The sequence below is a fragment of the Chryseobacterium candidae genome, from assembly GCF_004916905.1.
Classification (GTDB): domain Bacteria; phylum Bacteroidota; class Bacteroidia; order Flavobacteriales; family Weeksellaceae; genus Chryseobacterium; species Chryseobacterium candidae.
In genome coordinates, this window is sequence record NZ_SDLV01000040.1 from 57,672 (window position 1) to 115,342 (window position 57,671).

Genomic DNA, 57,671 nt, shown 5'->3' on the forward strand with positions numbered 1-57,671 from the left:
TGCAGAATGACACACTCTTTAGAAATCTTCTTACTATTGATTCGTATTACCAAGCATCGGAACAAATTTATACGCTCCAAATTCTTCTTTTTCAAATTCTGTAGGGCCTACTTTGGTAAATCTGTATAAAACCTGCTCATCCGTTGGTCCTAATGGAATCACCATTATTCCCCCTATATTCAGCTGTTTTAAAAGTTCTGTAGGCAGTGTGGAAGCACCACAGGTTACGATGATTTTATCGAAAGGAGCAAAAGTGGGAAGTCCCGCAAAACCATCTCCAAAACTCTGAAATTTTGGAAACAGATGAAGTTCTCTGAGTTTCTTTTTGGAAAAATCAAACAGATCTTTCTGCCTTTCTACAGTATATACATGAGCTTTCATCGCCATTAAAACGGCAGTCTGGTATCCGCATCCTGTTCCGATTTCCAATACTTTTTCACCTGGTTTTACCTTCAGCAGTTCAGACTGTTCCGCTACCGTGGAAGGATGGGAAATAGTCTGGTGTGCCAGAATGGGAAATGCTCTGTCTTCATAGGCAAAATCTTCAAAAATACTTTCGATAAAAAGGTGTCTCGGAACTTCACTCATTGCCGAAAGTACATTTTCGTCTGAAATTCCAATCCTGTTTCGAAGATACTCAACTAAAATCTTTCTTTTTCCTTTATGTACAAACGAATCCTGCATTTGACAAAAGTAAGAAATTAGAAATTAGATTTCAGAAATTGCAGCAAAGAATTATCCACAAAAAATAAGCAATCAAAAAATGGCAGCTTTATACTTGTTACTTAATTCCATTTTATAGGATAAGGTCCGTAAAACGTGCTAAAGGTATTATCAGCACATCTTTTTCTGACAAAAAAGTTGTAGGTCTGGGTTTTACTTAATCCCGTGTAGACGGCTTTTTGGCCTGTCATTGCTAATTGTCCACTCGCAGGTGGCGCAGAACTTATCGTCAAAACAGTTTCATACGCAGAAACGCCATCGTTATCCCAGGATACCGCAGCATCAAAAGTAGAAGAAAGCGCGGAGGAAGTTGTTTTGGTATAAGTTGCATACGCTGGCTGTACACAAGTTGTCGTATTACCCGCCAAAACAGTAATAGGTCCCGCCCAGTTACTTCGTCCATTGTCTATTCCACAATTTTTCCTCACATAAAGATCATATTTATTATTCTGATAGAGCGGGAGGCTATAGGAATTTTTGTAGGTAACCACTGTAGTTCCCTTTCCCAAAGTGAAACCTTGCTCTCCATACTGCACTTCATAATACCCTTCGCCCATGGTGTTCATATTCCAGGAAAGGGTGTTGCTTACTTTTTCAAATGTCAAATTTGTGGGTGTTCCACATTGAGCCTGCGGGTCATACGGACTATCTCCTATACATGCTGCAGTAGATAATCCAGCCATAAGTACAATCGAAATTATTCTTTTCATCGTTATTTTTCAGACCGTTAATTTACTGTAATTTCTTTAATGAATGGATGCCTTTAATCTAGTGCATTTCCAAGTAAAAAGTCATGTATTTTATAAATGTACATTCACTATATTTACAAAAATTTAATACAGCTATGTTAAAAGCAGGTTTGGTAGGTGCCGGACACTTGGGAAAAATACATTTAAAACTTCTTAATCAGTCAGATAGATATGAATTTGTAGGTTTTCATGATAAAGATGTTGAAAACGGAAAGAAATTAGAAGCCGAATTCGGATATCAATATTTTGAAAATTTTGATGAATTGCTTGAGCAGATTGACATGCTTGATATTGTCACTCCAACTGTTTATCATTATGACTATGCTTTAAAAGCCATTGATAAAGGCCTTCATTTCTTTATTGAAAAACCGGTAACCCAGACTCTTGAACAGGCAGAAGAAATTCTTCGTTTGTGCCAGGAAAAAGGAATCAAAGCACAGGTAGGACACGTTGAAAGATACAATCCGGCTTTTATTGCTACCAAGGAATATATCAGCAATCCGATGTTTATTGAAATCCACAGACTGGCAGAATTTAATCCACGTGGTACGGATGTTTCCGTAGTATTGGATCTTATGATTCACGATCTTGATATTTTATTAAGTATTGCTAAATCTAAAGTGAAAAATATTCACGCAAGCGGCGTTTGCGTAGTAAGCAAAACTCCGGATATTGCCAATGCGAGAATAGAGTTTGAAAACGGATGCGTTGCCAATCTTACGACTTCCAGAATTTCTATGAAGGCGATGAGAAAAAGCAGATTCTTTCAGAAAGATGCTTATATTTCCGTTGATTTCCTTGAGAAAAAGGCTGAAGTAATCAGGATGAAGGATGCTCCTGAAAGCCCTACTCCATTTGATATGATTATTGAAAATGCAGAGGGAGAAAAGAACCAGATTCTGTTTGAATATCCGAATATACAGCCTAACAATGCTATTCTGGACGAATTAAATTCTTTCGCTGATGCGATTACTGGCGACAAAAATGTAGAAGTTTCTCTTGAAGACGGAACTGAAGCGTTGAAGGTGGCTTTAGAGATTATGAAACTGATCAGTTAACATGAAAATAAAGTCTGCACTATTTTTGGCAGCAATCACAATGCTATCTTGTAATCAAAAAAAAATGGTTATAAGATAGATTGTGATGATCAAAAAAAGCAGGCACAAAATGATTTCAATTATAAAAAGTATACCTGGACCAATTTTTCAGGCTTAGGCTATGATTATCTGGGTGAAAAGGAATTTATAGAGCTTCTGAACAAGAATCATATAAAAACGCAGCAAATTCCCATATCTTGCGTAAGATTTCCGAATGATCAGTATGAAAACTGCCGGGAAATCGAGATGAACAGACTTATTTTAGAAAGATTTGGAAAGAAATTTATAGACTCATTGCGTTTTACGGCGAAACAATTATTTATAAAAAATAATCCCGATGAAATATTTTCATATGAACAATGCGATAATATTTCGCGCTATCCTAACTCTACCGTAGACAATCAGTTTGAAAAACTACAAACTGATTATCTAAAAAAATTTCCTACTCCCCAAGGATATAAATCAAAAAAGGAAAAGTTTTATTCCTACACTTCAGCTTCTTTTATTATTACTAAAAACGGAAAAATTAAGGATTTATCAGTAAAAAGTGAATTTCAAAACAAAAAAAACAATATATTTGAAAAACAATTCAATAAACAATTGAAAGATTTTGTTTTACACACGCAATGGATTCCTGGCAGAATAAATGGTCTGAATGTAGATTCTTACTATGATGCCAACATTCAGTATGACTAATTTCTAAAAAATTCCTATTATTTTAAATCATCGAAATTACTATGAAAAGAGCCGTTCTATTATCCGCATTTTTATTGTCTCAATTTGGGACATCACAATTACTGAAGACTTCGGGACAGAAAATCGTTAATGATAAAGGTGAAGATATTCAGTTGAAAGGCCTTGGGCTGGGTGGCTGGATGCTTCAGGAAGGATATATGCTGAAAACTGCTGATTTTGCTGGTCCTCAGTATAAGATTAAGGAAAAGATTGCCGAATTAATTGGTGAAGACGGAATGAATGAGTTCTACAAAGCTTATCTGAAAAACGGAATCACAAAGCAGGATATCGACTTTCTGGCCAAAGCAGGATTCAATTCTATAAGATTGCCGATGCATTACAATCTTTATACCCTTCCTATTGAAAAAGAGCCTGTAAAAGGAAAAGATACGTGGCTGGAGGAAGGTTTTAAAATGACAGATGATCTTCTTCAATGGTGCACCGATAACAAAATATATTTGATTCTGGATCTTCATGCCGCTCCCGGAGGTCAGGGAAATGACGCTAACATTTCTGATAATGATAAATCCAAGCCTTCACTTTGGGCCAATGAAGAGAATCAGAGAAAAACTGTAGCGCTGTGGAAAAAACTGGCGGAAAGGTATAAAGACAATCCATGGATTGGAGGGTATGATCTTATTAATGAACCTAATATTAATTTCACAGGAAAGAACCCCAATGGTACGGATGAAATGTCCAATGCTCCGCTCTGGAAGCTTCAGAAAGATATTACAGCAGCCATCAGAGAGGTTGATAAAAAGCATATTATTTTCATTGAAGGAAACGGCTGGGGAAACAATTATAACGGACTTCCGGCTATCTGGGATAACAACATGGCTTTCAGCTTTCATAAATACTGGAATTACAATGATGATCAAACCCTTCAATTTGCCCTTGATCTCAGAGAGAAGCACAATATGCCGATCTGGCTTGGGGAAACCGGCGAGAATTCCAATGTATGGTTCACTGAGCTTATTCAGCTTTTGGACAAACACAATATAGGGTATGCCTTCTGGCCGATGAAAAAGATTGATAATATTGCAGGAGTTACCAATGTAAAAATCACGCCTGAATATGGAAAATTATTGGATTACTGGAAAAACGGAGGTGAAAAGCCTTCTAAAGGGTATGCTAAAAAAGCTTTACTACAGATTGCAGACAACTATAAACTAAACAACACTGAGATTAAAAGAGATGTGATTGATGCCATGTTCAGGCAGATTACAGATGCTACTACAAAACCGTTCAGAAACCATCAGGCACCGGGAAGAATATACGCTTCGGAATATGATCTGGGAAGAATGGGCTCTGCCTATCTTGATAAGGATTTCATCAATCTTTGGGTAAGTGATCCGGCCAAAAGATCGGAATGGAACTCCGGACAGCAGATGAGAAATGATGGGGTGGATATTTATAAATGTAATGATAAAGTTACCAATCAGTATTATGTAGGAAAAACAGAAACCGGAGAATGGCTTCAGTACACGGTTCAGTCCAAAGGAGACAGAAATTATGCAGCAGACATCAGATATTCGGCGGCTAATCCTTCTAAAATAAGAATTGAAACAGCTTCCGGAAAAGTTTTAGCGACGGTTTCACTTGCATCAACAGGAGGAAATGAAAACTGGAAAACGGTTTCAGCCCAAAATATCACCTTACAGAAAGGAGAAAACAAAATCAGAATTGTCTTCGAAAATGATGGGGCGAACCTTAATTATTTTGAGTTGAAATAACAGGAATTTATCTTAAATTGCAAATCCCTTTTAGGCTTCTAAAAGGGATTTATTTTAACTGCATTTCTATGAAAAAAATAACCTTCGTTCTTCTTTTGGTTTCGGCATTTGCTTCTGCTCAGAAATCAGCTCTGGATCAAAAAATAAATTCAATAATAAAGGATAAAAAAGCTACCGTAGGAGTATCTGTTCTGAGTTTTGAAAGTAATTTTAAATACAGCAAAAACGGTGATAAAAAACTCCCTTTGCTGAGTGTATTCAAATTCCACCTGGCCAGTACTGTGCTGGATATGGCAGACAAAGGCAAATTTTCAACAGATCAGAAATTTTTAATAAAAAAATCCGACTTACTTGAAAATACGTGGTCTCCTTTACGCGAAAAATATCCGGAAGGGAATATTGAGCTTTCTTTAGGAGAAATTATTAAGTATACAGTAGCTCAGAGTGATAATAACACTTGTGATTTTCTTTTAAGACTTATAGGAGGCCCCAAGGTTGTTCAGCAATTTATGGATTCTAAAGGGGTGAAAGACCTTCAAATTAAGTATACTGAGGATGATATGCATAAAGACTGGAAAAATCAATATGGAAATGAAAGCAGCACCAACTCCACTGTAGTACTTTTAAAAAAATTCTATGACGGAAAATTACTTTCCAAGAAATCCACAGATTTCTTAATGCAAATTATGCTCGCTACCACAACAGGAACTAATAAAATTGTGGAACAGCTGCCCAAAAGAACACCTGTTGCCCATAAAACAGGCTCTTCCGGAAAGCCCGATAACATTCTTACAGTAGCAGAAAACGATATGGGAATCATTACTCTACCCAACGGAAAACATTACGCAATTGCCATATTTGTAAGCAATTCCACAGAAACAGAAAGGGTAAATACGAGAATGGTTTCCGATATTTCGAAGATCGTTTGGGATAATTTTAATAAATAAAATATTAAGCTTATTTTTAAAGCGATTTAACATGAAAAAAATAATAATAACAACGGCTCTATTCGCTTTCACATTCTTTTACGCTCAGAAGAATCAGAATTATTTAGAGATCAGCTACGGAAGCGTATGCTGTGGCCCTGCATCTGATAAACCTGTGATGAGCTTTCTGAAAGAATTTAAGAATAAAAGCCAGATAAAAAGCATGGAAGTCCTGATCCAAAAAGGCATGGGAAGAGAAGGCGAATTTACGTTATACGTTGGCACAGACTTCCTCACAAAAAATCAGAAAAAACGATTGATAAGAGGATTAACGGCTACTGTTTCCAACCAGAACAACAGTAAAAAAAGTCAGAGTATAGGAAATGTTACTTTTGATTCAACAGCTGTTGTCACACAATCTGACCTTACGGAGGTAAAAAATTTAACTATCTATAAAAAATAAAGGAAAAATGATCAAAAACATTGTAGTTATCGGAGCGGGAACCATGGGGAATGGTATTGCACATACTTTCGCACAGAGCGGTTTTAAAGTAAATCTTGTAGATGTATCCCAGGAAGCTTTGGACAGAGGTTTAAAAACCATTACTACCAATCTTGACAGAATCATTGCAAAAGGAAATCTTACAGAGGAGCAAAAAGCTGAAACTTTAGGCAACATCACTACTTTCACAGCATTGAACGATGCTGCGGGATCTGCTGATCTTATTGTAGAAGCTGCTACAGAAAACCTTGATCTTAAACTGAAGATCTTCGGTCAGATGGATGAGCTGGCTCCTGCCAACTGTATCCTTGCAACCAATACTTCTTCTATTTCTATCACAAAAATTGCTGCAGCTACTAAAAGAGCTGATAAAGTAATCGGTATGCACTTCATGAACCCGGTTCCTATTATGAAACTGGTAGAAATCATCAAAGGATATTCTACGTCTAAAGAGACTTTTGATGCCATTTATGAAATGAGTAAAACCTTGGGTAAAGTTCCTGTAGAGGTGAATGACTATCCTGGTTTTGTGGCGAACAGAATTTTAATGCCAATGATTAACGAATCTATCGAGACACTTTACAACGGAGTGGCTGGTGTAGAAGAAATTGATACGGTAATGAAACTGGGGATGGCTCACCCGATGGGTCCGCTTCAGCTGGCAGACTTTATTGGTCTTGATGTATGTCTTGCTATTCTGAACGTTATGTATGACGGTTTCAAAAATCCTAAGTACGCTCCGAACCCATTGCTTGTCAATATGGTGACAGCCGGAAAACTGGGTGTAAAATCAGGAGAAGGGTTCTATGATTATTCTGAAAGCAAAAAAGCTGAAAAAGTTTCAAAAATGTTTTTGAAGTCATCTTAAATCAATAATTTTAATTATCTTTGAGAAAGTTAAAACATTAAAAAAATGAAATTACCAAAGTTTTTATTAGCAGATAATTCGGAATTTCCAGAGGATCTATTCGTGGTTCATACAGAATATCCAAGATTTATCTTAAACGTTGAGGAAGAAGAAGTTGAGTGGTTAGATGATCTTGAAGGTGATGATGAAGAAACGATGGCAGACGAGGCTACTAAAGTAGTAGAAGCAGCATTCAAATGGTGCGATGAAGAGTTGGCTAAGTACGATGAAGAAGAGGAAGATTAATAACACTCTAAACATAAAAAAGGAACTCTATTGAGTTCCTTTTGTTTTTTATTCTGATTTAGTGAATTTCAATAGTAAAAGATTGTCTTTGTACAATTCTAAAGTATTTCCGGAAACCACATATTTATTAGCTTTTCCCATCATATCCATAAAATTCTGCTCTACTCCGATGTTGCTGCACATCATTTTTGTGGATCCCATTTGTCCGGCTGTAAAACTTCCTGTAGAAGGATCAATTGTAGCCGTTCCGAAATAGTTATTACATCCTGCATTTCCAGTGATCTTTTCTCCTTCAATATTCAATGTTGGAACTTTACCTTTTACCGTTTCAGCCAATGTCCATTTTGTGCTGGCAAGAGCAGGCTGAGCTTTTCCCACTTTAGATGCAGACGGGCTTGTCATAGATCCACATGAAGCCAAAACTGCAGCTGTACATATACTTAAAAAAAGATTTTTCATTTTTTTCTTTTTGAATTAACCCAAATTTACGGAAATTATATTATTTAAACGGGTTGCAATGAATTTTATTATTCTTTAACAGTTGATATTTTGAATAATTTTCAGAGTTATTTTTACACTGTTGATAATCAAAAAAAGGCTTGAAAGCGTTAAGACATAAGAGCTTTATCTGTCCTAAAGTTGTAGCGTTGCCTTTGTCATTCCGAAGGAATCTATACTATAACTGGTTTATAAAATATATTGAGGCATCTACGGAGTGACAAAGACTGTGGATAGATTGTTTTTATACAAAATTTCCATTTTAACACGAATAACACTAATATTTTCACTAATATCACTAATGCGATTCAATATGAACGGGCTTCAGCCCGTTTGTTTAAAACACAAACAGACCAATGGCTTTAGCCCAAGCCTGACAACAACTCAATAAAACAAAAAAACGGACTTAAAAAAAGTCCGTTTCTATTATTAATAAAATGTATTTTCAAATATTAAGATCTCAACTCTGCGTTGAATTCCTTCTGGAAAGCTTTGATCAGAGAATCCATTACTTCAGTAATCTCTTTTTCTTCAAGAGTTTTCTCTTCATTTAACAGCTCAAAACTCATCGCATAAGACTTCTTACCTTCAGGAAGATTTTTACCTTCATATACATCGAACAGGTTAATATTCTTAATGAATGGAGATTTGTTCTTCTTAGCCGTCTGATATAAATCCTGATAGTTTACCGTTTTATCAATCAGTAAAGCCAGATCTCTTCTGATTTTGTTGAATTTCGGAATGTCTTTGAATTTCAATTCATTTTTAGAACGAAGTTCCTGAGCATATTCCAGTTCAATCTCTGCATAGAAACATTCCTGATCAATATCAAAGTCTTTTAATAAGGCCGGAGATACTTTTCCAATTCTCACCAATGCTTTACCGTCAACTTCATATGCCAGTGCATCAGAGAATCTTTCATCAGACAAAGCAACTTCTTTATAATCGACAGCAAGTCTTTCTAATAAAACTTTTACATAGGCTTTAAGATTATAGAAGCTTACCGCAGATTTTGGCTGAAGCCAGTTTTCGGCAACATCTCTTCCTGAAACCAATAAAGCTAATTGTTTTCTTTCTTCGTATTTCTCTTTTTTGTGATAAATTTTTCCTGATTCGAAGAACTTGATATCCTGATTCTTTCTGTTGATATTGTATACTGTATTCTGAAGAAGTCCTTCTAATAAAGACTTTCTCATGAATGCCAGATCACCGCTTAAAGGATTCAATAGCTTTACAGCATCTGTTTCATCTTTTACAGAAGTTAATGAGTTGTTCATCACTTCATTGAAACCAAGCCCCTGTAAAGTTCTTGCCCAGCTGTTTTCCAGCTCATCCTGATCGTTAGTACTCAGTTTAACCGGCGTAAATGAAAACTTCTGTGGAGCATCAATTTTATTGTATCCGTAGATTCTTAAGATCTCTTCAATCACATCAATTTCTCTTGTTACATCTGCTCTGTAAGCAGGAACAGAGATTTCAAAACCGTTTGGAATTTCATTTAAAACCTGAATTTCCAATGCTTTTAAGATTTCTTTTACTTTCTCTCTGTGAATTTTTGTTCCTAAAATCTGCTCAATTTTAGAGAATCTGATAATCACATAGTTATCTTCTATTTTCTTAGGATATTCCTCCAGTAACTCTCCTACTAATTTTCCTTCAGCAATTTCCTGAATCATTTTAATAGCGTGAGTGATGGCTGTTCTTGTAAGATTCGGGTCTACTCCTCTTTCAAATCTGAAAGAAGCATCTGTATTCAGGCTGTGCGCTTTAGCTCCTTTTCTTACAGCAACCGGGTTAAAGTAAGCACTTTCAAGGAATATTGTTGTCGTTGTTTCTGATACTCCTGAGTTCTCACCTCCGAATACTCCGGCAATACACATTGGTTTATCTTTACCGTCTTTGATCATGATTTCAGAACCATTCAATGTTCTTTCAACACCATCTAAAGTCGTAAATTTCGTTCCGGGTTTTACTACACCTACTTTCACTTTCTTATCTGCAATTTTATCTGCATCAAATGCGTGAAGCGGCTGTCCGTACCCGTGAAGAATATAGTTGGTAATATCTACAACGTTATTGATCGGGCTTAATCCGATCGCTTTCAATCTGTCTTTTAACCACGATGGTGATTCTGCAACTTTTACATCTTCAATCACAGCTCCGATATATCTTGGACACAATTCTGCATCTTCAATTTCCAGTTTAAAATCATGAGTTCCCTCGTTATTCAAAGCTTCAGAAGCTACTTTATTAAATTGCGACTTCAATTGGTTTGTAGAAAGGTAGGCATGTAAATCTCTGGCAACGCCATAGTGAGACATAGCATCTGTTCTGTTCGGCGTTAACCCGATTTCAAAAACCTCATCATTGGTAAGTTCAAAATAGTCAGCAAAGTTTTTCCCTACTTCATATTGGGTTTCATCCAGTACCATGATACCTCCATGATCATCACTAAGACCAAGTTCATCTTCTGCACAGATCATTCCCTGGGAAACCTCTCCTCTGATTTTGGCTTCTTTAATTTCAAAAAAGTTTCCTGTTTTATCATAGATTTTAGTTCCGACAACGGCTACCGGAACAGTTTGTCCAGCTTCTACATTAGGAGCACCGCAAACAATGTTCAGCACCTTTCCGTTTCCTACGTCTACAGTTGTCTTCTTCAGTTTGTCAGCATTAGGATGTTTTTCGCAAGTTAAAACTTTACCTACAATAATTCCTTCCAGGCTGCCTCTTACACTTTCAAATTTATCTATCCCTTCAACCTCAAGACCTATATCTGTAAGGAATTCACCGATTCTTTCAGTTTTTGATTCCGTTTTTACAAAGTCCTTCAGCCAGTTGTTTGATATTTTCATTTGTTAATCTATCTCTTATTTAATTCGTCAGATGAGTTTTAAGATTTCATCTGTTCTATTTTGAAACTTTTATTTGAAATTCCACGCCTTATTCCGGTATGATTTTTCGAGCTACAAATGTCGTGTTTTTTTGAGAAATAGAGAAATTTAGAAGCGATTTTAAGATAATAAATTTTCGTTAATCTTTCAGCTGCTGATTCGGGAATCTAATGCCTCAACGGTCTTACTACCTTCTTCAGGCTGTCTGAAAATAATACCAACCCTGCGGCCATCATGATAATATCTTTCAAAACCAAACGTCCTGCTCCTGACAGATATGGAAACCCAGACTGAGGTGTTACTCCATCTCCGCCCAGATTGGGGACATAAACTTCAGGGGTAGTGATCAGAAAAGACAGGGTAACCAGTGACATTAAAAATGTTAATACTCCACCCAAAGCTCCAATTTTAGGAAACCAAATTCCCAGTAGCACCATAGCTCCTATTACAACGATCATTGTCCCTAAACCGTAGGAAAAGGCATAGGTTCCGTTTTCCTGATGCCAGTCAATATTTTTCTGAACCACTTTTCCTTCCGGATTTTTATACAAAGTGTATTCTGCAACCCGTTTTTTATCTGCATTAATAACTTTATTACCTGCATTTTTGTAGAAAAAACTCATCAGTGGACTATTGGCTACGAAAGGTACAATTCCGTCGGCTTCGTAATGAAATGCCTTCAGGCCTCCAATCCAGACCATAACGATGAAAATTGAAATTCTGAGAAAATTTAAAAAGTAAGCATCCAATTGTAAGAGTTGCTGGTAAATTCTGTTGTTTTTCATGTGATTTATTTTCCACCAAAGGTATTCACATGGTTACAGCGTCAACATAGACATTTCAGGATATTACATGGACATTTTTGCGACCACAGAGATTCCTACTTTCTCTCTGTAATTTTTTGGAGAACACCCTACCGCTTTTTTGAAATACCTGCTGAAGTAGAATTCATCTGCAAATCCCAACTCAGAGGCAATTTCCTTTACAGATCTGTAAGTTAAATGCAGCAACTTTTTTGACTCCAGGATAATTCTTTCGTTGATAAGCTGTGTGGGTGTTTTGGAAAATTCTTTTTTTACAGCTTTGCTCAAAGTATTATTGGTGATGTTCAAAATGACAGTTCTTTTTCCGCTTTAAAATGGGATTCCAGCAGTTTCTGAAATTCTGCAGCATTTTTATTGGGAAGCTTTTCGCTAGAAACCAAGGTATTTTCGATACTGATTTTCTGTTTGCTGCCAATAGCAAGAATTAGCTGGATATAGGTCTTGATAATAGATTCCGAAAATGGATGTTTTTCAGATTCTTCTTTTTGAATATGATTAAAAAGCTCAAAAATATAATGATAGTTATTTTCCGAAAGCTCAACGCCTGGATTCAGATAAATATTATTGAAGAGAAGCCCGTTGCATGCTACTTCTTCCTTGTGATACTCTATACAATAATAATCCCCATGAAAGAAAAGTATATGGATGTTTTCCTCCGATTCAGCAGCCAGTTTCAACTTCTGATAAGGAGAAAGAAACAGAATATTATATCCGCCGTAAGAATAATTAATAGCATCTACAGAGAAAACACCAGACCCTTTCCACAGAATTACACTGTAGTTTTCTGTAGTGAATTCTGAGGGAAAATCTGAAGTGTGATAAAGCTGTATTTTTATTTCCATGAGGAGTTGATTTAAACACTAATGACGCTAATGATTCACAAATAACACTATTTATTTAATATTCTTTTGAATACGCCTTTTTCTTATTATACTTTTGCCTTGAAGCAAAAGTATACAAAAGTTCAAGACGGGAATCATCCGCTAAAAATTTGAATGTACTCCTAAAATTTCCAAACTCGCATGGATCGTCTGATTCTTCTTCGGTTCAATAATATATCCCATGCTCAGACAATGGAAATTTTTTGGCGGATTACATTTAAATTTTCTTAACGCTCCTAATTCCTAAGTCGATTAGACCCTACAAAAAAAGCCGGAAAATTCCGGCTTTTTATTTGTATACTAAATCAATATTACAATCCGATAACCGGCATTGATAACATTAAGATGTTTTCGTTTTCTTCAAGACCATCAAGAGGTTCAATGATCCCTGGTCTGTTAGGCTGAGACATTTTCATGGTAATATCATCAGATCCTAAAATCGTAAGCATTTCTGTTAAGAATTTTGAACTGAATCCGATGTTGATATCTTCTCCGTTGTAGTCGCAAGGAATCTGCATATCTGCTTTGTTTGCATATTCAGTATCTTCTGCATGAAGGTGAAGAATATTACCGGAAAGCTTGAATCTAACCTGGTTGGTAGATTTGTTAGACATGATAGACGCTCTTTTGATTGCTCCCAGCAACAGGTTTCTGTTGATGGTCAATACATTTGGATTTTCTTTTGGAATTACCGCTGTATAGTTTGGATATTTACCATCAATCAGTCTGCAGATCCAGATATGCTTGCCAAAAGTAAATTTAGCCATATTCTCATTGAAGTCTATGGTTACGTCTTCATTGGAACTTGCCAGGATATTTTTGAAAATGTTCAGAGGTTTCTTAGGCATGATAAACTCCATCGGCTCAGCATTCATAAGGTCTGCTCTTTTGTACACCACCAATCTGTGGGAGTCTGTAGAAACGAAATTGGTTTCGTTTTCTCCAAACTGGAAAAGAACTCCTGTCATTACCGGACGAAGAGAGTCGTTACTGGTAGCAAATAAAGTATTTGTCAACGCTTCAGACAAAACTCCTGCGGGCATCGTTACACTTTGTGAAGCGTCGAATTCCGGCAATTCAGGATAGTCATCAGCATTGTCTAATGCTACGGCGAAATTATCTTTTTCATCTAAAATCTCAAGCTGGCTTCCAGTACCTTCGGCATTGTCTTTTACAACAAATGTGAGAGGCTGTTCACCATATGTCTTGATAAAATCCTGAAAAATTTTAGCAGGAACAGCAAATTTACCTGTATCATCAGACTTTACTTCCAGAGAAGTAACAAGAGTTGTCTCGCCGTCAGATGCTGTAATGGTAACATTATTTCCGTCTAATTCAAAAAGATAGTTTTCTAAAATCGGTCTCGATTGAGAGCTTGATATTACGCCACTTACAGTTTGCAAAGCCTTCTGCAGTTCACCACTTGAAATAATAAATTTCATAGATTTATAAAATAAGTTTCTACAAATATAATAAATAGATACAACAAAGAAAAGAATAATATGGAGGAGTTTTTCACAAAGATCCTTAATTTGTTTTGAGCCTTGACATTATGCCTGTATTTCTTCAGAGATTCATTTTTTTATCAAAATACAAAGCCTATCTTTGCCTGAAAAGTTCAAAACCATGCAAAAACCTCCTATCCATAAAAGTTTTCTCAATGCTTTCCGGGGTGTTTTCATGATGATAAAGACGGAAAGAAATTTCCAGATTGAGCTTCTGATATTCTTCATTAACCTTTTCTTTATTTTTTATTTCGATTTAAGTTATACAGATGCAGCATTGGTTCTTATAGCCTCATTTGCTGTCCTAAGTGCTGAAATTTTCAATACTGCTATTGAAAAGATCTGTGATATCGTTCAACCTGATTTCGACAAAAGAATTGGCTTTATTAAAGACATTGCAGCCGGAGCTGTAGTGCTTACGGCTATTGCATCGGTGATTGTTGGGATTCTGGTGTACTGTAAATATTTTTTTAGCTGAGCTGGAAGAAAGAAGCTGGTAGCTGGAAGTTTTAGACCACCCCGTCAAAAATTCAAATAATTTTTGACACCCCTCCAAGGGAGGGGAATGTTTAGTCCTTCGGTTCTAAATTTGTGAAGATTAGAGATATTTTTTCATCTTTTATTTCACAGCGATGAAGATATCTACTTCAGCATCTGATGGATTTTGTGCTTTTTCTCCATAGACTTCAAAATCGGCAGTAAATATCCTGTCCAAGTCCATATTCCAGATTTTTAACCATTCATGAATTACCAGGTCTTTTGAAAGATCTCCTTTTGTAGTAAATTTCAGATAATCTCCGCCATCAAAAGAATAACCTGTCATTCCTTCCGGAATATAGTTAAGATTTTCTACTTTACATCCGAGTACTGTTGTATAAGGCTTTGTGTGGTCTTTTTCGTAATCCGTGTAGATAGAATAAATGGTATTGTCTATTTTATTTGGAATGGAATTGACAATATTCCCGCTGATCATTTTTTCCCATAATACCGGAATATCTTTTCCTGCCTGTCCATTTTCATTGGTTGTTCTTACTGAAATTCCGATGACCTTAAAAGGTGCCACTTTTACGTTATTCATTTCTTGATTTTTTGTTAGGACAAAGATAAAAACAGGTTGTGACAAGGGTATGTCAGCAGTTTTTTAAGTTTGGGCTGAAGCCAGTGAATTTATTTTTATAGGATAAGTGGGCTAAAGCCCACTTCTATTGAATATTAAATTTGTCATATCAGTAGAAAAGCACCTATTAAGTCTAAAAGTATTCCATTTGCGAGATCTGCGAGAGAAGATTCAAGCTTAGATTCCTTGCTTTGCTCGGAATGACAAAGAGACCGTTGGAATTATATCCCTGATAAAATCATTTGAATCATAGTTCTAACTCTTATTTGAGATTACTTCGCGTTGCTCGCAATGACTATTTCCCGACATAGATAAACCCTTTTTTTCCAGATTTAAAAACGGTTTCGATTCTTTTGTAATCATCCACTTCGTATTCATCAGCCTGAAGGATTTCTTCTTCTGTCACCTCAAAAAGCATTCCTTCAACCTCATCATTATCATTTCCTGAAAATTCAAGTACGGGATGGTATTGCTGACCGCTTTTCCGAAGTACTTCAGGATCTGTAATTTCAAGCATACTTAATTTGTAGCCTGATAAAGTGTCTTTTTCACCTTGTAAAAGTCTTCCGAAGGTTTCCATTTGAACCTGCTCTTTCTGCAGGGTTCCGTAAGAAAATAAATGAGGCATTATAAATATTTTTCAATGATTGGGATTGCGATTTCGGCCATCATTCCATAGCCTTTTTCGTTGGGATGTATACCGTCTGTAGAAAGCAGAATCTCTTTATCCATCAGGAAAGCGGAATAAAAATCAATGTAAACCAGCAAGTCTTCAGCTGCAATATCTTTCAGAATCTGATTATAAAGCACTACATCTTCTTTGATTCTCTTTTTCCCGGAACTTACTACTACTCCATCTATCTTTTGAGAGAAAGGGAGAATGCTTACCAGATAAATCTCATTGGAAAAGTGTCTGGCATGTGCTACGGCTTCTTTAATATTATTTTTAAATTTTTCAGGATCTACGATCTGTACTCCATCTTTTACCGCAAGATCATTGGCTCCGTAACTTAGAAAAACAATATTTCCATCTGCTGAATTTCTTGCTTTTAATTCGTGAGGGATTCTTTTCAGTAATCCTTCTGTGGTTTCTCCTCCTATTCCTAGATTGAACAGGATGAGTTCATCTCCGTTTCCTTCATGAAATTTCTGCAGGGCATATCTTTTCAGAATATCTACCCAACCGCCAAAAACTCCGTCATATTCTCCGTAAGTAATGCTGTCACCAAAGAACAGCCCGTACATAATTTTCTTCATTCAACTTCTATTGTTTCCTTTTTTGTTAAAGTAAAAATAGTGAGAAAAATTATATTAATATCTTTCAAATTGTAAGTTTTTAACGCAAAAGGCGCAAAGTATTATATTAATTTTTTCGTTCGCAAGGGCGTTTCACTCAGCAATAGACGTATTTATATCCTTGTTGAATTAAGTGATTTGAACCATTAAGGTTTTGTAAAAAATGAAGAATTATTAAGGTAACAGCTGAAGTTATTATTTATTTATTCATCCTAGATGAATCTTAACTCACCTTACAATCTTTATTATTCTTAATGGTTAATAATATTTTCTGTTTTTTTGACGCAAAGATCTTATTGTTAGCATATTGACCAAAGTAAGCAAAGAAGGAATCAACAAGTTGATTTGATGAAACTAGCTGGAAATGTCAACGCTACAAAATTTCCACTCATTACTCATCATTCCAGTCTCAGTATAATATTGGTATGTGATTTTATAATTTCAATCAGGATTTCAAAAAGGGTCAGCCCTTCTCCTTTCATCAGTTCATCTAATTTCTGCTGAATTAATTCTATGTTGAAAGGTTTTCCCTGTCTGATTTTATTTTCATAGAATTCACGGGTAGCCTTAAAGCCTAAGTCTTCTTTTGACTTCTGTGATTCTTTCCAGATGATTTCAATTTCTTCTTTGTTTTCAAATACTCCGAAACCTCCGTAAAGGATGTCATCAAAACCATCCAACGTTCCTACTTTCCAATCCAAATCCTTCATCAGCACGCGGGAAGCTTCTTCGTAGAAAACTCCTAAAGACGAAAAATGACCGCCATGGATGACGATCATTTTTCTTGTATTGTTATTTGAAGTATTCAACACCGTTTTTGAATATGTTGTGATAATTCGCGGTTGGTATATTCTTCATGAGACCTTCAGCAAAACGTTCCGGATGTCCCATTCTTCCGTAGATCTTTCCACATGGGCTGGTCACTCCTTCAATTCCGAATAATGAATTGTTCGGGTTGAACGGCATTCCGTGAGCAATGTTTCCATCGAAGTCGATGTACTGTGTTGCAATCTGCCCGTTTTCATACAATTTCCTGATTTCTTCTTCTGAAGCCATGAAACGTCCTTCTCCATGAGAGATCGGAATGGTGTAAGTCTGACCTTTCATTCCTTTTAACCATGGACTTTCATCGTTCACTACTTTTACGGTAACCATCTGAGAGATGTGTCTTCTGATGGCATTGTGAGCTAATGTTGGAGAGTTTTCATCCAAATCCTTGATTCTTCCGTAAGGTAATAATCCAGATTTAACCAAAGCCTGGAATCCGTTACAGATCCCGATAATCATTCCATCTCTGTCTAATAATTCGTGTACTGCATTTTTCATTTTTTCGTTTTTCAGAACGTTTACAATGAATTTTGCAGAACCATCCGGCTCATCGCCCGCAGAGAAGCCTCCTGAGAATGCAAGGATCTGAGATGTTCTGATCTCTTCCACCCATGCATCAATGCTTTCATCGAGTAACTGGTGATTGATATTGATTAAAGGCAAACTGCTTACTACAGCGCCTTCTTTCTGGAATGCATTCAGCGTGTCATATTCACAGTTGGTTCCCGGGAATACCGGAGCAAACACTTTCGGCTGTGCGATTCCGTGTTTTTTAATGATGATATTTCTTGGGTTGACCGAGTTGTATTTTGCATCAATTTCAACCGTGATCTTTTCTTTTTCTACAGTCGGGAAAAGATTTTCAAATGTATTAGTATTGGCCGCTACAAGATCTGTAATGTTTGATTCAATACCGTTAATTTTCAAGGTTCCTGAGTCTTTTACTTCTCCGATCAACTGAAGGGCAGCTGCGCTTAATTCTTCTTTCGCCTCGATAACTAAGCTTCCGATATTTTTCGCTAATAATGCATTTTCATCAGCATTGATCTCTGCTCCTAATCTGTTTCCGAAGCTCATTTTGGCTAAAGCTACTGCAAGACCTCCTTCTTTCACTGTTTTCACAGAAACAATTTTTCCTGCTTTGATGTTTTCGAAAAGGAATTCAAAGATTTCTTTTAAAGCGCTATAATTTGGAAGCCCGCTTTCCTGAGCGATATGATTGAAGAAATACAGTTTGTTTCCTGCACTTTTCAGTTCCGGAGAAATGATATTTTCTTTATCTCCGTTGGCACATGCAAAAGAAATCAGGGTTGGCGGAACATTAAGATCCTGATACGTTCCACTCATGGAATCTTTACCTCCGATGGCTGCAAGACCTAAATTGATCTGCGCATCATAAGCTCCTAAAAGTGAAGCTAAAGGTTTGCCCCATTTTTCAGGATTTTGTCCTAATTTTTCGAAGTATTCCTGGAAGCTAAGTCTGATGTTTTTATAATCACCTCCCATGGCTACAATCTTCGCCACACTTTCTACAACAGCGTAAGATGCTCCCAATAATGAGTTTTGTTTTGAGATTTCAGCATCGAATCCCCAGCTCGCCAGAGAAACGGTTTTAATGTCTTTTGCTCCTAAAATTGGTAGTGTCTGCACACTTCCTTCCATTAAGGTTTGCTGATATTTTCCACCTAAAGGCATTGCTACTGTTGTTGCTCCAATTGAAGAGTCGAACATTTCAAGCAGTCCTTTCTGGGAAGCTACGTTTTTATCTTTTAAGATGTTCAGGAAGTTTTCTGCGGTGAAAGCTTTTGTTTCTTCTTTGACTTCTTCAAGGTGAGTGATCTTCACTTCCTGAGATTTTGAACATCCGTTGGTATCTAAGAAAGCTCTTGAAAGGTCTACAATTTTGTCTCCTTTCCAGAACATCTGCATTCTTCCTGAATCTGTCACTTTTGCTACTTCTACGGCAACAATGTTTTCAGCTTCACAGAATCTGATGAATTTTTCTTTATCCTGAGGATCTACTACCACCGCCATTCTTTCCTGAGATTCAGAAATAGCCAGCTCGGTTCCGTTTAATCCTTCATATTTTAATGGTAATACATCAAGGTTCACTTCTAAAGAGTCTGCAATCTCACCGATTGCCACGGAAACTCCTCCTGCTCCGAAGTCGTTTGATTTTTTGATCAGCTTCGTTACTTCAGGATTTCTGAATAGTCTCTGAATTTTACGTTCTTCTACAGCATTTCCTTTCTGAACTTCGGAACTCATGGTGTGGATTGAAGTCTCGTCCTGTTCTTTTGAACTTCCGCTTGCTCCTCCTACTCCGTCACGACCTGTTGCACCTCCTAAGATAATGATGGAATCACCATTTTCAGGTTTTTCACGTCTTACCCAATCTACAGGAACTGCTCCGGTAACGAAACCTACTTCCATTCTTTTGGCTTTGTAGCCTTCGTCATAGATTTCAGAAACCATTGTGGTAGCAAGACCGATCTGATTACCGTAAGATGAATATCCGTTGGCAGCCTGTTTTGTAATGGTTTTCTGAGGTAATTTTCCTGGTAAAGTTTTGTCAACAGATTCTAAAACGTCTGCAGCACCTGTTAATCTCATCGCCTGGAAAACGAAAGATCTTCCGGATAATGGGTCTCTGATAGCACCTCCCAAACAAGTAGAAGCCCCTCCGAAAGGTTCAATTTCTGTTGGGTGGTTGTGTGTTTCATTTTTGAATAATAAATACCAAGGCTCTTTTTTACCGTCGTATTCTGCTTCAATCTGGATGGTACATGCATTGATCTCGTCTGAGATAACAAGATTATCCAGGTTTCCTGTCTTATGGAAATATTTACCGCATACTGTTGCAAGGTCCATTAATGAAATGGGCTTCAGCTCACGGCCTAAGAATTTTCTTTTTTCGATATAATCATTGAAAATGGTTTCCAATGTGTGTTTGAACTGACCTTCAAACTGAATGTCTGACAACTGTGTTTCGAAAGTGGTATGACGACAGTGGTCGCTCCAATACGTGTCTAATACTTTTAATTCTGTTTCCGTAGGATTTCTTTCTTCAGTTTTGAAGTATTCCTGAATGAATTTCAGGTCATCCAATCCTAATGCAAAACCATGATTGTTATAGAAGTTTTCAAGTTCAGCATCATTAAAATTGATGAAATTTTCATGGATGATTACTTTTGACGGTGCTTCTTCTGCAGGAATATCCAGAACGGATAAGTCTTTTTCCTGAGATTCCACTTTGTTGATCAGAAGGTCTTTGATTTTAACCAAATCCGCTTCGGAAACGCCTTCAAATTCGATTAATTTTCCACTTCTTACTTTTGATTTTTCATTTTCTGTCAGCAAAGCGATACACTGTTGTGCAGAGTCTGCTCTCTGATCATACTGTCCCGGTAAAAATTCCATTCCGAAATGAATAGCTTTTGCAGGGTTTTCTGAGTGTAAAATATCAGTAACAGGGTCTACGAAAGTGTTATTCACCACTTTTTCAAATTCTCCGTCATTCAGGTTGAAAATATCATATACATTGTATACTTTCACGCTTTGAACTGCCGGGATAACCGCTTTTACTTCATCAAAAATTTTTGGACTTTCAACATCGAAAATTCCTCTTTTTTCTACGAAAATTCTTTTGTTATTAGACATTAGATGTCAGATTTTTAATATTAGATTTATTTTTTATTTTCAAATTTATTTCTTGCTATCTCTATTGAACGATGCAATTTTTCAAGCAAAACTTTTTCAGAAGGTAAGATAAGTAAATATTCTGCTACTTTTATATTATCCCCTTCCAGATTCATGAGTTCTATATGTTCGGAATTTTTTCCTGAACAAAGGATTAAACCAATGGGAGGGTTCTCCCCTTCTACTTTTTCATATTTATTCAGATATGAGAGATATAGCTCCATCTGACCTTTATGACTGGCTTCAAATTCACCTAATTTTAGCTCGATAACAACTAAAGATTTTAGTTTCCTATGATAGAAAAGTAAATCCAGGTAGTAATCTCTGTTATCTATTGTGATTCTTTTCTGTCTTGAAAGAAAGGCAAAATCACTTCCTAATTCAGAAATGAATTTTTGAAGTTCCACGATAATGGCTTCTTCCAAATCTTTTTCAGAAAAGGTATCTTTCAATTCTAAAAAATCAAGAAAATAGGGATCTTTAAAAACCAAATCAGGATTTAAAATATTCTTTTCAGACCAGTTTTTCAATTCTTTATCTATTATTTCCTCAGGCTTTTTGCTTATTGCTGTTCGTTCAAAAAGCAGAGAATTGATTTTTTCTCTCAAGACTCTGACACTCCAATTTTCAATTTTACAAACTTCAAGATAAAAATTTCTTTTAGTATCTTGTGAAATAGGAATGAGAAGCAGGAAGTGAGTCCACGATAATTGTCGCATCGCTGATGCGACAATATTAAAATCATTAAAAACAGACGCAAACTGCATCATTTTTCGGATATTTTTCTCGGAAAATGAATTTCCAAATTCTAACGTAAGTTGTTGAGAGATCTGTACAATAACTTCTTTGCCATACTTTGCTCTCTTATTATCTAAAACATCTTCATTTATTCTTTTCCCTATTTCCCAGTATAAAACCACCATTGCCGAGTTTACCTGAGCTGCAACCTGACTTCTTGTCTTGTCTACCAGCTCCTTAAGATCGGTCATTAATTGTTGATGATTTTGATTCTGTAACATCATTAAAAATTAAATATCAGATTTTTAATATTAGATTTATTTTTCTTTTTACTTTCTGAGTTCAGAGTATCCCTATCAGATTGTTGCATTCTGTACAGATCCTCTGTTTGAGTGTTATCATCCACTCTATATTATTGAGTACAAATTTACTCTTTTACTTTCTTTTTCTTCTATCTTTTTCCTATAATACCAATGTCAGATTATTATCTTTGGTACCGTCATTATTGGATGCGTTTTTAGAAGCTCCAATCCATTCTTCTTTATTCAGTACAAATTTAAAGGAATAGGACTTTCCTTTTTCAAATCGAGAGACAGGAACTTCCAGTTCATAAAGGTTTTTACCCTTCTTTATCATCTGATATTCTTTATTTTCTGGATCCCAGTTATTGAAACTTCCTACTACAGTCATGGTATTGATAAGGTTTCCATTCATATTTTTCGGATGTGCGTAAGAAAAAACGATTTTATCCTTCTTTATGGAATATCCATACACCTGCTTTTTATCTGAAGTGGAGACAAGATCAGCTACTAAACTTGTTGTACCATTATAAAGTGCGGAAAATGTTTCAGGTCCATTAATGTTTACAATGATGCATACTCCAATATTCAATTCTGGAAACACTGTAAACAGGCTATTTATCCCATAAGATCCACCATGCTTAAAGCCTCTTTTACCATGTTCGGTAATGCAATATCTGTCCCAAAAATATCCATACCAAGCTTCTTTACTATTTTCAATATTTCTTTGGGATTCCTGTACGGTTTTGTTTTGTAAATCGAGTTCTTCTTTTAAAAACTTCACCATATCACCCATTGTAGATTCGGTTTTCGAACCCCCTGAACCCCACAGAAGGCTTCGTGAAACGGGCATTAAACGATAATTATCATGATATCCATTAGCCTGAACTTCATTTTTATCAAGCTCCAGTTTAGTATGGTTCATTCCGGTTTTTGAAAAGATATTTTCTTTCAAAAGGGTTTCATAGCTCTTTCCGTAAATATTTTCCAGCATAAGACCGGTTAATTCCAGACTTGTATTGCTGTATTTATATTTTGTACCTGGTTGTGCATCTAATTTTACAGCAGCCAGGTCTTTTTTAAAGTCTTCTTTTGTATATCCGTCATTAAGCTTTTCGTATAGAAAAGCCGTTTCATCTGTCATGTTTTTTCTCAGCTCATCATCAATAGGGAGATTTCTAGGTAAGGCGGTTTCATAAGAAATTACATTCCTGACTTTTATGGGAACACCATTGTATTCTAAGTTGGGATAAGGTTCTTTCAGATACTTGCGTATATCATCGTCAAGGCTTACTTTCCCATCCAGGACTGCCTGTGCCAGCAATTGCCCTGTAAAAAGTTTGGTAATGGAAGCTATAGCAAAATAAGTATTATCATCCGCTTTATTCCCTTTTCCTTTGTCTATTTCTCCAAAGTGTCTGGTATAGATTTTTCCATCTTTTATAATTCCGACAGAAACTGAGTATGCTTTTGATTCTTCTGCAACTTTCTTCGCAGCTGCATCTATGAATGAATAAACTGCTTTATCTGTTTGTGCATAATTTTTCACAAATCCCAAAGCCAACATCAATACTATTATATGTTTTGTCATCTGCTAAGTAAGTTCTGCTATTTGTTTATAAATTTATTAGGGTTATCCTTATGCTTCCTCTGAAAATCTTCTGCACTTTCTATTTCTTCCTTTAACCAGTTTTCAAAAGGAATCTTCTTTTCATTAAAATCCCCTATTGCATAAAATGTTTTTCCATCTTCTGAGACCAGAAATTTGAAACTATAAAGCATATCCAATTCTTTTTTCCTGTAATCATAGGCATTTACCTGATAAAAGGGGAAGTTTTCTTTGGGTCTTTCTACAATTTCAAAAAACAGATTTTTTTCTTTTTGAGAGAGTTTGCTGTAAAAATTTACATAATGAAGATCTGAAAGCTTTTTCTTCTGCTTTTCAAAAAACTGAAGGATATTCTTCTCTTTTTCATTGTATTGAAAAGGGTTCGGATAATATTTTCCGTCTATTTCCACCTCTTTCTCTGTTGGTTTTGACAATGGCTGAATGGTTTGTCCTTTGACATTCATTACACCCCATTTTCCGCCTACAATAGATCTGTGCTCGTCATTTGTTTTTTCCCAGCCGCAGCCGTCACAAAAGGTGGCATATCCGTAATTAAAAGGAAATACAAAATCATGCTCAGCTTCAATAATTATCTTTCCGTTTCGGTCTGCAAATCCTACTTTACCATTTTTAACCAATCTTCTTAAACCTTCGGAGAAGTAATCTGCTCCATTATCATAAAGGAAAGGCTGGTACAGAAATTTTCCATTTTTGTCATACACATATCCCCATGCATTTTTCTCCGGTTCTTCGCCTTCTTTACTTCCATCAAAAAGAATGGTTTCTCCTTCTACAGGATCTCCGTCTTTAAGGAATGAAAAGATTTTGAACTGTGCCGGAACAATTATTTTTCCAGCTTTATCTTTTACTCCAACTAAAGAATCTTTGGATTTAAAATAATGTAAATCCACCTTATTTTGAGAAAAGGAAATGATTGGTGTTAATAAAATGGCTACCAGTAGTTTTTTCATAAACGGGGTTGGAAATAAAATATGCAGCCCAAAAGACTGCATATTGTTTTATACTTTAAGATCAGCTTCCAATCCTATTAAATCTTTGTTTTGGTCTATAATCGGCTGCACTTCATTTTTAATGAATTCCTCCGTCTGGATCGGCGCGAAACCAATAAAGTTTTTAGGATCTAAAACTTCTTTCAGTTTTGATTTGTCCAGTTTTAAAGAATCATCGTTTAAGATTCTTTCGATAAGGTCGTTTTCTTTTCCTTCTTCTTTCACTTTCTTGGAAGCTTCCATCGAGTGAACTCTGATCACTTCGTGGATTTCCTGACGGTCACCACCAGCTTTTACTTCTTCCATGATAATGTATTCTGTTGCCATGAAAGGAAGTTCCTCCATAATGTGCTTGTTGATTCTGTTTGGATAAACAACGATTCCGTTCATGATGTTGTTCCAGATTAATAGAATAGCATCAACCGCTAAAAATGCCTGAGGAATAGTTAATCTCTTGTTTGCAGAGTCATCCAGTGTTCTTTCAAACCATTGTGTAGAAGCTACCATTGCAGAACTCGTTGTAAGAGACATTACATATTTTGCCAATGCTCCGATTCTTTCACTTCTCATTGGGTTACGCTTGTAAGCCATCGCCGATGAACCGATCTGGTTTTTCTCGAATGGTTCTTCAATTTCCTTAAGGTTTTGAAGTAGACGTAAATCGTTTGTGAATTTATGCGCAGATTGTGCAATATTTCCTAATAAAGCAACTACTTTCGCATCAATTTTTCTATCGTAAGTCTGTCCGGAAACTCCGAACACTTTTTCGAAACCGAATCTCTTTGAAAGTTCTTTATCTAAATGTTTTACTTTAGAATAATCACCGTTGAACAGTTCAAGGAAACTTGCAGCAGTTCCTGTAGTTCCTTTTACTCCTCTGAAACGCAGGGTTTCAAGGAAGAAATCCAATTCTTCGATGTCAAGAACCAAACTCTGCAACCAAAGTGTAGCTCTTTTTCCAACTGTTGTTAACTGAGCCGGCTGGAAGTGAGTGAATCCTAAAGTGGGAAGGTCTTTATATTGAATCGCAAAATCCGAAAGATTTTTCATCACGTTCACCAACTTTTTCTTCAAGATTAAAAGTCCGTCACGGATTTGAATTAAGTCTGTATTGTCTCCTACAAAAGCCGAAGTTGCTCCCAGGTGGATAATTCCTTTTGCTGAAGGCGCCACATCACCATAAGCGTGAACGTGAGCCATTACATCATGACGGAATTTTTTTTCGTACTCTGCAGCTTTTACGTAATCGATGTTTTCAGCATTAGCTTTTAACTCAGCGATCTGCTCGTCTGTAATATCAAGTCCGAGGTCTTTTTCGATTTCAGCAAGAGCTATCCAAAGCTTTCTCCAATTCTGGAATTTGTTATTGTGTGAGAAGTTAAATAACATTTCTTCACTGGAGTAGCGCTCTTCCAATGGATTTTTGTAGGAATTCATTCGTTCTTTTACTTTTTAGATGCACAAAAATACGGTTTTTCAGTGAGAGATAAAAATTCTGATTTTATGATTTTTCAACCCTATTCTGAATCAAATAAAAGATTTTCATTTATACTTTTGCCTTGAAGCAAAAGTATACAAAAGTTCAAGACGGGAATCATCCGATAAATAGATTGGTGAGAGCAAATAAAACAGGCTATTCCATTTCTGAGACAGCCTGTTTTATACTATTTTTAATTAATTAGTCGATAATAAGTCCGCATGGCGATCCTACCGGAATACATTTTCTTTCCAATGAGCACCAGAAGTACCCTGCCAGACACGTCGGGATACCTCCCTGAACAGTTTTCAATTTTCTTTTTGAAAGTTTTCTTAAGTTTTTCATAGTAACATTTTTTGATTTTTCTCCTACTCTTATGCTTTTCGGATTACGCTTTAATTTGGCAGATCCAATATACATTTTTTTCGGAACAAAAACATAACTTATTCGTTTTATTCAACTTACAATGATAATTTGTTTATTATTTCGAATAATCATTATTGTATATTTATATAGTTTCTTAAAATAAGGAAGGTAAAAAAACTCTATTTAGAAAGAGTTTAATACTTTTTAAGACACGACAATCACTTCAAAGTGGTATCCTGTAAATCCCACTATTTATAAGTAAATTCTCTGTATATTTTCATTCTATAATGATGCAAAAATATCTACCTAAAGTGACAAAACATGTCATATTAAAATCTAATTAAATTTATACCACAAAAAAACCACTCTTCCGAGTGGCTATATATCTTTTTAAGTCTGAACTTATTGATAGATGACAACATCATTTTTCTTGATTTGATACCCTTTTTTATAAGGAGTAAGGACATAACTGTCTTTAATGTGAGATCCGCTTTTCCATACTTTTTCTTTTCCTTTTTTATCCAAAATGATACTTTTTGCATTTCCATCCTGAATAAAAATTTCAGCCTTTTTCTGATTTTTAGTAAAGATAACTGCCGTCATTGTCGTATAACTTTTATCTGAATTTACTTCTTTAAGTTTTATTTTCTGATTGAAAGTTTGTATACAATTATTTCTTAATTGTGAATAAGTATATCCTGCTGAACCAATACAACCATGAACATCTCTGTCTCCTCCGAGAACAGGAGTACTTTTTTGCGCAAAAACGAATGAACCAAGGAACAAGGTACTAAATAAAATTATTTTTTTCATATGTAAAATTTTTGTTTTCTGATAGATTAAAATATCCCAAAATGTGATATTAATTAATTTTCTAAGTTACAAAAAAAACCACTCTTGCGAATGGCTTTTCTTTTTTGAAATCGGATTTTATTGATAGATCACGATATTATCTTTTTTAAGCTGATATCCGTTCTTTTTGTAAGGAACCAATACATAGCCATCCTTTTTCCAGACTTTGGCTTTACCTCCTGTTCTGGTAAGGATAATGCTTCTTTCACCGGCATCTTTTACAAAAACCTCAGCTTTTTTCATGTCTTTACTGAAAATAACTGCAGCTATTGAAGTATAGCTGTCTTTCGGAGCTACTTCTGTCAGCTTAATTTTTTGTTCAAAAGTTCTTATACAGTCTTTCTTAATCTGAGAATAAGTATACCCTGCTGAACCAATACATCCGTGTGCATCTTTGTCACCACCTTTTATGGCTCCTTTTTGGGCAAACACTAAAGAACCAAGGAACATTGTGCTTAATAAAATTGTTTTTTTCATGTCAATGTGTATATAATAATTACACATCTATTATTAAAAATCATGCCAAAGAATAGAAAATATACAACTCCGGAGGAACTTTTCAGATCTTACTTAGTCCAGTTAATCTTTGAATGCTGTACATTGTCAGAACTTGTTCCGATCATGATATCGAATTCACCTGATTCCCAGTCGTATTTCAAATCTCCGTTGTAAAACTTCAGGTTTTCAGGAGTGATATCAAAAGTTACTTTTTTAGATTCTCCTTTCTTCAAAAATATTTTCTGGAAGCCTTTCAATTCTTTAACCGGTCTTGTGATACTTCCTACCCTATCTCTGATATACAGCTGAACCACTTCAGCGCCGTCATAGTTTCCTGTATTCGTTACTGTAACTGATGCCTGAACGGTCTGATTTCCTTTCGCGGTATTAGCGGAAACCGCCATATCGGAGTAATTGAATTTCGTATAGCTCAATCCGTACCCGAAAGCATATAATGGTGTATTACATTCGTCCATATAGTTGGAGCGGAATCTTTCATAAGTACATTTGTCTACTTTGTCCTGACTTAGCGGACGACCTGTATTTTTAGCATTATAATAGATTGGCACCTGCCCTAGGCTTCTTGGGAAAGTCATCGGAAGTTTTCCGGATGGGTTTACTTTTCCGAACAGAACATCTGCAATGGCATTTCCTGCTTCAGATCCTGCAAACCAGGCATTCAAGATAGAATCCGGAGTATCTTTTACATTGGTTAATGCTAAAGGACGGCCTGTGAAAAGAACCATTGCAATCGGTTTTCCGGTTTTCTTTAATTCATTTAATAAATCAACCTGAGACTGAGGAATGGTAATTTCCGTTCTGGAAGAAGATTCTCCGCTCATTTCTGCAGATTCTCCGATAGCCAGGACAATCACATCTGCTTTGCCGGCAACATCCACAGCTTCTCTTAGCAATTCTTCTTTGGAACGGTTATCTCTGTCTGTTTTTTTACCGTGAGCTGCATAAATTTCTTCTAACTTGGCATCATCATCTATATTGGCTCCTTTTGCTGATAAAAACTTAACTTCCTTTCCATAGTTTGCCTGCAATCCCTGCATCAAAGAAACTGAGGCAGCATGTTTTGTAGCAACACTCCATGTTCCGGCCATATTCATTGAGTTATTTACCAATGGGCCAATTACAGCAACTGTTCCTGATTTCTTTAAAGGCAATACCTGATTGTCATTTTTTAATAACACCATGGATTGAGCCGCTGCACTTCTTGCTATATTACGGTTTTCCATATTATAGACTTCCTTTGCTGCCAATTTTGCATCTCCGTGTTTGTATGGATTATCAAATAAGCCTAGATCATATTTTGCTTCAAGAATTCTTCTTGCCGCCATATCAATTTCAGCCTGTTTCACTTTTCCTTCTTCAAGAGATTTTTTTAGAGTTGTTAAAAAACCTTCTCCCACCATATCCATATCAACTCCGGCTTTTAAAGCCAAGGCAGAAACCTGCTGAAGATCTCCCATACCATGGTCTACCATTTCATTGATACCGGTATAGTCTGTTACAACGAAGCCTTTGAATTTCCATAGATTTCTTAATACTTCCGTCTGAAGCCATCTGTTTCCTGTTGCCGGTACTCCATCCACTTCATTGAAAGAAGCCATTACTGAAGCAACACCGGCATCCACTGCTGCTTTGTAAGGAGGAAAATACTCATTAAACATTCTTACATGGCTCATGTCAACCGTATTATAATCTCTTCCTGCTTCTCCGGCTCCGTATAATGCAAAGTGTTTTACGCAGGCTAAGATATTGGTTCCGTTAGCAAGGTCTTTCCCCTGATAACCATACACCATGTTTTTAGAAATTTCACTTCCCAAATAAGGATCTTCACCAGAACCTTCTGATACTCTTCCCCATCTTGGTTCGCGGGAAATATCCACCATGGGAGAGAATGTCCAGTTGATTCCGTCCGAAGCAGCTTCTCTGGCTGCTACTCTTGCAGACTGCTGGATAAGATTCATATCCCATGACGCAGCCAATCCTAATGGAATCGGGAAAGTAGTTTCATAGCCGTGGATCACATCCATCCCGAAAATCATAGGAATTTTCAGACGGCTTTTTTCTACAGCTACTTTCTGAACAGCTTTTATTTTATCTGCTCCTTTTATATTGAATAATCCGCCTACTAATCCCTGCTCTACTTTTTTTCCAATATCAGAACTCTGTGCCTGTCCTGTAGTGAAATCTCCGGAAGTGGGAAGGTTCATCTGGCCGATTTTTTCATCCAATGTCATTTTAGATAAAAGATTATCCACAAATGCTTTCTTTTTAGCCTGATACTGAGCTGTCTGATAAGACTGAACGGGCTTCGTTATCATTTCCTGAGCGGAAAATACAGGAGCCAATGCTAAGGTGGCGATTACAATTAACTTTTTCATAAATCTATCTTCTTAAATTATTGTTTTTATATTTTTTGCTTCAATTTGATGGTTTTACTTTTCAATCATTGGGTGTCATTACTTTTCTTTTTTGAAAGCATCCATTCATACAAAGCAGGATTGGAATAGGTAGAATCCCATGAGTTATGATTATCATTCGGGAAGATAACCAGTTCTGCCGTAGGGTTTACAGGATGAAGCTTCTGATAAAAATTAAAAGCATTGGCAGGCAGTACGATATCATCCATTCCGCCATGAAATATTTTCATATTCAAATCTTTAAACTGATGAATATTGGCGGTCATTACCTGATCTGTCGGCGCACAGACTGAAGCTACTGCAGCAAACATTTCCGGATGTTCCATGGCCAGTTTCAAAGTTCCCCAGCCTCCCATAGAAAGTCCTGTAAGATAAATGCGGGAAGCATCAATTGTATATTTTTTCTGAATTTCTTTGATCAGATTATATACGGTAACCGTATCCCACCATGTTCCTTGCGGACATTGAGGTGCCAGAATGGCTACAGGTTCTTTGATCAGATTTTTATAGGTAAACGGACTGTGTGCTTTTACCATATCCAGATTAGTTCCCCGTTCTCCTGAGCCATGAAGGAAAACTATTAATGGTACATTTCCTTTTGTATTCACGGGGTAATCCAGAATATAAGACATTTTCTCCTGTCTTTTAATTTCTTTATTGAGTTCCGCTTTTATTTCCTGCGCATTCAGTTGTAATGAAAACGGCAGCAGTAAAAGAGGGATATGTTTCAGTTTTAGTTTCATATTGTTATTTAAGTTTTGATTAAAGCCCGTTCCTATTGAATTATTTTATTCCGTATTTGGCTGACTGGAAGCTTAGTTTTTTTAATCCCTGCTGAATTTCCGGGGCATTCATAAATAACTTCCAAAGGAATCCTGATCTGTAATTTTCAATCATAGGAGCTATAGTTCCCTGATCTATTGCCAGATATCTTGGGGTAAACCAATTGTTATAATTGACAGAGGTAGCATCATAAGGACCTGCAGAACCTATGAATTCAGGTTTTTGAGTATATATAAATCTCAGAAAAGCCATTGATTCTTTTGGTGTGTATGGGAAACTGCTCAATGCAGCTGTAGGAGTAATTACTCCATTATCATTGCCAGGCATATGAGCGGTGTATCCTGTGCTTCCATCCTCATTTCTTGTGTAACCGGCAGTCAATCCCCAATAGTTGGGTCCGTAACCTTTCCACTGCTTGGGATTTTCAACACAGTATTTATAGTCGATAAGGGTTTGATTTTTATTGATGGCAAAATAGTTTTTCACCAACTTATCCGATAATCCTGTCGGATCAAGCCCGATATATGAATATTGTGCCCAGAAAAGGGGGCCGCCGTATTCCTCGGCATAGTTGTGTTTTACATACAGAGGTAATCCGTATTTTGTTTTGTCTGTAAGGTAAGTTCCATTTCTGGTCCAGCCTTTATAATAGGTTTCGGCATCAATGGAATAAGTAGGTGAAGATGCGGCTAAAATATAAGTGATCAGACATTCATTATATCCTTCAAGAGGAAAATTCATTTCCCATTGGTAATCCGGTGACCAGTGCCAGTAAAGGACTTTCTCACCTCCTTTGGTATACCAGTTCCATTGGATTCCTTTCCATAACCCATCACATTTTGCAGCAAGGGCTTTTTCTTCTGCATTTCCGTTTTTAAAGTATTCACGGATCATCAGTATTCCTGAAGTAAGGAATGCGGTTTCTACAAGATCACCGCCATTATCTTTTTTCCCGAAAGGAACTGTTTTTCCGGTTTCCCCATTGATCCAATGTGACCAGGCTCCTTTGTGCCGGTCTGCCTTAGCCAGGAAATCCATGATATGTGTAAGTCTTTTTACCGCTTCTTTTCTCGGAACAAATCCTCTTTCTACTCCTACCAGAATAGTTGCCAGCCCAAATCCTGAGCCTCCAGTAGTGATCACGTGCTTATCATTATCCGGATAAATATTGTCTTCATGGTAGCGTTCTCTTCCCAACATGGAGTTAGGTTCTGCGTAATCCCAGAAATACTTTAAAACATCTTTCTGTACTCTGTCCATCAATTGTTCATCCGTGACATTGCTTTTTACGGCTTCAGTTTTTCCACCTTCCTGTTTGGCCATTGGAGCATTTTTACAGGAATACACAAAAAATAAAGAAGTGATAGCTATCGATAATACGTTCCTTTTCATGAGATCTCTTTTTATAGGGTTTCTTACTAAAAGAAGAGGAGAACTTTCATTCTCCTCTAATGTTTATGGTTTATTTTAATAGCCTGGGTTTTGGACAAAAGCTCCGTTACTTTGGTTCATTGCATCCAAAGGAATTGGGAATAACTCATTCTTCCCTGCTTTGAATCCGTAAGGAGCAAGTACGGCAGCTGCCTCACCAGTTCTTACAAGGTCTACGAAACGATCACCTTCCATAGCAAGCTCTACTCTACGCTCATGCCAGATTGCTTTTCTAAGTGCAGTCTGTGTTGTAGCTGTAGTTCCTGCCAATTGAGCTCTTGTTCTTACCTTGTTAAGATTAGCTGTGGCTGTAGCAGTATTACCAAGTTCGTTAGCTGCTTCTGCATTGATTAAAAGAATTTCTGCAAATCTTAAAATTCTGATATTTTGTTTTGATCCGTAAGCACAAGCGCTATTGTTTAAAGCTTTAGGAAGATATACTTTTTGGTTAAATGTGGTTACAGAATTTGGATCTCCCATTGCAATCAAATCACCTTCGGGCGTAGTTTCTCCATTTCTAAGAATGGTAAGTTCTTTTCTTATATCACCAGGTTCAAATGCGTTTTCCAATGCCTGAGAAGGTGTAAAGAATCCCCATCCGAATTGGTTTCTTACCCCCTGAACTTCTGCATACTGACTTCCCGCATTTGGATTAAGCTGAGGCGCACAATCACAGTTAACTTCAAATACAGATTCTTTTCCAAACTCTCCGGCGATTCTGAATACATGATTGAAATCAGGATCTAGATCATATCCCATTCCTATCAACTGATTTGAAGTATCATAAGCCTTTTGCCAGTCTTTCTTGTAAAGATAAACTTTCGACAATAGTCCTAATGCAGCTCCCTTAGTAACTCTTCCCAGATCTGTAGCTGGATAAGCTTGAGGGAGAATTTCTGCAGCACTGGTAAGATCAGATATAATAAAATTGTAAACCTCGGTTACAGAATTCCTTGGGATATTGTAATTGGTCTGTACTCCATCAAATATTGGCACACCACCATAAATTCTTACCAAATTAAAATAAAAATAGGCTCTCAACATTTTTGCTTCTGCAACAAGTCTGTTTTTAAGCGTGGAGTCCATATTTATCTTTGGAACGTTAGTAATAACCTGATTCGCTCTGTTTATTGCCTGCCACTGACCGATCCAATAACTTCTTACACCATCATCACTTACCGTAAATGTAAAATTATCATACACATTGATAAAAGACCCATCTCCCGGATTGGATCCTTTTACAACATCATCTGCCGGAACACCATAAATAAACTGGTAAGGAAATGCTGAATTTTCCCAGCTTCTTAAAAAGTTATAAACAGCATTAGTTGCCTGCATGGCATCATCCTGAGTCTGGAAAAATGATGTTGCTTCTACTTCCCCTTCCTCTTTGATATCCAAATAGTTATTGCAGCTGGTTAAAAGAGAAACCATTGCAATTGATAAAAATATTTTTTTCATTACTTTTCTAATTAAAATGTTAAATTCATACCAAATGTGTAGATTGCAGAGATAGGGTAAATGTTCTGATCCACTCCCATTTGTACTCTATCTGAATTCAAGATTTCAGGGGAGAAGCCGTTATACTTAAAGCTTGTCCATGGATTCTGAGCACTTACATATAATCTTAATTTAGTAATAGACATAGATTTGGCAAATGTTTTTGGTAAATTATATCCAACCTGGATATTTCTGATTCTGATATAACTTCCATCCTCTACATAAAAACTGCTTGGTAAAATAATTGCCTGATCGTTTGTAACCATAGAGTATGAATTTGATGTACCCGCACCATGCCATCTGTTATTGTAGAAATCTAAATCCCAGTTTTCATTTCCATAACGCTGTTCGCGGTTATAGTTATAGATTTTATTACCAAATACTCCCTGGAAATCAATAGCGAAGTCAAAGTCATAAATATTCATATTCACTCCAAACCCATAAGATCCTTTTGGAATAGGACTTCCCAGGAATGTCTTATCTCTTGTATCAATAATACCATTTCCATCTAAATCAGCAAATTTAAATGCTCCGGGTTTTGCTCCATTCTGTGTAGCTGAGGCTGCTACTTCATCAGCATTTTGGAATACTCCCACAACCTGATATCCATAATAAGACCCTACAGCCTGCCCTTCCTGTAATCTGATAACAGAATTTCCGAATAAACTAGCTCCTGCTTCTAAATATGAACCGCCATACACTGAAGTAATTTTATTTTTCAACCCTGTATAGTTACCATAAATTCCAAAAGTAATATTTTCATTAATTTTTGTATTATAGTTTACAGCAACTTCAAATCCTTTGTTATTAAAAGAGTAAGCATTTGTTACATAATCTCTCCAGTTGCTTGCACCGGAAACAGTACCCTGGAAAATTCCATATACAACATCTTTTGAGTCCTTATTAAAATAATTAGCATCAATTTTTAACTTGTTATTAAATAATGCCATTTCTAAACCTACATCTCCTCCTGAAGTGGTTTCCCATCCAATAGACGGGTCGATAATCTGGTCGATTGTTGCTGCAGGGTAACCAGTATTTCCGTAATATGCACCTCCATCAATAATTGTTCTGTTCAGAGTAAACTTTCTTTTCACATTAGGATTCCCAAGTTTACCATAGCTCGCCCTAAGCTTTAAAAGATTAAACAAATTTTGTCCACTCATAAAATCTTCTTTTGATATTACCCATCCTGCACTTACTGCTGGGAAAATCTTAAATCTCTCGGTAGAAATCTGTGAAGATCCATCTCTACGAACAGAAGCGTTTAAAAGATATTTTCCTTTATAGTCGTAATTCAATCTGGCAAAAAGCGATTCTATACGGTATTGGTCCTGATTAAGATCCAGTTTAGGTCTGTCATCAGTATAAATCACCAGATCAGTACCATTAAGTATATTTAAAGATTCATTTGTTCCGTCATAATACACTTTCTGAGCAGATGCATATGTTTCAGAATAAGAATTTCTCGTTCTGGAGAAACCTCCCAAAATCTCTAAATTATGATCTCCAAAATTTTTCTTCCAGGTTAACGTATTGTCCCAAACATAATTTCTATTTCTGGAATCTCTTGTCACTAGAACCGGATCTTTTTGATCTGATACCGGAACATAATTAAGTCTTGGGGTATATTCATACTTATTTTTATTAGTATTGTCCGTTGTATAGCTGATTCTTACAGTAAAATCTTTTAAGAATTTATATTCTGCAAAAATATTATTCAAAAGTCTTTCTTCTCTTATCTGAGAACGAAACATATCCAATTTCGCTCTTGGGTTTGGTATCGAATATCCGTTGAAAAACTGATAGTCACCAGTCGCAGGGTTCATTGTAGAAAATATAGGAGGCGCAGTATAAGCATCTAGTAAAGGATTCTGAGCTACATCACTACGGATTTTTGAAAATGTAAAATTATTACCAATGGTAAGATTATCAGTTATTTTATATGATAAATTTAACTTGGTATTCATTCTGTTAAACCCACTTCCTGAGTTTATTCCTCTTCCTGCAGCTAAATTTCCTTCATCCTGTAAGTTTCCAATACTTCCATAATAGTTTAATTTTCCGATGCTTCCTGAGGCCGAAAAATCATTTGCGTTAATGATACTGGTTCTAAAAATCTCGTCAAACCATTTCGTATCTGCAGGATAATTGGCTCTGCTTAAAAATTTTGTCGGATCAGTATTTCCTTCATTTCTTAGTTTTTCATTATATAGTTCAATATATTGATCCGCATTCGCCATTTCCGGAATATTAGTCACTTTTTTGATTCCCAAATAAGAATTAAGACTAAAAACAGGCTTCTTACCTCTTCCCGTTTTTGTTTTAATAATTACAGCTCCGTTAGACGCTCTTGCTCCAAAAATTGCTAAACTGGAAGGATCTTTCAAAACACTCATGGACTCAATATCTTGTGGATTAAGGAAAGATATATCATCTGTAATTGTTCCATCAACAATAAAAACAGTTTGTCCTGTTAAAGATCCAATACCTCGAATATCCACTCTCGGCGAGCCTCCAGGAGCTCCTGCATTGGTAATATTCACACCTGCAATTTTTCCCTGAACAGAACTCATAGGGTTTGAATTCGGTTTATCAGCAAGATCCTTTGCAGAAACAATTCCGATACTTCCTGTAACGTTTTCTTTTTTCTGAGATCCATATCCGATCAAAACTACTTCCTCGATCTTCTGCTCTTTGGCGGCAGTATCTTTGGGAGTAGTCTGAGCATTGACATTCATACCGAAGTACAGAACAGCAATGAGACATGAATACTTTAAATTACTTTGTTTCATATAGTTTCAATTTTATTCAAATAAATTCATTTTTTTATGTCTCTAAATAGTGGAGTTATTTAAAATCTCAAAAAAAGACATTAGCCAAAAATATAAAAAATATCGAACAATGTTAAATTATCTTAAACATTTAAAAATTACCTACTTTCTTTAGATGAAAACTGATAAAATTTAAAATTTTATCAATTTATACTTAAAATAATAATCGATTTTAAATCATTTCATTAATAATAAATTAACACTTTTATCCTAAAAATTCACCAAATACAACAGTCAATTTAATATTTTGTTAAATTGAGAATAGTAATTACCTTTGGTGCAGTTTTTGAGAAAGCAACTTAGAAAACAGATAACAAAAAAGATCAATGAAAAAATATATCATTGCAGCCGCTCTTATCGTGGGAACCGGTGCATTTATTACCACCAGTGTGCAATCCTGCACCTCATTAGCCACTTCCGACATGGGGCTTTCCATTATAAAGAGAATCCTGCTCAATGGTATTGATAAAGGAATGGGTATCTATGGGAACAAAGAAGCATTTCTGCAGAATAATATGGTAGATAAAGCACTTCCTAAAGAACTGAGAGATATCAATTCTACACTTGAAAAAATAGCACCTTCACTGGTTGCCAAAGAAAGAGATTATATAGCACAGGCAGCAGCTTACACCGTAAATACTTCAAAACCTATTTTACAGGATGCTGTAAACAGCCTGAATGCCCAGGATGTAACGAGAATTATGCAGGGTACCACTGCTACACAGATTCTGAAGGAAAAAACATCCCAGCAGCTTATTGCAGCTATTGCTCCTAAGGTAGATGAAAAGCTGAATGAATATGGAATTGTAAAAACCATCAATACAGCTTTATCCGGAAGTAATTTTCTGGGCAGCCTCTTAGGGGGAAACAGCAATACTGTCAATTCAGGAGGATTGAGCAAGCTGGCTTCCGAACAGCTGGTCAATGGATTATTCAATATCATTGAAGATTATGAGCATCAGAACTCCAAATCTCTCCTGGGACCGTTTGGAAAATAGGAAAAAATTCGTTATATTTATATTATATTAACAATTGCAGATGGATATATTACAAGGAAATCAACACGCAAGCCCTGAAGATTTTTATCAGTCTTTAAGGGAAAAACTGGAAGATCATCACGATTTTCCGGAGGATTATTTATTTAAATTTATTATTCCTACAGACCAGGCAAAACTTACTGAAATTTACAGGGTTTTTGATGGTATTAAATTTACACTGGGAAACCGCGAAAGCAAAAATGGAAAATACACAGCCTGCAACATTAATGCATTTGTTTTGGATGCCAATCAGGTAGTGAATATTTATAAAGAAGTAGCAAAAATAGAAGGCGTTATTCTATTGTAAAAACAAAAGCCGTTTCATTATGTCATGAAGCGGTTTTTATTGTACTGATATTCTCCAAATTTCCCTCCACTACATTGTAGCTTTTTATCCGAATTTATAATTACAAGTTATACTATGGAAATTGTATTCTTTACTCTGAATATCTTTTCTTTTTTATTCCTTTAACAGTTAAAAAAAGTCCGCCCCATTCAGAGGCGGATCATCTATGTTAAAAGATATATTCTGTATAATTATTTCTTAACGAATTTAATACTTTCTGAGGTTTTAGCATTCTGTATCGTGATAACATACACTCCTTTTACAAGGTCTGCCACACGAATCTGATTATCACTAATTTTTCCTTTCTTAACAATTTGTCCTACAGCATTATGAATTTCAAATTGAGATTCTCCAGAAAGCCCAGTAATGTTAAGAATATCATTAACCGGATTAGGATATACGCCAAATTTATTGTTCTTATTAACCTCCCCAGTTCCTAACGATTCACGTGTGGTAAATGTTTTAGTCTCATAAACAAATTCATTTTCTAGATGAAATATGGTCTGTCCGGTACTTGTAGTAAGGTCTACATATCCATTTTCCAATCCATCACCAAAGTCATCAGACATTGTAAATGCATAACAATCCTGTGGTAAGGTCCATACTTGAGTGATAAGAGCCGGAGTAGGCTGTCCTAGCTGAGTATTACTATATTTGCCTTCTTTTACAATTTGTCCCGCACTGTTTTTAAGGTTCCATCTCGTTTCCTGGCCATACTTGTCTCTCTGCAACTTAAAGGTAACAGTAGTGGTTGAAAAATATTGAGGGGGAACTGGCTTTACATAATTACCGCTTGTAGAATTATTGGTGCTTCTCTGATCTGCTGCTCCATTTACAGATGTGAGGGAGAAGGAAACGGGAGAAGATGCTACAGAACCATTTACAGGGATATTAATCACCCCCGATTTATCTTGAGCCAAATTACCTGTCCAATTATAAGTTTGAGCAGTTCCTCCATTTATTGAATATGAAATAACAGCTGATGTCAAATTACTCGTACCTCTGTTGGTGATAAGCAGACGAAGCACTCCTTCTCCACAATTAACGACTCCTATTGAGCACCCACCGTCAAATTTTATCTCCGCATCATTAACAAACAAAGGAATAGGCAAATCTGTATTTGATGCTTTAAGTTCCATTCTTCTTGGAGAATTGTCCATCACTGCCCTTACTCTGGTTTTCTGATCAGTAGTATAAATATTCATACAAGTATCATTTGTATAATCCATATAATTCTGCACCATTTCAAAAACCGCAGGATTATCACAACTTGCGATAGAAGGATCACACACATAATTTTCCTCATGTGCTGTTGGAGTATCTGCACAATAGTCATTACCACACGCTCCATCTCCCCAGATATGTCTAAGCCCCAGGAAATGTCCTACTTCATGGGTCATTGTTCTTCCTCTGTCATAGCCAGCCTGCATTAAAAATGTACCGTCATTATAATCCATACTTCCAAAAGTAGAATATCCTGCAACAACCCCGTCTGTAGTGGCAAGGCCTCCATTCGCACCAAGTCCCTGAAGACCGGAGCCAGACGGAAACTGAGCAAATCCCAACAATCCATTATCTGCAAAGTCTACACTCCACATATTCATATATTTTGTAGGATCCCAGATCGTACCGGTTTTTACAACATCATTGATAAAATTCTGATATCCATATTGAGGAGCCCCATTTGCCCAATAGTCTTTGCAAAGATTTACCCTGTCAATTCCATTGGTTGGATTTCCGTTAGGGTCTACCTTTGCCAGCACAAACTGTATTTCAGTATCTGCACCTACAGGATTGGTATTATATCCCGGAGTGTTAATCTTTTTTCTGAAATCATTAGTCATTACTGTAATCTGAGACATCACCTGAGCATCTGTGATATTAGGAGCAATTCCCACATCCTGACCGCTGTGAATAACATGAACTACGACTGGAATTGTAATAACAGTTCCATTCTGGGATTTATTAGCCTTGGCTTTTTCAATTAAAGGGGCAAGCCACTTTTCAAACTGTTCTGTTGTAAGTCTCTCAGGAAATTTTCTTTTCAGGTTTGCTTCGTATTCAAGTGTTCCGCATTTTTCAATCCCATTAGGATCCAGCTTTTGCTCTGTAAGTCTTTTGGGAGACTTTGTTTCTTCTCTAATCTGTGCATTTGAAAATCCAATTCCCATAAAGAATAGGACTGCTAGAGAAGATTTCGAAATAATAGAGTTATTCATTATTATATTTTTGTATTTTAGCAAACATACAAAAAAAACCACCATAAACAGACTACAGTTCAATAAAATACCAAATAAAACAAACATAATTCAATGAAACCACGATTTATCATAATTAATATCATTACAATATTATCAATAATCAGTTGTATTAATCAAAACAAAAATAACGTTAATAGTAAAAATTCAACTAAAATCATAAAACAGCAAAAAATCGAAAAAATCGAATTAACAGAAAGAACCCGGGGAACCAATCGAAGTGTTGTGTATACACCCAACCTTATTACCGCTAGATTAAATGGAGATTCAACCCAAACGGCTATGTCTCTTTCTGAATGGGAGAACATTTCCAGACAGGCAGAGACTCTGGATCTATCTAAAATATCGAATCTTCAGTCTCCCACAACCGGCAGATATACCGACAGGGCATTAGCTGCTACTATTATTATCACATCCAATGGAATTACTTATACTTCCGCTACTTTTGATTCTGGCATTCCACCGAAAGAACTGGAAGCATTATACAATACTTTACAAAACCCAAAGGAAAAGCAAAAGAAACCTCTCAAATAAAGAATTAAAACAAAAAATCCGCTCTTTATTTTTAAAGAGCGGATTTTTTTATGATACATTCTTTACTTTTCAATAAAGAACTTTACATTTTCAATAGGTCTTCCCAGCATTGCTACGGAACCTTTTACCAGAATGGGCCTTTGTATAAGAGATGGATTCTCAGAAAGAATTTTTATCCATTCTTCTTCCGAATAGTTTTTATCGGCATAATTCTCAATATACAGCTTATCTGTCTTACGAATAATATGAAAAACACTTTGGTTCAGTTTTTTCAACACTGTTCTTATTTCAAGAGGACTTAAAGGATCTTCAACAATATTAATGATCTCAAAAGGCACTCCGTTTTCGTCAAGATACTCCAATACGGCATTTGACTTTGAACAGTTTCCATTATGTAAAACTTTAACTACCATGATATATTTAATTATTAAAAAATTAAACCTGATCCTAAACAAATTTAAAAAGAATTACCCTGAGTATGTCTTAATGTTCTGATAAAAATATGTTAAAACAATCCGTGAAGTTCTGCTTCAATTTTCTCCAGAATAAATCCGAAATCTTCCGGTTTTTCAACGAAGTCAAGATCATCCACTTCTACGATCAGAAGTTTTCCTTCGGTGTAATTGGAAATCCATTTTTCATATTTCTGATTCAGCTTTGACAGATATTCAATGCTGATAGATGCTTCATATTCACGGCCTCTTTTGTAAATTTTTTTAACCAGGTTAGGAACATCTGATTTTAAATAGATTAAAAGATCGGGAGCTGATACAAAAGACTTCATCAGATTAAATACCGATGAGTAGTTATTGAAATCTCTGTCTGAAAGAAGATTCATATCATTCAGGTTTTCTGCAAAAATATGGGCATCTTCATAGATGGTGCGATCCTGAATAATATTTTTTCCGCTTTCTCTGATCTCTTTTACCTGACGGAATCTGCTGCCCAGGAAATACACCTGCAGTGCAAAACTCCACTTGCTCATGTCTGAATAAAAATCCTCCAGATAAGGGTTATGATCTACATCTTCAAATTGTGCATCCCATCCGTAATGCTTGGAAAGCATCGTTGTCAAAGTTGTTTTTCCGGCTCCGATGTTTCCTGTAACTGCAATATGCATAATATTCTTTTCCTTGTATTTACTGATTAGTTGATAAGTTTTTCAACAGCTTCAGTCTGAACCTGAGAAATATCTTCAATCAATTTCTGTAGGGTATTGTCTGAAGTTTTCTCTACTGTATTCTCATCAGGTTTCTCTTCCGTTTTTTCTACTGGTTTTTCTGTAGGTGTCTGCAGAGATTCCGGCTGAGCTTCAAGCTGTTTTTGCTGTTGCGCTTTCTTTACTTTTTCAAAGCTGTAAAGATAGAGTTTGTTCCCTTTGATTGCAAAATAAGAGAGGATGTTTTTATCCACAATTTGCGCTTCCTGGTCTTCAAAAACAGTGGACATTCCTTTTTCAGGCACATATTGTGAAACGAAATTACCGGCAACAACCAGGATCATATCATTTTCTCTTCGAAACCGTTTTCCGTTTTCCAGCGGGGCCTCAAAAAGTATTTCAAACTTCAGGCTGTAAATCCTGATATGTTTTCTGGTTAAAATATAGACCTTATTTTCATAGACCAGCATATCCATCAGATCTTCAAAACTGATATCAAAAGGATATGAGTTGATGGTTGTATCATTTCTGAAATTATACTGTATCAAACGCTTTGTACTGTCATCCAAAAGCCACAGCTGCTGGAGATCTTCAGCATAAGCCATCCTGATAAAACCAAATTTCTGCTTAAAATCCAATCTTTGAATCTCATTCATATTCTGGTCTATAAATTTCATTTCCTGAGCATTTTCAGAAAACAACGGTACATTCAGAGGATTTTGTACGGTCTGTACTTTGTATGGAACAGTAAGCATCATCTTTCCGATCTGTTTCCCTAAAGAATCATATTTGGTAAAGCTGAAATCTTTGTTCTTATAGATATACAGATTCCCATAATCGTCAGCAAGCATATCTTTAGCTTCCTTAAGTTTCAAAGTATCTAAAGGAATAATATTCTGTGCCGAAGCCATACAGAAAAGGAAAAAAAATAGTATGTTTAAAAACTTCACTCTGTTTTTTTAATGGGGTCAATTTACTGAAAAATAACTTTATCCAAAAGATGATTAAGTCTTAGAGAATCTTCTTTACTGTTAATCAAAACTGAGACCATCCTGTTGCTGCAAAAAGACCGCTCTACAAAAGATATAATGAATTTATTGAAAAGTAACTTCATAAATTTTCTCCCAGTTTTTCCCGGTAACCAGCATATGATCACCTTTAAAAGCAATTCCGTTTAACACATGCTCGCTCTCTCCTTTATCATTTTCTTTGGTCAACTGTGTAAAATCAAGTTTACCTATGACTTCTCCGTTTGCGGGATTAATTTTTAGAATGACAGGTTGATGCCAAACATTCGCATAGATAAATCCGCTGTGGTATTCAAGTTCATTGAGCTGATTGTAAATTGTAGAATTACCGCCAACCGCAATCGTTTTTATTACTTTTGAAGGATTATTAACATCCAGAAAATAAAGATTCTTTGAACCATCTGTAGCGATCAGATTCTTTCCATCATAGGAAAGCCCCCACCCTTCTCCTATTGCATCAGGCAATGGAAATTCAGAAATCTTTTTCAAAGTGTTTTTATCATAAATAAAACCGATTTTATTCTGATACGTCAGCTGATAAACCTTATCTCCCACAATGGCACAACCTTCAGAAAAAATCTCAGCAGGCTGCTTTGCAACAATTTTGGGAACAGCTGATCCTAATGTATATTTTATAAGCTGGGAAGCTCCCTTCATTCCGTCACTTTCATACACCGTATTTCCCTCTACCACAAAGCCTTCAATAAAATTTTTAGGATCATGAGGGTAATCGGCAACTATTGTATAGGGAATATTCTGCTCAGGAGTTTTTGTAAATACATTGATGGTAGCATCCTGATTCAGGACTTCTCCGCTGTTAGTCTTAATTACAAAGACCACTTTATTATCTCCAAGTGTGAAAAATTCGGGATCAATCCTTAAGTCTGCGGTTTCTTTATCTCCAAAGCTAATTTTAATGCTTTCTGCATTTTCCGTCACCTGTTTCGGAAGGTCAAGTTTATCCCCGAAATGATATCCTTTTGTTTCCTTTGCATTGTTATAATCTGCCAGAGAATCAAGCATTTTTTCTTTATTACTGCAAGAAGCCAAGAATAGAACTGCTGCAAAACCAATAGTAATGTTTCGCTTCATAAAGGTATTAATCATTTGTCAAAAGTACTAAAATTTAATCCTCAAAACGAAAATAACGCTCCCGGAGGAACGCTATTTTTGTTTTTTATCAATAGAATCAGATTATTTGATCTGAACTTCGTAAATCTTTGGCCAGTTCTTTCCTGTTACCAGCATATTGTCCCCTTTGAAAGCAATTCCGTTCAGGACATCATCACTTCCTTTGGTATTCTGTTTTGCGATTTCTGTAAAATCAAAAGTTCCCATTACTTCTCCGTTAGCAGGATTGATTTTTAAAATGACCGGCTTCTGCCATACGTTCGCATAGATAAATCCGTTGTGGTATTCCAGCTCGTTCAGCTGATCATATGCCTGAGAACTTCCTGCAACGGCAATATATTTAATCAGTTTTGAAGGATCGTTTACATCAAGAAAATATAAAAGCTTACTTCCGTCAGAAGCAATCAGATTTTTCCCGTCATACGTTAATCCCCAACCTTCACCTAATACATTTGGATAAGCAAATTCTGAAAGCAGCTTTAAAGAACTTTTATCATAGACATATCCTTTTTTGCTCTGCCATGTAAGCTGATACACTTTATCTCCAACGATGGTACTTCCTTCAGAGAAATCTTCCTGAGCCTGTTTTGTAGAAGCCAACGGAGTGGTTGTTCCCAGCGTATATTTTAAAATCTGTGAAGATCCGTTCTGCCCGTCACTTTCATAAATCGTATTTCCTTCAATCTGGAAACCCTGTACAAAGTTTTTAGGATCGTGAGGATATTCGGCTACAATCTGATAAGGAATATTTTTTTCCGGATTTTTTGCAAACACGTTGATCGTTGCATCCTGATTAAGGACTTCTCCTCCTTTTGTTTTAATATTGAATGTAACAGCATTGTCTCCTAGTGTGAAAAATTTGGGATCAATTGTTAAATCGGTTGTTTCTTTATCTCCAAAGCTGATCGTTACGCTTTCTGCATTTTCCGTTACTTCTTTCGGAAGCTCAAGCTTATCTCCGAAATGGTAACCCTTCGCCTCCATTGAAGTATTATAAGTGTTTAATGTATTAAGAATCTCTTTATCCTTATTACAAGACGCCAATAATAAAATCGCTGCGAAACCCGCTATAATATTTTTTTTCATTGAATTTCTAAATATTTCTCCAAAAATAGCAAATTTTATTCCGTATTGCCAATATTATCTGCGGGTTCACCAAATTGTAATATGTAACCATTGTTATCATAGATAGCAAATTCTCTCATTCCCCATTCAAAAGTTTCAATATCATAGCATATTTTCGCTTTTGTTTTAAGGCCCTCCCAAAGATCATCCACTTTATTTACATTGAAATAAAATGATCCTGAAAAACCGATTGAAGTATTGTTTTCATGTTCATTAGGCTGAGAGAGCATAATGTATACTTCATCTTTTCGAAGAGAAGCCCATTGCCATTCATCATTTCTTTCCATCAAAGTAAATCCAAGAACATTCATATAAAATGTAATGGTTTCATCAAGGTTTTCGGTCCAGAAAACAGGACGAAGAGCTGTAAACTGTTTCATGATTTCTGTACGTTAAAAGTATTTCTGTGGATTTTCATATTCAGGGAAACCCATATTTCCTTATCGATCATGGCTTCGTTTTTAACATCGGGATCAAAAGCAAACCCTACTTTTCTGTAACATTCAATAGCTCCGGTATTCCAGTCGTAGACATTCAGTTCGGCAGTTTCTTTATCAAAATGACTGAAGCCATATTTCAAAAGCTCCTGCATAACCTTCTTTCCATAGCCTTTTCCCCTGTTATTTTCATCCCAGATCAGAATTCTTCCCAACAGGAAAGTTTTTTCTTTTAAGAAAATCTGAGCATGCCCGATTGTACTTCCGGTTTGATCTTTAATTTTAAACAGCGTTCTTTTTTCATCAGACAAATCTGTTTCCAGCTGTTTTTCTGTGAGAGGAAAACGATATGCGGGTCCGGCAAACTGAAGAAGCATTCTTTCGTCTTTTATTTTTGAAATCAGTTGTGGAGCATCATGTATGGTAAAGGGCTGTAATGTAATCATTGTCTATTTTTCTAAATATTCTTTTAAACTCTGTCCCAAAATGGTGTTCCAGCCTTCTGTAAAGTTTTCTCGTGAAAAACCTTCGCCCAAATTTTTAAAGTTTTCCATATCTTCATGGGTTAGCTTTACTACCGTATGTTCATTTTCTGGCTGCAATTCCCAGGTTACAACGGTCTTCAGGGTTGAAAAATCAGGATAAGACCATGTGTGCTTTAATTTCTGATTGGGGATTATTTCTAAAACCTCCCCGTGATGATGATATTTATCGGCTCCTCCTGGTTCATAGAAATTGAATTCCTTACCTGTTTCCAATACAAAATCCTGGATATCAAAATACCAGGATTTCATTTCATTTTTATCGGTTAATGCTTTCCACACTTTTTCAACCGGAGCATTTATGGTACACTGAACAGTGATGGGTGTGTTCATATTATGGATTTAATATGTTTAAATGTACATATTTTATCCCTACTATTTAACCTCAAAAGCCGCAAAAGTTTTTATCTTCTAAATTATTTCAAAACATTCCTGTCCGATTAAGTTAAAATATAAATATAATTAACAGGCCGTAAATATTGATGTTTTTAATGTATTTCTACTTTTTATCGGACAGTAATGATTTAAAAGTTTAAATTTCCATTAATGAGAAGTACACTTAAGTTCTGAAAATCTAAGGATTTTCATTTTGTGATCTTCCACAATTTAAGCTTATTCCAGTATACTCTTCTGTGACTTTTATAGTTTTTATTTTTAATTACCCATGTGAAAAACCTGTGATTTTGGCTTCATCAAAATCCAGCTGCATTTCAATGGTTCTCATGACGTGATCATCAAAGATTTTCTCTCTTTTCATTCTGTGCAGTTCGTTTCTCTGTGCCTGAATGATTTGGCGTAAGACATCTTTATTTTCATTGATCGCTGTTACATAATCTCCTGTGGAAGCCATGCATTGGACTTTGTCTGCCATCAGCATCATTTCATTTTCCAATTTGTGCTTTTGATGACGCACCAGGCTATTGGTTATGGCTAATTCAGAAAAGTCATTATCCAGTTTATGCAATGCTGTTTCTTTCAGTTTGCGCATAAGAATTACCTCCTGCTTTTCTTCCGGCAGTTCACTTCCGGCATCCTGAATATTCAATAATTTCAAGATCGGACTCAACAATAGACCTTGTCCTACCAGAGTGATCAATATGATCACAAAAGTTACAAACAAAATAATATTTCTGTGTGGGAATACTTCTCCGTTGGGTAAAAAAGCAGGGATTGATAGGGCTGCTGCCAGTGAAACCACTCCTCTCATGGCTGCAAAACTGATGATAAACGGCTCCCGCCAGTCTGGTTTTGGAACTTTTAATCTTAATTCTTTAGAGCAGACTCTTGGGAAGTACATCAATGCATAGCTGTATAGAATTCTTGTTCCAATGATAGCTCCGCCAATCACTACACTGTAGAAAATACCTTCTGAAATGGTGTATTCTTTCATTCCTTCCACTACAATCGGAAGTTCAAGACCAATCAGAATGAAAATGATGGTATTCATCAGGAATATCAGCACACTCCACACATTCCCCGACTGAATTCTTGAGGTATGGCTTAAATAACAATGTGAATTATATGACATCAGCAAACCTCCGCCCACCACTGCCAGTACTCCTGAAAAATGAAAATGCTCCGCTCCCACATACATAATGTAAGGTACGATAAGGGTAATAATGGTATCAATATTGGAATTGGTAGGAATAACCTTAAGCAATGCACCAAACAGAAAGCCCACAGCAACTCCTACTGCAATACCACCGACGGCCATCATAAAGAAATCCTGAATGGCATCTCTCCAGATAAACTGTCCTGAAATAACGGCTGCCAGGGCAAATTTAAACACAATTAAACTGGACGCATCATTGATTAAGCTCTCTCCTTCCAGGATACTGGTAATTTTCTTAGGAATTTTCATATGCTTCAGTACAGAAGTAGCAGCTACCGCATCCGGTGGAGAATTGACGCCTCCCAATAAAAATCCCATTGCCAAAGTAAGTCCGGGAATAATGGAAGATGAAAGATAAGCCACAACAATGGATGTTAAAAATACCAATCCGAAAGCCATAGAAAGAATCTGTTTTCTCCATTTATGAAAATCCTGCCATGAAGTAAACCAGGCTGCCTCAAACAAAATAGGCGGAAGGAAAATAAGAAAAACAAGATCAGGCTCTATTTCAATACGCGGCATTCCTGGTACAAAACTTATTAATAATCCTGCAATAACAAGAAAAATAGGGTAAGCTACTTTTAATTTCTGGCCAATCATTACCAATATCATCACAGACAGCAGTACTGCAATGGATATAATAACATAGCTGTGAATCATTTTGAGTTAGTTGTTTTTAAGTGTTACATATTTTTATTTGGATTTGTCCAAACCTTATAGGTTTTAAAAACCTATAAGTTTTAATTTCATCCGACGTTTAGACTTTTTCTTTACAGCCGTCCTCATACATTATAAAGACGGAAAGAATTAAAGTACGATATTATTCTTCGGAGTGATGGCTGGCGGAAGATCAGATTCATCCAGCATATCCCTCATATCGATTTCAATGGTACGGCTGATCTGAGTGATAGGAACGTCATTGGGACTTCCTTCAAAGGGATTTACCGAGGCCTCTCCCACACTGTCCAGTGTATGAAAACACCATGTCACGAGTAAAGAAAATGGGATATTAAACCATAAAGTTAAGCCTTCTAACGATGTTCCTTCACCTAATTTATCAAACTCTTTCAATAATCCGAAAGGCACGAAAACAATGAATAAAAGCAAAAGATAGGTTGTGATGGAAGAGAAATTTCTCGGATAAGGAAAGTTTTTAATTCTTTCAGCTTTTCCCTGATTATCTGTAAACTTCACCAATTGCTGGTTGATCTGTGTCCATTGAAAATCATTGATTTCTCCCTTTTCGTAGGCTTCAGATAAAACTTTACTCTGTCTGGCCATCAATTGGGTAGCTCTGTTTTTTTTGCTTATGATGTACTGAAGTTCATTTTCAGAAAGATATTTTTTCAATTCTTCATCCAATATGACCAATCTCTCCGGAATATCATATTTTTTAGCATATTCATCAAACTGATCTGATCCCATGTTTTCCCATGCTCTCGGTTCACGAAGCTGAAATCTCAATGCGGTAAGCCATGCATAATGACGAAGAAACATTTCTTTTACTTTATCAGAGTCTTTGGAAAGAAGTGCATCTCTCAGGATATATCCAAAACTACGGCTGTCATTAATAATAGCTCCGTAGATCTGTCTTGCTTCCCAGAGTCTGCTGTAGCTGGCATTGTTTTTAAATCCAACAATAAAGGCAACTGCTGTTCCCATAATGGCAATCGGCTGCCATGGAACGGAAAGAAACCTCAAGCCCAAAAAGTAGAGGACTGTAGGGATTGCCGATAATATAACCAAAGCGTAAATGCTCCGTCTGGTCCAGATAATGAACTCGCGGGCTCCGAATCTTTTTCCTGAATGCATAAGTGTTTATTTTTTTAGTGTTTAATATATTTTCAAATGATTTTTCAAGAGCATTCAGCAGCAGCTTTATTAGTTTTTGGTAAACGGAATATTATTATAAAAACCAATCTGAATCTGTCCGCGGTTTCTGTTCTCCTGAATCTGGTTCATATACCCTGCTTCAATTCTCATATTTTTATTGATGACATATCCTAAGGCTCCATAGACTCTGTTTCTGTCGAAAACCGGACTGTTGAAGTGCAGAAAAATTTCATTATATACTGATGCATAGAGGGTTTTAGGAAGCATCTCTTTTTGAGTAATCGGTATATTCAATCCTAGCATATAACGGAATCTCATTCTGAAATCATCCTGAAGAAAACGTTCTTCCAAACGGTAACGATGCTGAAGATAGAAACGTCCGAATTTCTGTTTGGTGATAAACTGCTGGAAAATTCGGTGTTCAATATTTTCTTTTTTTTCACCGTTTACATAAGGCTGGCTGAGAATGAAACCGTATCCCAATAAAACATTGTTGTTATTTTCAGTGAGATCATACCCAACTCCTGTACGGATCAGTAACTGTTCAAGATCTCCAAGAGCATCAAAATTACGGTACTGAATTTCATTGTGCCAGTTCAGCTTCTTGCTGATTTTGTTGTTTCCAAAATACATATACCATGCTCCCAGATCGTTTTTTTGAGCAAATGTCAAAATAGATCCCAAACCTAATACTGTGAATGCCAACTTCGTAAAAACCTTTCTCATGTTTATCAATTACTATTATCTATCGTTTTTAACAAAATTAATATTTTAAATCAATAATAGCAAACAATATTTTATAAGTTACTTTAAAGAAGTACGGATGCAATGGTCTGCATCCGTTTTTTTGTAAAAAATTATCCCGGAACCTGTTCTGTCAGGACAAAACTTTCATTCTGGTCAAAATAATTACAGGTCATTTCATTCAGATCCATTGTCCAGCCATTGATTCCGTTTTCGGCACAGTCTTTACAGAAAGTCATGTAGTCTGTTCCTCCTTGTTGATGTAGTTTTAGCCTGGTTTTAAAATTTTCAAGGTTTAAAGTTTTGGAAATGGGAAGCTCATCATATTTGCTGCCGGTCTGTACAGATTGGTTTTCATTATTAAAGTACCTGGTATTTCCATCTGAGACATATGTTTTGTAATGAGAAACCCCCAATGCTTTTATAGCCTGAATATATTGGGGAAAATCGGCTCCGCTTTTTACTTTCTGATGTTCTGCTTTAATGTTTTCAATTGTAAATTTCATTCTTTTGTATTTTCTGTTTGTTACTGTAAATTATTGTTTTTCATAAACACCCTTCTGGGATTCTGCTTTTCAAAACAACTGCTAATTTAATCAGAAAATATAAATTTCATTTAATTTTTAATAAAACATCTGCATGAATGTTTATTCAAACCTGTCTTTTAAATAGTTCATATCTGCAATTTTACTTTCTATGGCATATACCACTAAACCCGCAGTATTTTTGGCTCCTGTTTTCAGCAGAAGGCTGTTGCGGTGGCCCTCAACGGTTCTGGAGCTTATAAAAAGCTGATCAGCAATCTCAGAAGTATTGTATTGTTTGCAGATGAGTTCCAATACTTCTTTTTCTCTTTTGGAGATATGATTGGCATCAAAAATACTGGAAACTTTCTTTTTAGGTTCTATAAGGTTTTGATGGAGCGCTTCCATTACCTCATTATTATAAAAGAAGCCTTTGCTGTGTACTTCCCTTATTGCGGTGAGCAATTCTGCAGGGCTTGAGTTTTTTTTAAGGAAAGAGCAGGCTCCTGACTGTATCATATTGACGATAAATGCTTTTGTATTATAGCTCGTTAATGCAATAATCCTGATCTGAGGATATTTGATATGGATTTGTTTGGTAGCTTCTACTCCGTTAATTTCCGGCATATTGAGATCCATCAGGATAATATCAGGCAGTTTTTCAAGGGTTACAAGCTCGTCCAGCAGCTCTTTGCCATTACTGAAATCACTTACCAGTTCAATATCTTTTTCTCTCTGTATCAACAATGAAATTCCCTGGCGAAAGAGTGCTTCATCGTCTACAATTATTACACGAATTATGTTATTCTCCATCTTATAATGATTTAAAATGTAAATTCTACAGCAATTCCTTTATTGTTTTCACTTTCAATTTTTAGTGTTCCACTGATTAGTTCTACCCGGCTTCTGATATTTCTTAAGCCTAATCCTTCTTTCAAAGTATTTTCATTCAAATTAAATCCTTTACCATCATCTTTATAGATACAGGTATTTTTACCGTCTTTTCCCAAAAATTCTATATCGATATGTGTACTTTCCCCGTGTTTTATGGAATTGTTAATGAGCTCCTGAAGTATTCTAAAGATATGCAAATTTTTTTCTTCCTCTGCTTTTGCAAAGTACAGACTATTGGAATAAGTAACCTGCAGGGTTTTGGACAGGTTTATTTCTGAGCACAATGCATCTATTGCCGCATGGAGTCCGAATTTTTCCAAAATTGGAGGAAGGAGATCATGTGAGATCTGCCTGGCACTTTCTGCAGTTTTGTTGACCAGATGTATGATTTTATTTTTCAGATCATTGTATTCTTCTCTGGTTAAATTATCAAAATCCAGAAGATGGATATTCAAAGAAACCACACTGAGCTTTGAGCTGATATCATCATGCAGATCCTGGGCAATCCGCAGTCTCTCTTTTTCCTGAGCACTGATAATGGCGTGGGTAAGATCTTTCTCATATCTCACCTCCAGCTCTTTTTTCTGAATAAGGTTTCTTGTTATTTTCTTATTCGAAAAATAATAAAATATGATCAGGGTAACCGCCAGTAAGGTAAATGCCAGAAAGGTATAAACGATAGTGGAAATAATTGTATTCTCATTCATTTTGTAAGATCATAACAGTAATTACACATTTTTTTTACGGGAAGAAAGATATTCAATCAGAATAAAAATCTGGTACACAATAAACATAACAACATTGAATACCCAAATCTCTTTATGCAGTTTTCTGTTCATCACCGTATAGAGGTTTCCGGACAAAAATATTACGGTACTGCTTATCAGGTAAAGTAAAAGTCCCAGGCTTATATAATTGTATTTCTTTTTGGTATCCAGTATATTATATAAATGAAATAATGCCAGAATGATAATAGAATAAGAAGTGACAAATATTTCGAACAGATTAAAAACATAATACTTTTCGGGATATAATATATACTGTATAACAAGAACTACAGGAATGATGATTAAAAGTGTACGTGCTGTTTTTTTCTGGTATTTTTCCGTTAAAATTTCATGAAAAAATAATCCCAGTAACAAAAACTGCCCTATCAGATAATAATGTGAGAAAAACAGATTATTAATCTTCTGTGAATTCAATACATAGAAAACAATTTCACATAGTAATATCCATGCCAAATAGCTGATGAAGAATATACAGGCTCTTCCTCTTCCGGAAAAGCCTATACAGTATACTGCCAGATTAATCAGCAGAATGCCTTTTCCAATTAACGACAATATTTCTATCCAGTGATCCAATGATCTCTAGTTTTCGGATTACAGATTCCACCATTTTGCAGTGGAGCATACGCTTGGACACGGTGTGGTCATATCATAAACATAATCTCCCTTATCATAATCTACAATATCATTATCATATGCATCCACTCCTACCATCAGAAATTTAAATTCGCCTTCATCGGTAATGGCATTGTATCCTCGATATCTTTCAAATCCTTTGTCTTTAATGAAAATATCATAGATATCCTTTGCCGGGATAAGATGAGCCCGGATAGATGTTCCATCGATAATTTTTGTATTCTGCCAATTGCTGATCCATTTTTTAGCATCTTCCAATAAGACTGCATGTTTAGGTAGTTCCATAGTTTTTCTTGTTTTAAATTATATAATAGGTTTGAATAAAGTGACCTTATCTACACATTACAAGTTATAAAAAAAATAACCATACCGTGAAATAAATTGATTTCAATTAACATAATATTCATTTTTCAAAATTATTACAATAATAAATATCCAAACTGCGTATTTCTACGCATTTTTCAATTCAGCATTTAATACGCTGTAATCAGTTTGTATTTCTAAGTTATTTTGTGGTATCATTTACAGGAAAATCTCGTGAGTAGATCAACAATACAGGAAGCTTATGACCTTCTGTTAATATTAAAAATCTGTATCATGAAAAAAATTATCTCTTTTGTAATTTTTGCTTTATTAAGAAATCTTTCAGCATTCAGTGCCCAGAAACTACTGTAATTTTTGAAACTTCAACTGGCGGCAGCACAAGCTTTACCGGTAGAGGATATACATTCAGTATTGTTTCACAGGCCGGAACTTTTAGAATTCAAAGCAGTTATCCGAACACCGGCTGGAACGGAGCAGCCCATGACATTATCTATATTGACAACACAGGAACAACCAATATCAGCTCTCCTTCTTTCAGTGTTAAAAGAAGTTCTGCATTCACTGTATCAAAGTTTTGGGTATTCTTAAGCAATACTGCTTTAAATCAGTCTACCTCATCAGGAACGCTTATCATTGCAGGAAAATCAGGAGGAGTTACAAAGTTTACCATTACAAAAGCCTCCGGTTTTAATACGACATTCAATGCAAAAATGGGAACAACAGACATTAACAACGGATTTACCCTGATTGATCTTACTACTTTAAACAATCAGAATAACAGCAATACTATCATTGATGAGCTTCAGCTGCAATCTACCGGAGGATATGTCTATATGTGCCTGGATGCATTTACATGGACAAAAATTTCCACACCGGGTACTTCAGAAAACACTGTCAAAGACAAGATCAATATTTATCCTAATCCAACTTCCGGTGTCTTCTATTTGGATAATCTGAAGAAAAATAACAAAGTTTCGTTATATGACCAGTCTGGAAAGCTTGTAAGGTCAACAGATGCCAAAAAAAGTGAAAACAAGTTTGATATTAGTGAGCTGCCTGACGGAATGTACCACATCACAACAGAATCAGGAAGCGACAAAATCATTAAAAAGAAATAAAAAATACAGCTAATAAATAAAAAAGCCGACAAGGCCTGCCGGTTTTTTCAATATTTTGAATACAAAGATCAATTTTATGGGTGCTGCTGCATTTTAGCAGGATCATCATAATTTACCATCCAGTTGATTCCGAACTTATCACTAAACATTCCGAAATAAGCGCCCCAGAAAGTATCTTCCATAGGCATTGTTACCTGTCCTCCTGCAGAAAGACCACCGAATAATCTGTCTGCTTCTTCTTTAGATTCAGCATTCACAGAAATTGAGAAGTTGTTTCCTGCCTTGAAGTTGGAAGACCATTCTCCTCCTGTATCACTTCCCATCAAAATCGTTTCTTTAGAGATCGGAAGTGAAACGTGCATAATTTTGTTTTTGTCTTCCTCAGGTGTTTCTTTTCCCTCTAATGGAGGCATTTCCCCAAATGTTCCTATGTAAGGATATTCTCCTCCGAAAACAGATTTATAAAAATCAAATGCTTCTCTGCAGTTTCCGTTGAATGTCAGGTAAACGTTTACTGTTGCCATAATTGTATTGATTTGTTTTTTTAAGTTTAGCTTTTTTATTGTGGTTTTTCGGATAGTGCTTTTAATCTTGAAAGCCCTTTCTGGTAATCTTTTCCAATAGCATTCTCCATATTCATAAACAGCTTTATCAAGGTAAACGGATAAGGTATCTCTGAGGTAAATCCCCATGTTGCCTTTGTTCCGTTTCCTTCCGGAACTAGTACTACATAAGCATTTGCTTCACTTTCGTATGGCGTAAGAAATTTGATTTCCGTATCGATTCTTTTACCTGCTTCATCTACTTTTTTCAATTCCTGACAGCCTTTTCCTGCATTTTTATTTTTACTGTCCCAGCAAACTTTTTCTCCAGGCTGTCCATTTGTTCCGGTCCAGTCTTTTTTCATCCCCGGATCAAGGTCATTCCATGGGCTCCATTGATCCATTGCGTTGAGGGTATTGGTATTTTGCCATACTTTTTCTACCGGTGCATTGATAGAAACCGACTTTTCATATTTACAGTCTCCCGAAATAAAAGCAGCCAAAACCAACAAAAAGATTAATAATGTAGCTAAAAGTAAAATAATTCTTCTAAATATTCTCATCATACGTGTGTTTTAATTATTATCTGTGCTGATCTATAAGAATCATGTTTCCATCAGGGTCTTTAAGATAGATATGTTCCGGTCCGGAGGTGGTTTCATCAGCTTCTTTTCCGATTTCTACTCCACTTTCCTTTAATCTTTTCTGGATTTCACGCACATCGTCAAAAGATTCGAGATTCTGTGCATTTTCGTCCCATCCGGGATTAAAGGTAAGCATATTTCCATCAAACATCGCCTGAAAAAGGCCTATCAGTGTAGATCCGTTTTTCATGATCAGATAGTTTTGTGCTTCTGTTCCTGCCATGGTTGTAAATCCAAGTTTCTCATAAAAGTCTTTGGATTTCTGAAGATCTTTTACGCTTAAACTGATTGAAAATGCGCCTAGTTTCATAATAGTAGTGAGTTTTTATTTAGGTGTTTTTTGAGTATGAGTTCGTGTTACTGATTTTTCAGATGGGTCTTAAATTCAAGGGTTTCGTCATAACTTTTCCAATCACCTGTAAGTTCAATGTGCTGCTCTTCAATTTTCTCTGTTTTCCTGTTCCAGCTAAAATGATAGATAAACTTTCCTTTAAAAATTCCGGAATGTTTTCCTTTATTCTCTTCCGCCAGCTCATATTCTCCGTATACTGTTCCCTGTTTTCTGGAATCTTTATATTTTGAAATGGTAATTTTTCCTTCAAATTTTGCATAATTGGTATCCACAAGAGAGTATCCTGAAACAAAATATTCCTGATCATTCTTTTTATTCTGTTCAGAAATATTGATTTTCAGTTTCAGTTCCTGGCCTTTGTTTCCAATAGTTCCTATGTAAGGTTTACTATTGTTCAGCCATGTATTGGAAATATCCGGCATCTGACCCAATACAACATTGGCAGTCAGAATGAGAAGCAATACAATTTTTTTCATATTGTGTGATTTTTAGACGCCAAATTGTGCCAGGTGATGGTTCAGGTGCTTGGCAAACATATTATTCCACTCCTGAGCATTTAATTTACCAAAAGAAAAAGATTCTTTACCGTCGAACGCATCTGCCCCCAACTGCTGTGTCTTTTGAATAAACCCGATCAGTCTTGTTTTTTCTTCATGAAAATTCTTTCTGGTGGTAATCAAAAATTGTGGAGCGGTAGGAGAATCTTTTGGATATGCTTTTTCGCCCACTACTTTAGGTTTTACGAAAGTTTTTAGTATAAATTTTGCAATAGCTCCGGGCTTTTTGTGTTTTTCCGGCTCGTAGATCATTTCATAGGTAATACAACAGTGCGCCAGCATCTGGTCTACTGTCATTTTGCCCCACAAACCATGGGTGTCTTCCACTAACTTATTTATTCTATCAATATAGTTTTGAGCATCTTTTGCATCAAATACATTTTCCATATAATTTCTATTTTACTATGAACAAATATATCAGTTTTTTTGTTAGATTGTATTGTTGGCTGAAAAAATTGAAAGCTGCGAGTTCAGGCATTAGGGTTGTAGGTTTACGTATTACGCAGACAGGGAATCC

Annotated in this window: 60 protein-coding genes; 12 read left to right on the plus strand and 48 right to left on the minus strand. The window is 36.0% G+C overall.

What is annotated here, in order from left to right; all coding sequences use genetic code 11:
* Positions 1-33: 33 nt before the first annotated feature.
* Positions 34-684, minus strand: coding sequence for a protein-L-isoaspartate(D-aspartate) O-methyltransferase (locus tag EK417_RS16940; protein WP_110366870.1), 651 nt, complete (start codon positions 682-684; stop codon positions 34-36).
* A gap of 101 nt (positions 685-785) precedes the next feature.
* Complete coding sequence (locus tag EK417_RS16945; protein ID WP_076597281.1) at positions 786-1,433, minus strand: hypothetical protein; 648 nt, start codon at positions 1,431-1,433, stop codon at positions 786-788.
* A gap of 134 nt (positions 1,434-1,567) precedes the next feature.
* On the opposite strand from EK417_RS16945, the gene EK417_RS16950 reads away from it, so the two are divergent.
* The 7 genes from EK417_RS16950 to EK417_RS16980 all read left to right on the plus strand — a co-directional run bounded on the left by EK417_RS16950 (position 1,568) and on the right by EK417_RS16980 (position 7,618).
* Entirely contained in the window at positions 1,568-2,530 is a 963-nt protein-coding gene (locus EK417_RS16950) for a Gfo/Idh/MocA family protein (RefSeq protein ID WP_136522835.1), read from the plus strand.
* Positions 2,531-2,815: 285 nt separating this feature from the next.
* Positions 2,816-3,265 carry a hypothetical protein gene (locus EK417_RS16955; protein ID WP_136522836.1) on the plus strand — a complete coding sequence of 150 codons (450 nt, stop codon included), beginning with the start codon at positions 2,816-2,818 and terminating at the stop codon, positions 3,263-3,265.
* A 41-nt stretch (positions 3,266-3,306) separates the two neighbouring features.
* On the plus strand, positions 3,307-5,037 hold the full coding sequence (locus EK417_RS16960) for a cellulase family glycosylhydrolase (RefSeq protein WP_136522837.1): 1,731 nt from the start codon (positions 3,307-3,309) through the stop codon (positions 5,035-5,037).
* A 68-nt stretch (positions 5,038-5,105) separates the two neighbouring features.
* A complete protein-coding gene (bla-A, locus tag EK417_RS16965) occupies positions 5,106-5,984 on the plus strand; it encodes a CGA/CIA family class A beta-lactamase (RefSeq protein WP_136522838.1) in 879 nt (292 codons plus the stop codon).
* 31 nt (positions 5,985-6,015) lie between these two features.
* Positions 6,016-6,426, plus strand: a complete 411-nt coding sequence (locus EK417_RS16970) for a hypothetical protein (RefSeq protein ID WP_110366875.1) — start codon at positions 6,016-6,018, stop codon at positions 6,424-6,426.
* A gap of 10 nt (positions 6,427-6,436) precedes the next feature.
* Entirely contained in the window at positions 6,437-7,333 is an 897-nt protein-coding gene (locus EK417_RS16975) for a 3-hydroxybutyryl-CoA dehydrogenase (protein ID WP_170872097.1), read from the plus strand.
* Positions 7,334-7,378: 45 nt separating this feature from the next.
* Positions 7,379-7,618 (plus strand): DUF8828 family protein, encoded by a 240-nt coding sequence (locus EK417_RS16980; protein WP_002977986.1) that lies wholly within the window; start codon positions 7,379-7,381, stop codon positions 7,616-7,618.
* 48 nt (positions 7,619-7,666) lie between these two features.
* On the opposite strand, the gene EK417_RS16985 is transcribed toward EK417_RS16980, so the two are convergent.
* The 6 genes from EK417_RS16985 to dnaN form a co-directional block, all read right to left on the minus strand.
* Positions 7,667-8,077, minus strand: a complete 411-nt coding sequence (locus EK417_RS16985) for an META domain-containing protein (RefSeq protein WP_047433591.1) — start codon at positions 8,075-8,077, stop codon at positions 7,667-7,669.
* Positions 8,078-8,568: 491 nt separating this feature from the next.
* Entirely contained in the window at positions 8,569-10,971 is a 2,403-nt protein-coding gene (gene pheT, locus EK417_RS16990; RefSeq protein WP_136522839.1) for a phenylalanine--tRNA ligase subunit beta, read from the minus strand.
* A gap of 206 nt (positions 10,972-11,177) precedes the next feature.
* Complete coding sequence (locus EK417_RS16995) at positions 11,178-11,795, minus strand: DUF417 family protein (RefSeq protein ID WP_136522840.1); 618 nt, start codon at positions 11,793-11,795, stop codon at positions 11,178-11,180.
* Positions 11,796-11,858: 63 nt separating this feature from the next.
* Positions 11,859-12,122, minus strand: coding sequence for a helix-turn-helix domain-containing protein (locus EK417_RS21660; RefSeq protein ID WP_317129516.1), 264 nt, complete (start codon positions 12,120-12,122; stop codon positions 11,859-11,861).
* The gene (locus tag EK417_RS17000) at positions 12,119-12,676 is read right to left on the minus strand and encodes a hypothetical protein (RefSeq protein WP_317129517.1); all 558 of its coding nucleotides are present in this window, start codon (positions 12,674-12,676) and stop codon (positions 12,119-12,121) included. The genes EK417_RS21660 and EK417_RS17000 overlap by 4 nt, the downstream gene beginning before the upstream one ends.
* Before the next feature lie 350 nt (positions 12,677-13,026).
* Positions 13,027-14,157, minus strand: a complete 1,131-nt coding sequence (gene dnaN, locus EK417_RS17005) for a DNA polymerase III subunit beta (RefSeq protein ID WP_034699704.1) — start codon at positions 14,155-14,157, stop codon at positions 13,027-13,029.
* A 184-nt stretch (positions 14,158-14,341) separates the two neighbouring features.
* On the opposite strand from dnaN, the gene EK417_RS17010 reads away from it, so the two are divergent.
* On the plus strand, positions 14,342-14,698 hold the full coding sequence (locus tag EK417_RS17010; protein ID WP_136522841.1) for a diacylglycerol kinase family protein: 357 nt from the start codon (positions 14,342-14,344) through the stop codon (positions 14,696-14,698).
* Positions 14,699-14,839: 141 nt separating this feature from the next.
* On the opposite strand, the gene EK417_RS17015 is transcribed toward EK417_RS17010, so the two are convergent.
* From EK417_RS17015 to EK417_RS17090, 17 genes are all read right to left on the minus strand, one after another.
* Positions 14,840-15,298: a GyrI-like domain-containing protein gene (locus EK417_RS17015; RefSeq protein ID WP_136522842.1), complete on the minus strand. Its 459-nt coding sequence runs from the start codon at positions 15,296-15,298 to the stop codon at positions 14,840-14,842.
* A gap of 334 nt (positions 15,299-15,632) precedes the next feature.
* Positions 15,633-15,965 carry a gamma-glutamylcyclotransferase family protein gene (locus tag EK417_RS17020; RefSeq protein ID WP_076597270.1) on the minus strand — a complete coding sequence of 111 codons (333 nt, stop codon included), beginning with the start codon at positions 15,963-15,965 and terminating at the stop codon, positions 15,633-15,635.
* Positions 15,965-16,594, minus strand: a complete 630-nt coding sequence (locus EK417_RS17025) for an SGNH/GDSL hydrolase family protein (protein WP_136522843.1) — start codon at positions 16,592-16,594, stop codon at positions 15,965-15,967. The genes EK417_RS17020 and EK417_RS17025 overlap by 1 nt, the downstream gene beginning before the upstream one ends.
* Before the next feature lie 437 nt (positions 16,595-17,031).
* Positions 17,032-17,445 (minus strand): barstar family protein, encoded by a 414-nt coding sequence (locus tag EK417_RS17030; protein WP_136522844.1) that lies wholly within the window; start codon positions 17,443-17,445, stop codon positions 17,032-17,034.
* Positions 17,426-21,121 (minus strand): phosphoribosylformylglycinamidine synthase, encoded by a 3,696-nt coding sequence (locus EK417_RS17035; RefSeq protein WP_136522845.1) that lies wholly within the window; start codon positions 21,119-21,121, stop codon positions 17,426-17,428. The genes EK417_RS17030 and EK417_RS17035 overlap by 20 nt, the downstream gene beginning before the upstream one ends.
* A 26-nt stretch (positions 21,122-21,147) precedes the next feature.
* Positions 21,148-22,149 carry a PDDEXK nuclease domain-containing protein gene (locus EK417_RS17040; RefSeq protein WP_228407998.1) on the minus strand — a complete coding sequence of 334 codons (1,002 nt, stop codon included), beginning with the start codon at positions 22,147-22,149 and terminating at the stop codon, positions 21,148-21,150.
* A gap of 211 nt (positions 22,150-22,360) precedes the next feature.
* Positions 22,361-23,788, minus strand: coding sequence for a serine hydrolase (locus EK417_RS17045; protein ID WP_136522846.1), 1,428 nt, complete (start codon positions 23,786-23,788; stop codon positions 22,361-22,363).
* 17 nt (positions 23,789-23,805) lie between these two features.
* Positions 23,806-24,777, minus strand: a complete 972-nt coding sequence (locus EK417_RS17050) for a WG repeat-containing protein (RefSeq protein ID WP_228457960.1) — start codon at positions 24,775-24,777, stop codon at positions 23,806-23,808.
* A 48-nt stretch (positions 24,778-24,825) separates the two neighbouring features.
* The gene (purB, locus tag EK417_RS17055; RefSeq protein WP_076597264.1) at positions 24,826-26,253 is read right to left on the minus strand and encodes an adenylosuccinate lyase; all 1,428 of its coding nucleotides are present in this window, start codon (positions 26,251-26,253) and stop codon (positions 24,826-24,828) included.
* Positions 26,254-26,494: 241 nt separating this feature from the next.
* Complete coding sequence (locus EK417_RS21195; protein WP_168802024.1) at positions 26,495-26,638, minus strand: bacteriocin-like protein; 144 nt, start codon at positions 26,636-26,638, stop codon at positions 26,495-26,497.
* Positions 26,639-27,061: 423 nt separating this feature from the next.
* Positions 27,062-27,472 carry a hypothetical protein gene (locus tag EK417_RS17060; protein ID WP_076597262.1) on the minus strand — a complete coding sequence of 137 codons (411 nt, stop codon included), beginning with the start codon at positions 27,470-27,472 and terminating at the stop codon, positions 27,062-27,064.
* A 117-nt stretch (positions 27,473-27,589) separates the two neighbouring features.
* Positions 27,590-27,988, minus strand: a complete 399-nt coding sequence (locus EK417_RS17065; protein ID WP_076597261.1) for a hypothetical protein — start codon at positions 27,986-27,988, stop codon at positions 27,590-27,592.
* An 89-nt stretch (positions 27,989-28,077) separates the two neighbouring features.
* A complete protein-coding gene (gene bglX / locus EK417_RS17070) occupies positions 28,078-30,405 on the minus strand; it encodes a beta-glucosidase BglX (RefSeq protein ID WP_110366887.1) in 2,328 nt (775 codons plus the stop codon).
* Positions 30,406-30,470: 65 nt separating this feature from the next.
* Positions 30,471-31,187, minus strand: coding sequence for a carboxylesterase family protein (locus EK417_RS17075; protein WP_136522848.1), 717 nt, complete (start codon positions 31,185-31,187; stop codon positions 30,471-30,473).
* Between the two features lie 40 nt (positions 31,188-31,227).
* Positions 31,228-32,619, minus strand: a complete 1,392-nt coding sequence (locus EK417_RS17080; protein ID WP_136522849.1) for a glucoamylase family protein — start codon at positions 32,617-32,619, stop codon at positions 31,228-31,230.
* A gap of 75 nt (positions 32,620-32,694) precedes the next feature.
* Complete coding sequence (locus tag EK417_RS17085) at positions 32,695-34,119, minus strand: RagB/SusD family nutrient uptake outer membrane protein (protein WP_136522850.1); 1,425 nt, start codon at positions 34,117-34,119, stop codon at positions 32,695-32,697.
* A gap of 11 nt (positions 34,120-34,130) precedes the next feature.
* Positions 34,131-36,953 (minus strand): SusC/RagA family TonB-linked outer membrane protein, encoded by a 2,823-nt coding sequence (locus tag EK417_RS17090; protein WP_136522851.1) that lies wholly within the window; start codon positions 36,951-36,953, stop codon positions 34,131-34,133.
* A gap of 365 nt (positions 36,954-37,318) precedes the next feature.
* Between EK417_RS17090 and EK417_RS17095 the strand changes: the two genes are divergently transcribed.
* Positions 37,319-37,990 (plus strand): DUF4197 family protein, encoded by a 672-nt coding sequence (locus EK417_RS17095; protein WP_076597255.1) that lies wholly within the window; start codon positions 37,319-37,321, stop codon positions 37,988-37,990.
* Between the two features lie 40 nt (positions 37,991-38,030).
* Positions 38,031-38,336, plus strand: a complete 306-nt coding sequence (locus EK417_RS17100) for a DUF493 family protein (RefSeq protein ID WP_047433612.1) — start codon at positions 38,031-38,033, stop codon at positions 38,334-38,336.
* A 230-nt stretch (positions 38,337-38,566) separates the two neighbouring features.
* On the opposite strand, the gene EK417_RS17105 is transcribed toward EK417_RS17100, so the two are convergent.
* The gene (locus tag EK417_RS17105) at positions 38,567-40,594 is read right to left on the minus strand and encodes a M43 family zinc metalloprotease (protein ID WP_076597254.1); all 2,028 of its coding nucleotides are present in this window, start codon (positions 40,592-40,594) and stop codon (positions 38,567-38,569) included.
* Between the two features lie 93 nt (positions 40,595-40,687).
* On the opposite strand from EK417_RS17105, the gene EK417_RS17110 reads away from it, so the two are divergent.
* Entirely contained in the window at positions 40,688-41,167 is a 480-nt protein-coding gene (locus tag EK417_RS17110; protein WP_136522853.1) for a hypothetical protein, read from the plus strand.
* A 62-nt stretch (positions 41,168-41,229) separates the two neighbouring features.
* On the opposite strand, the gene EK417_RS17115 is transcribed toward EK417_RS17110, so the two are convergent.
* The 17 genes from EK417_RS17115 to EK417_RS21605 form a co-directional block, all read right to left on the minus strand.
* Complete coding sequence (locus EK417_RS17115; protein WP_076597252.1) at positions 41,230-41,580, minus strand: arsenate reductase family protein; 351 nt, start codon at positions 41,578-41,580, stop codon at positions 41,230-41,232.
* 92 nt (positions 41,581-41,672) lie between these two features.
* A complete protein-coding gene (locus tag EK417_RS17120) occupies positions 41,673-42,287 on the minus strand; it encodes a deoxynucleoside kinase (protein ID WP_089690558.1) in 615 nt (204 codons plus the stop codon).
* 26 nt (positions 42,288-42,313) lie between these two features.
* The gene (locus EK417_RS17125; RefSeq protein WP_228457961.1) at positions 42,314-43,276 is read right to left on the minus strand and encodes a hypothetical protein; all 963 of its coding nucleotides are present in this window, start codon (positions 43,274-43,276) and stop codon (positions 42,314-42,316) included.
* Between the two features lie 144 nt (positions 43,277-43,420).
* Positions 43,421-44,446, minus strand: coding sequence for a glutaminyl-peptide cyclotransferase (locus tag EK417_RS17130; RefSeq protein WP_136522854.1), 1,026 nt, complete (start codon positions 44,444-44,446; stop codon positions 43,421-43,423).
* A 102-nt stretch (positions 44,447-44,548) separates the two neighbouring features.
* On the minus strand, positions 44,549-45,571 hold the full coding sequence (locus EK417_RS17135; protein ID WP_136522855.1) for a glutaminyl-peptide cyclotransferase: 1,023 nt from the start codon (positions 45,569-45,571) through the stop codon (positions 44,549-44,551).
* A gap of 35 nt (positions 45,572-45,606) precedes the next feature.
* Entirely contained in the window at positions 45,607-45,990 is a 384-nt protein-coding gene (locus EK417_RS17140) for a VOC family protein (protein WP_136522856.1), read from the minus strand.
* Positions 45,987-46,493 carry a GNAT family N-acetyltransferase gene (locus tag EK417_RS17145; RefSeq protein WP_136522857.1) on the minus strand — a complete coding sequence of 169 codons (507 nt, stop codon included), beginning with the start codon at positions 46,491-46,493 and terminating at the stop codon, positions 45,987-45,989. Before EK417_RS17145 ends, EK417_RS17140 begins: the two co-directional genes overlap by 4 nt.
* A 3-nt stretch (positions 46,494-46,496) precedes the next feature.
* A complete protein-coding gene (locus EK417_RS17150; RefSeq protein WP_110366893.1) occupies positions 46,497-46,922 on the minus strand; it encodes an SRPBCC family protein in 426 nt (141 codons plus the stop codon).
* 325 nt (positions 46,923-47,247) lie between these two features.
* On the minus strand, positions 47,248-48,861 hold the full coding sequence (locus tag EK417_RS17155) for a Na+/H+ antiporter (RefSeq protein ID WP_136522858.1): 1,614 nt from the start codon (positions 48,859-48,861) through the stop codon (positions 47,248-47,250).
* A gap of 147 nt (positions 48,862-49,008) precedes the next feature.
* Positions 49,009-50,013 carry a bestrophin family protein gene (locus EK417_RS17160; RefSeq protein ID WP_136522859.1) on the minus strand — a complete coding sequence of 335 codons (1,005 nt, stop codon included), beginning with the start codon at positions 50,011-50,013 and terminating at the stop codon, positions 49,009-49,011.
* Positions 50,014-50,082: 69 nt separating this feature from the next.
* The gene (locus tag EK417_RS17165) at positions 50,083-50,760 is read right to left on the minus strand and encodes a DUF2490 domain-containing protein (RefSeq protein ID WP_110366896.1); all 678 of its coding nucleotides are present in this window, start codon (positions 50,758-50,760) and stop codon (positions 50,083-50,085) included.
* Positions 50,761-50,891: 131 nt separating this feature from the next.
* Entirely contained in the window at positions 50,892-51,284 is a 393-nt protein-coding gene (locus EK417_RS17170; RefSeq protein ID WP_076597243.1) for a DUF1398 domain-containing protein, read from the minus strand.
* Between the two features lie 141 nt (positions 51,285-51,425).
* Positions 51,426-52,115: a response regulator transcription factor gene (locus EK417_RS17175; protein ID WP_076597242.1), complete on the minus strand. Its 690-nt coding sequence runs from the start codon at positions 52,113-52,115 to the stop codon at positions 51,426-51,428.
* 11 nt (positions 52,116-52,126) lie between these two features.
* Positions 52,127-52,903, minus strand: a complete 777-nt coding sequence (locus EK417_RS17180) for a sensor histidine kinase (protein WP_076597241.1) — start codon at positions 52,901-52,903, stop codon at positions 52,127-52,129.
* A gap of 21 nt (positions 52,904-52,924) precedes the next feature.
* On the minus strand, positions 52,925-53,557 hold the full coding sequence (locus EK417_RS17185) for a hypothetical protein (protein ID WP_083688899.1): 633 nt from the start codon (positions 53,555-53,557) through the stop codon (positions 52,925-52,927).
* 18 nt (positions 53,558-53,575) lie between these two features.
* The gene (locus EK417_RS17190) at positions 53,576-53,902 is read right to left on the minus strand and encodes a hypothetical protein (RefSeq protein ID WP_076597240.1); all 327 of its coding nucleotides are present in this window, start codon (positions 53,900-53,902) and stop codon (positions 53,576-53,578) included.
* A gap of 643 nt (positions 53,903-54,545) precedes the next feature.
* Positions 54,546-54,668: a hypothetical protein gene (locus tag EK417_RS21605; protein WP_262709829.1), complete on the minus strand. Its 123-nt coding sequence runs from the start codon at positions 54,666-54,668 to the stop codon at positions 54,546-54,548.
* Between EK417_RS21605 and EK417_RS17195 the strand changes: the two genes are divergently transcribed.
* A complete protein-coding gene (locus EK417_RS17195) occupies positions 54,652-55,059 on the plus strand; it encodes a T9SS type A sorting domain-containing protein (protein ID WP_076597238.1) in 408 nt (135 codons plus the stop codon). The two genes, EK417_RS21605 and EK417_RS17195, sit on opposite strands and share 17 nt — an antisense overlap.
* 74 nt (positions 55,060-55,133) lie before the next feature.
* Here EK417_RS17195 and EK417_RS17200 read toward each other — a convergent pair whose 3' ends face one another.
* From EK417_RS17200 to EK417_RS17220, 5 genes are read right to left on the minus strand one after another with little or no spacing between them, the layout of a single operon-like run.
* Positions 55,134-55,583, minus strand: a complete 450-nt coding sequence (locus EK417_RS17200) for a VOC family protein (protein ID WP_136522860.1) — start codon at positions 55,581-55,583, stop codon at positions 55,134-55,136.
* 35 nt (positions 55,584-55,618) lie between these two features.
* Positions 55,619-56,167, minus strand: coding sequence for an SRPBCC family protein (locus EK417_RS17205; RefSeq protein ID WP_228457962.1), 549 nt, complete (start codon positions 56,165-56,167; stop codon positions 55,619-55,621).
* 16 nt (positions 56,168-56,183) lie between these two features.
* A complete protein-coding gene (locus EK417_RS17210; RefSeq protein ID WP_076597235.1) occupies positions 56,184-56,555 on the minus strand; it encodes a VOC family protein in 372 nt (123 codons plus the stop codon).
* 47 nt (positions 56,556-56,602) lie between these two features.
* Positions 56,603-57,073: a hypothetical protein gene (locus EK417_RS17215; RefSeq protein WP_110366901.1), complete on the minus strand. Its 471-nt coding sequence runs from the start codon at positions 57,071-57,073 to the stop codon at positions 56,603-56,605.
* Between the two features lie 12 nt (positions 57,074-57,085).
* On the minus strand, positions 57,086-57,541 hold the full coding sequence (locus EK417_RS17220; protein ID WP_076597233.1) for a DUF1569 domain-containing protein: 456 nt from the start codon (positions 57,539-57,541) through the stop codon (positions 57,086-57,088).
* Between the last annotated feature and the right edge of the window lie 130 nt (positions 57,542-57,671).

Excerpts from the sequence above, each read along its gene's own strand:
- EK417_RS17190 (WP_076597240.1), bottom strand. The coding sequence starts at position 53,902 with ATGGAACTACCTAAACATGCAGTCTTATTGGAAGATGCTAAAAAATGG.
- bla-A (WP_136522838.1), top strand. The coding sequence starts at position 5,106 with ATGAAAAAAATAACCTTCGTTCTTCTTTTGGTTTCGGCATTTGCTTCT.
- EK417_RS17080 (WP_136522849.1), bottom strand. The coding sequence starts at position 32,619 with ATGAAAAGGAACGTATTATCGATAGCTATCACTTCTTTATTTTTTGTG.
- EK417_RS16970 (WP_110366875.1), top strand. The coding sequence starts at position 6,016 with ATGAAAAAAATAATAATAACAACGGCTCTATTCGCTTTCACATTCTTT.
- EK417_RS17115 (WP_076597252.1), bottom strand. The coding sequence starts at position 41,580 with ATGGTAGTTAAAGTTTTACATAATGGAAACTGTTCAAAGTCAAATGCC.
- EK417_RS17130 (WP_136522854.1), bottom strand. The coding sequence starts at position 44,446 with ATGAAGCGAAACATTACTATTGGTTTTGCAGCAGTTCTATTCTTGGCT.
- EK417_RS17135 (WP_136522855.1), bottom strand. The coding sequence starts at position 45,571 with ATGAAAAAAAATATTATAGCGGGTTTCGCAGCGATTTTATTATTGGCG.
- dnaN (WP_034699704.1), bottom strand. The coding sequence starts at position 14,157 with ATGAAATTTATTATTTCAAGTGGTGAACTGCAGAAGGCTTTGCAAACT.
- EK417_RS16985 (WP_047433591.1), bottom strand. The coding sequence starts at position 8,077 with ATGAAAAATCTTTTTTTAAGTATATGTACAGCTGCAGTTTTGGCTTCA.
- EK417_RS17140 (WP_136522856.1), bottom strand. The coding sequence starts at position 45,990 with ATGAAACAGTTTACAGCTCTTCGTCCTGTTTTCTGGACCGAAAACCTT.
- EK417_RS17110 (WP_136522853.1), top strand. The coding sequence starts at position 40,688 with ATGAAACCACGATTTATCATAATTAATATCATTACAATATTATCAATA.
- EK417_RS17085 (WP_136522850.1), bottom strand. The coding sequence starts at position 34,119 with ATGAAAAAAATATTTTTATCAATTGCAATGGTTTCTCTTTTAACCAGC.
- EK417_RS17215 (WP_110366901.1), bottom strand. The coding sequence starts at position 57,073 with ATGAAAAAAATTGTATTGCTTCTCATTCTGACTGCCAATGTTGTATTG.
- EK417_RS17220 (WP_076597233.1), bottom strand. The coding sequence starts at position 57,541 with ATGGAAAATGTATTTGATGCAAAAGATGCTCAAAACTATATTGATAGA.
- EK417_RS16995 (WP_136522840.1), bottom strand. The coding sequence starts at position 11,795 with ATGAAAAACAACAGAATTTACCAGCAACTCTTACAATTGGATGCTTAC.
- EK417_RS17200 (WP_136522860.1), bottom strand. The coding sequence starts at position 55,583 with ATGGCAACAGTAAACGTTTACCTGACATTCAACGGAAACTGCAGAGAA.
- EK417_RS17150 (WP_110366893.1), bottom strand. The coding sequence starts at position 46,922 with ATGAACACACCCATCACTGTTCAGTGTACCATAAATGCTCCGGTTGAA.
- EK417_RS17095 (WP_076597255.1), top strand. The coding sequence starts at position 37,319 with ATGAAAAAATATATCATTGCAGCCGCTCTTATCGTGGGAACCGGTGCA.
- EK417_RS17020 (WP_076597270.1), bottom strand. The coding sequence starts at position 15,965 with ATGCCTCATTTATTTTCTTACGGAACCCTGCAGAAAGAGCAGGTTCAA.
- EK417_RS16960 (WP_136522837.1), top strand. The coding sequence starts at position 3,307 with ATGAAAAGAGCCGTTCTATTATCCGCATTTTTATTGTCTCAATTTGGG.
- EK417_RS17025 (WP_136522843.1), bottom strand. The coding sequence starts at position 16,594 with ATGAAGAAAATTATGTACGGGCTGTTCTTTGGTGACAGCATTACTTAC.
- EK417_RS21195 (WP_168802024.1), bottom strand. The coding sequence starts at position 26,638 with ATGAAAAACTTAAGAAAACTTTCAAAAAGAAAATTGAAAACTGTTCAG.
- EK417_RS17035 (WP_136522845.1), bottom strand. The coding sequence starts at position 21,121 with ATGTCTAATAACAAAAGAATTTTCGTAGAAAAAAGAGGAATTTTCGAT.
- EK417_RS17210 (WP_076597235.1), bottom strand. The coding sequence starts at position 56,555 with ATGAAACTAGGCGCATTTTCAATCAGTTTAAGCGTAAAAGATCTTCAG.
- EK417_RS16950 (WP_136522835.1), top strand. The coding sequence starts at position 1,568 with ATGTTAAAAGCAGGTTTGGTAGGTGCCGGACACTTGGGAAAAATACAT.
- purB (WP_076597264.1), bottom strand. The coding sequence starts at position 26,253 with ATGAATTCCTACAAAAATCCATTGGAAGAGCGCTACTCCAGTGAAGAA.
- EK417_RS16980 (WP_002977986.1), top strand. The coding sequence starts at position 7,379 with ATGAAATTACCAAAGTTTTTATTAGCAGATAATTCGGAATTTCCAGAG.
- EK417_RS17160 (WP_136522859.1), bottom strand. The coding sequence starts at position 50,013 with ATGCATTCAGGAAAAAGATTCGGAGCCCGCGAGTTCATTATCTGGACC.
- EK417_RS17045 (WP_136522846.1), bottom strand. The coding sequence starts at position 23,788 with ATGACAAAACATATAATAGTATTGATGTTGGCTTTGGGATTTGTGAAA.
- EK417_RS17065 (WP_076597261.1), bottom strand. The coding sequence starts at position 27,988 with ATGAAAAAAACAATTTTATTAAGCACAATGTTCCTTGGTTCTTTAGTG.
- EK417_RS17040 (WP_228407998.1), bottom strand. The coding sequence starts at position 22,149 with ATGACCGATCTTAAGGAGCTGGTAGACAAGACAAGAAGTCAGGTTGCA.
- EK417_RS21605 (WP_262709829.1), bottom strand. The coding sequence starts at position 54,668 with ATGTCTGTTGTTCCCATTTTTGCATTGAATGTCGTATTAAAACCGGAG.
- EK417_RS17155 (WP_136522858.1), bottom strand. The coding sequence starts at position 48,861 with ATGATTCACAGCTATGTTATTATATCCATTGCAGTACTGCTGTCTGTG.
- EK417_RS17195 (WP_076597238.1), top strand. The coding sequence starts at position 54,652 with ATGGGAACAACAGACATTAACAACGGATTTACCCTGATTGATCTTACT.
- EK417_RS16940 (WP_110366870.1), bottom strand. The coding sequence starts at position 684 with ATGCAGGATTCGTTTGTACATAAAGGAAAAAGAAAGATTTTAGTTGAG.
- EK417_RS17180 (WP_076597241.1), bottom strand. The coding sequence starts at position 52,903 with ATGAATGAGAATACAATTATTTCCACTATCGTTTATACCTTTCTGGCA.
- EK417_RS17010 (WP_136522841.1), top strand. The coding sequence starts at position 14,342 with ATGCAAAAACCTCCTATCCATAAAAGTTTTCTCAATGCTTTCCGGGGT.
- EK417_RS17205 (WP_228457962.1), bottom strand. The coding sequence starts at position 56,167 with ATGATGAGAATATTTAGAAGAATTATTTTACTTTTAGCTACATTATTA.
- EK417_RS17175 (WP_076597242.1), bottom strand. The coding sequence starts at position 52,115 with ATGGAGAATAACATAATTCGTGTAATAATTGTAGACGATGAAGCACTC.
- EK417_RS17075 (WP_136522848.1), bottom strand. The coding sequence starts at position 31,187 with ATGAAACTAAAACTGAAACATATCCCTCTTTTACTGCTGCCGTTTTCA.
- EK417_RS17120 (WP_089690558.1), bottom strand. The coding sequence starts at position 42,287 with ATGCATATTGCAGTTACAGGAAACATCGGAGCCGGAAAAACAACTTTG.
- EK417_RS17165 (WP_110366896.1), bottom strand. The coding sequence starts at position 50,760 with ATGAGAAAGGTTTTTACGAAGTTGGCATTCACAGTATTAGGTTTGGGA.
- pheT (WP_136522839.1), bottom strand. The coding sequence starts at position 10,971 with ATGAAAATATCAAACAACTGGCTGAAGGACTTTGTAAAAACGGAATCA.
- EK417_RS17145 (WP_136522857.1), bottom strand. The coding sequence starts at position 46,493 with ATGATTACATTACAGCCCTTTACCATACATGATGCTCCACAACTGATT.
- EK417_RS17090 (WP_136522851.1), bottom strand. The coding sequence starts at position 36,953 with ATGAAACAAAGTAATTTAAAGTATTCATGTCTCATTGCTGTTCTGTAC.
- EK417_RS17170 (WP_076597243.1), bottom strand. The coding sequence starts at position 51,284 with ATGAAATTTACAATTGAAAACATTAAAGCAGAACATCAGAAAGTAAAA.
- EK417_RS17105 (WP_076597254.1), bottom strand. The coding sequence starts at position 40,594 with ATGAATAACTCTATTATTTCGAAATCTTCTCTAGCAGTCCTATTCTTT.
- EK417_RS17050 (WP_228457960.1), bottom strand. The coding sequence starts at position 24,777 with ATGAAAAAACTACTGGTAGCCATTTTATTAACACCAATCATTTCCTTT.
- bglX (WP_110366887.1), bottom strand. The coding sequence starts at position 30,405 with ATGAAAAAGTTAATTGTAATCGCCACCTTAGCATTGGCTCCTGTATTT.
- EK417_RS16955 (WP_136522836.1), top strand. The coding sequence starts at position 2,816 with ATGAACAGACTTATTTTAGAAAGATTTGGAAAGAAATTTATAGACTCA.
- EK417_RS17015 (WP_136522842.1), bottom strand. The coding sequence starts at position 15,298 with ATGAATAACGTAAAAGTGGCACCTTTTAAGGTCATCGGAATTTCAGTA.
- EK417_RS16945 (WP_076597281.1), bottom strand. The coding sequence starts at position 1,433 with ATGAAAAGAATAATTTCGATTGTACTTATGGCTGGATTATCTACTGCA.
- EK417_RS17000 (WP_317129517.1), bottom strand. The coding sequence starts at position 12,676 with ATGGAAATAAAAATACAGCTTTATCACACTTCAGATTTTCCCTCAGAA.
- EK417_RS17060 (WP_076597262.1), bottom strand. The coding sequence starts at position 27,472 with ATGAAAAAAATAATTTTATTTAGTACCTTGTTCCTTGGTTCATTCGTT.
- EK417_RS17100 (WP_047433612.1), top strand. The coding sequence starts at position 38,031 with ATGGATATATTACAAGGAAATCAACACGCAAGCCCTGAAGATTTTTAT.